The following is a 57,671-nucleotide window of genomic DNA, read 5'->3' as shown; positions in this document are numbered from 1 at the left end:
CGGGCCTCGCCCAGCAGAAGAGCCCCGAGAAGCCCACGTCCGAGGACGCGAAGAAGTTCGTCGAGAAGCTCAACGCGGACCTCAAGCAACTGTGGACGAAGCAGGCCACCGCCGAGTGGATCAAGTCGACGTACATCACCGACGACACCGAGCGCAACGCCGCCTACGTCAACGAGGAGGTGCTGGGCTACGTCAACGGCGCCATCAAGGACTCGCGCCGCTTCGACGGGCTGAAGCTCGACGCCGACACCGCGCGCATGCTGCACCTCCTGCGCGTGTCGCAGGCGCTGCCGGCGCCCTCCGACGCCCAGAAGCGCGCGCAACTGGCGACCATCGCCGCGAAGCTGGAGGGCCTCTACGGCAAGGGCAAGTACTGCGGCGCGGACGGCAAGTGCCGCGACCTGGAGGAGCTGTCGGACGTCATGGCGGAGAGCCACGACTACGACGCGCTGCTGGATGCGTGGCAGGGCTGGCATTCCATCTCCCGCCCCATGCGCCCGCTGTATGAGCAGCTCGTGTCCATCTCCAACGATGGCGCGAAGGACATCGGGTTCAACGACCTGGGCACGCTGTGGCGCTCGGGCTACGACATGCCGCCCGCCGACTTCGAGAAGGAGGCCCAGCGGCTGTGGGGGCAGGTGAAGCCCCTCTACGACGACCTGCACTGCTACGTGCGCGGCCGGCTGGCGAAGGAGTACGGCGCGGCGAAGGTCCCCGCCGGCAAGCCCATCCCCGCGCACCTGCTGGGCAACATGTGGGCCCAGGAGTGGAACAACATCTACCCCCTGGTCGAGCCGTTCCCGGGGCAGGCCAGCCTGGACGTCGACTCCGAGCTGAAGAAGCAGAACTACGACGCGCTGAAGATGGTGCGCCTGGGCGAGAAGTTCTTCACGTCCCTGGGCCTCAAGTCGCTGCCGGACTCGTTCTTCGAGCGCTCCCAGTTCACCAAGCCGAGGGATCGCGAGGTCGTCTGCCACGCCAGCGCCTGGGACGTGACGTACGAGAACGACCTGCGCATCAAGATGTGCATCAAGCCCACCGAGGAGGACCTCATCACCATCCACCACGAGCTGGGCCACAACTACTACTACACCTATTATTACAACCTGCCTGTCCTCTATCAGGCTGGCGCGAATGATGGCTTCCACGAGGCCATCGGCGACGCGCTCACGCTGTCCATCACCCCGAGCTATCTCCAGCAGATCGGCCTGTTGAAGGAGGTGGCGAAGAACGACAAGAACCTCATCAACCTCCAGATGAAGGACGCGCTGGAGAAGGTGGCGTTCCTGCCCTTCGGCCTGCTGGTGGACCAGTGGCGCTGGGAGGTGTTCTCCGGGCGCGTGAAGCCGGCGGACTACAACAAGTCCTGGTGGACGCTGCGCCAGAAGTACCAGGGGGTTGCCGCGCCGGTCGCCCGCACGGAGCAGGATTTCGACCCGGGCGCCAAGTACCACGTCCCCGCGAACGTGCCGTACACCCGCTACTTCCTGGCCCGCGTCCTCCAGTTCCAGTTCCACAAGGCCCTGTGCGAGGCGGCGGGTCACAAGGGCCCCCTCCACGAGTGCTCCATCTACGGGAACAAGGAGGCCGGTCAGAAGCTCCAGGCCATGCTGGAGCTGGGCGCGAGCAAGCCCTGGCCGGACGCGCTCCAGGTGGTGACGGGCACGCGCCGGATGGATGCGACGCCGCTCCTCGACTACTTCAGTCCGCTGCGCTCCTGGCTCAAGGCCCAGAACAAGGGCCAGAAGTGCGGCTGGTAGTTCACAGGAGTGGACATGACGTCACGGGGGCGAGTACGTTTCCCGCTGTCCTAAAGGGTTCGCTCGGTTGGACCGGACGGCGGATTTTCGCGTCCGTGACGAAAGAAGAAGAAAGCAAATGGCTACTGGTACCGTGAAGTGGTTCAACGATGCGAAGGGTTTCGGATTCATCACCCAGGACGGCGGCGGCGAGGACGTGTTCTGCCACCACACCGCCATCAACATGGATGGGTTCCGCACCCTGCAGGAAGGCCAGAAGGTGGAGTTCGAGGTGACCCGCGGTCCCAAGGGCCTGCAGGCGCAGAACGTCCGCGCGGCCTGAGCTGAGCGTCGTTCGAAGCACTTCCTGTATGCATCATGAGGGTCCGGCCTTCCACGAGGGTCGGGCCCTTCGTGCTTTCTGGAGTACCCCGTGTCGTCATTCCCGTCCTTCGCTCGTGCCTGGCCGTTGCTCTTGTCCCTGGGGTGCGCTTCGGCGCCCAGGCCGCCCGACCCGGGGAGCGCCGTGGCGGCGCCCCAGGTCGCGAGCGCGCAGGTGGGCTCCGTACCCGGGGGTGGTGAGGTGCCAGCCATGAAGTCGTCGGTGGACGTCACGGCGTTGGAGGCGGCGCTGGTCGCGAAGCATGGCGAGGCGCAGCGCGCGCGCATCCAGCGGGGCCTCGCCCAGGTGTTGGCGCAGTGGCGGCCGGAGGATGGCGACGTCGCGGCCTTCGCGCGCGAGCAGTTCGTGTCGGACCCGCGGGTCCTCGATGCGACGTTCGCGCGGCTGGAGCGGCTGTTCGAGCAGCTCGACGGGCACATGCTGGAGCTGGGGCGCGAGGCGCAGTGGTACACGGACCTCGACCTGGGGCCGCTGTTGCCCGTGGAGTCCCTGGTCTCCGCGTATGACCCCTCCGCGCACGTCACGGACGACCTGTTCCGCGCGCAGGTCGGCTTCGTGGTGCTGCTCAACTTCCCGCTGACCTCACTGGCCGAGCGCACCGAGCAGGGGCCGCGCTGGACGCGGCGGCAGTGGGCGGAGGCGCGGCTGGCCGGGCGCTTCAACCGGCGGGTGCCGGCGGAGATCGAACAGGAGATCTCGCGCGAGGTGGCGGTCGCGAACCTCTACATCGCCGAGTACAACATCTGGATGCACCACCTGGTGGACGCGCGCGGCGAGCGCCTCTTCCCCCGGGGCATGCGGCTCATCAGCCACTGGAACCTGCGCGACGAGCTGAAGGCGGACTACGCGGACCCGCGCGGCCTGGAGAAGCAGCGGATGATCGTCCAGGTGATGGAGCGCATCATCACCCAGACGATTCCGGCGGCGGTCATCGACGACCCGAGGCTCGACTGGAACCCGTTCACCAACGCGGTGTCGGTGGCTCCGGCGGAGTCGGTGGAGGCGGACGCGCCGGCACGGGAGGCCCGGGCCGACGCCCAGCGGGAGCCGGACACGCGCTATGCGCGGCTGCTCGCCATCTTCCAGGCGTCGCGCAAGGCGGACCCCTATGTGCCGGTGGCGCCCACGCGCATCGCGCGCGCGTTCGACCTGGGGCGTGAGCTGTCCGAGGCGCGGGTGAAGGCCTTGTTGACGCAGGTGTTGGAATCACCGCTGTCGCCCCGGGTCGCGCGGGTCATCGAGGCGCGCCTGGGGCGGAAGCTGGAGCCGCAGGACGTCTGGTACGCGGGCTTCCGGCCGGGGGCGAAGCGGCCCGAGGCGGAGCTGGATGCGTTGACGCGCAAGCGCTACCCGACGGCGGAGGCGTTCGCGAAGGACCTGCCGCGAATCCTCCGGGGGATGGGCTTCACCGGGGAGAAGGCGGACTGGCTCGCGGCGCACATCCGGGTGGATGCGTCCCGGGGGGCGGGGCACGCACAGCAGGCGATGCGGCGAGGGGACTTCCCGCGGCTGCGCACGCGCGTGGAGAAGGGGGGCATGGACTACAAGGGCTACAACATCGCGGTCCACGAGCTGGGGCACAACGTGGAGCAGGTGTTCAGCCTCTACGGCGTGGACCACACGCTGCTCACCGGCGTGCCCAACAACGCGTTCACCGAGGCGCTCGCCTTCGTGTTCCAGGCGAGGGATCTGGAGCTGCTCGGGCTGGGCAAGCCGGACGCGAAGAGCGAGCGGGAGCGCGTGTTGAGCGAGTTCTGGCAGGCGTGGGAGCGCTCCGGCATCGCCATGGTCGACATGGAGGTGTGGCACTGGATGTACGCGCATCCGGAGGCGACGCCCGCCGACCTGCGCGAGGCCGTGGTGTCCATCTCCCGCGACGTGTGGAACCGGTACTTCGCGCCGGTGCTGGGCGGGGAGGGGACCTCGCTGCTCGCGGTCTACAGCCACATGATCAGCTATCCGCTCTACCTGCCGGACTACCCGCTCGGACACCTCATCGCGTTCCAGATCGAGGAGCAGCTCTCTCGCAAGGGGCCGCTGGGCGCGGAGTTCGAGCGCATGGCCACCTACGGCTCGGTGACGCCGGATGTCTGGATGGTGCACGCGACGGGCGCGCCGGTGAGCGCGGAGCCGCTGCTGCGGGCGACCCAGGCCGCGCTGGACGCGAAGCCTTGAGCAGGGGCGCGGCTCGCGGGCGTTCGAGCTTGACGGGCTGATGGAAGGGGCCTCGCACGGGGGCCAATCCTCCGCTGCCATGGCCAGGGTGGTGCCGAGCAAGGTCCCGCGCGGCGCCACCTCCCTGGGAGGCTACGGCTTGGGCGCATGGCCCCAAGCAAGTCCATCCGTTCGACGTCGAGCAGGGGCGCCGGCACAGGTCGAGCGCGGCGCCTCCGCTCTCCGGTGCTACGGCTTGGACGTATCGCCGGGGATGTCCACCAGCTCCACGTCGAAGATGAGGACGGCGTTGGGCGGGATGCGCGAGCCGGGAGGCGGGCGCTCACCGTAGGCGGTGGCGCCAGGGCAGGTCAGCCTGGCCTTGCCGCCGACCTTCATCTTCGCGACGCCCTGGGTCCAGCAGGGGATGACGCCGTTGAGCGGGAACTCCACGGGGATGCCGCGCTTCGCGGACGTGTCGAACACGGTGCCGTCGACGAGCCGGCCCTCGTAGTGGACCTTCACGGTGTCGATGGCGCGCGGCGACTTGCCGGTGCCCGGGGTCAGCTCGCGGTAGACGACGCCGGAGGGGAGCTTCACGGCGCCGGGCTCCTTCGCCGCGCGCGCGAGCGCGGCCTCGCCGGCCTGGGCCTGGCGCGACTTCGCGAACGCCTGGATCTTCGACGCGTAGTCCTTCGGCTCGATGGAGGACGGGGTGCCGTTGATGCCGTCCACGATGCCGCGCTGGAGCACCTCCTGCTCCGCGGGCGTCAAGGCGAACAGGGACAGGTCCTTCCCGACGCTGAGGCCCAGGGCGTAGATCGTCTTGTCGTCCTCGGAGAGCGCGTCGGGCGAGGTCGCCGCGGGCGCGCCCTTCGTCGGGGCCTCGGACTTCTTCGCGGCGCCCTGCGCCTGGGCCGCGGTGCCGCCGAGCGCCAGCACGAGGGCCGCCGTCCACATCGTTCGCATGCTTCCACCTTTCATCATGGTCGCGGACTATAGGGCCGCGACGCGCGACGCCCAGCGCGAACTGGGGCGCGGGTGCGACAGGTGACACGCAGGCTCGCGCGAAGAATTCAACGATGGGGCACGCGCGTGGTGGCTTCGCACGCGGGGCGGGTCGTTTTCTTGCGCGTTCGGCGAGCGCCTCTACCCTGCATCCAGGTTGCTTCAACCCCGGAGCAACCTGTTGCACCCCAGCAGCGGAGGCATCGCGGCGATGAGCGACAAGCGGAAGACGAAGCGGGCGCCCCTCGATATCTATCTGAACAAGTACATGGGCGGCGTGCCGTACATGTCTCGCGCGGCGGACATCAGCCCGGACGGGGTGAGCCTGTCGCGGTTGATCGAGCCCCAGCACGACGCCAAGCGCGTGGGACTCCAGTTCCAGCTCCCCGGTTCGGAGGAGATCATCTACGCGGAGGGCGAGGTGGTCCGCGAGTGGGTGGAGCTGGCCTCCTCGAAGCGCGAGCGCTCGGGCGTGCGCTTCACGCTGCTCACGGAGCGTCACCGGAAGATGATCGACGCGTACGTCGACCGTCACGGCCGCCCGGGCAGCGAGAACTGATGCAAGGCCGCGCCCCCTTCGGGCGGCTGTCTTGACTTCTCTCGAGGCGGCCCCGTTGAATGAGCCGCCGTTCTGTCCTGGGTTGACCGGTGGTGACCCGGGCGCGGACTGGAGGAGTTTCGTGAGGCGTTCCCGTTGGGGCGTGTTGCTGGTGGTGCCGCTGACGGCGCTGGCCCAGGGGCGCGAGGCGAAGGCCTCGAAGCCCGTGGCCGCCTCGGTGGAGGCCCCTCGGCCCGTGGCGACGCCGGGCGTGAATTGGGAGGGGCAGGTGCTCCGGGCCACCGGGGCAGGTGCTCCGGACCTCAAGGCCGCCAATCCTTCACAGGCCCGCCTCGGCGCGGAGCGCTCCGCGAAGGCGGATGCGTCACGCAACCTGCTCGAGCGCGTGCGTGCCCTCCACGTGAGCGCGGACCGCAGCGTCGGCGACGAGATGGCCCGCGACGAGGTGCGGGTGCGGGTCGAAGAGGCCATCCGCGGCTACAAGGTGGTGGCCAAGCGTTTCTTTTCGGACAGTGGCGTCGAACTCGACGTGGAGGTGCCGCTGGCGGTCATCACCGCGGCGCTGGTGGTGCCCACGCCCGACGCCGTCATCACCTTCAACGCCGAGGGAACCCGCAAGTACACGGGCCTCGTGGTGGATGCTCGGGGGCTCGGGGTGAAGCCGGTGCTGGCGCCTCGGTTGTTGGATGCATCGGGCCGGGCGGTCTACGGCGCGGCGGCGCTCCCCTCGGAGGCGCGGCTCTCCACGGGCGTGGCCGCGTGGTTCAGCAGCCTGGACGCCGCGAAGCGGGCCTCGCTGGTGGGGGAGAAGCCCATGGTGGTCAAGGCCACGGGCGCGAAGGGCTCGGACCTGGTGCTCGCGGCGGACGACGTGAAGACGCTCGGCGAGGTCAACACGCGCTTCCTGGCCGAGGGTCGGGTCGTCATCGTCCTGCAATAGGGGTTGGAGCATTCCCGTCATGGGTCCGAGGTTCGTGGTGCTGGCGGTCATGGTGTCCGCGGCGGGATGTGCGGGAAGTCAGGAGCCGGCGGCGCTCATCCGGGCCCGCGAGGGACTGGCGAGCGCCGAGCGCCCGAGCGGTGACCTGGCGCTGCGCTGCGTCCCCGAGGACGCGGACGTCTATCTGGACGGGGTCCTCCAGGGCGTCTGCGGCGACTATGCCGGGACGCCGCGCGGGCTCCGGCTGGGACTCGGCCTGCACCAGATCGAAGTGAAGAAGCAGGGTTACTGGCCGTACACGACGTACTATCAGCCCAGCGGTGCCCGGGCCCGGCTCACCATCGAGCTGCGAACCGTGGGCGCCTCCGAGGGGAATCCTCCCTGAGCACCGGGTCGCACGCCTGGCGAGGGAGACCCCGAGGGCCCCCTTGAGGTCACCGGGAGTGGTGGGCGAAGGTACCCCGGGCAGGGTTCACGTGGACGCGGGCCCCGGGAGTCTCCCGGGGCTTTCGCGAGGCCACCGGGCGGCTTGGAACAGTCGGTTCAGGGCGTTCGCACGCAGGACGAGAGGAGAACGGTCATCGCACGCCGCAAGAAAGTCAGTCCTCGGCCCGACGAGAGCGGAGCCGCCGGGTCCACGCTGCACGCCGTGTCGGGGGCGGGAGGGATTCGCGAGGTGGCCGCGACCGACCGGCAGGTGCCGGAGGTGGGGTTGAGCGAGGAGGCCGCCCGGCGCATCGACCTGTGGTGGGCCACGGTGATGGTGGGGGCGCTCGGGCTGGTGTTCGCGCTGCTCGCGGTGTTCGGGGGCGTGGCGGTGCCGGTGCTGCTGGCGCTCGCGGGCGCCTACATCTTCAACCCGATGGTGACCGCGCTGGAGAAGCGGGGCATGGATCGGACGTGGGGCACCACGCTCGTCTTCACCGGAGGGACGCTGCTGCTCGTGGGCGCGGTGCTCTACCTCGTCCCGGTGTTCCGCGACGAGGCGCTGAAGCTGCCGGACTTCTTCCGCCGCGCGAGCACGCAGGTCGTTCCCAAGGTGGAGGCGCTGCTGGGGACCTCGTTGCCGGAGCTGGTGCGCCAGCGCACCACGGAGCTGGGGGAACAGGCGACGCAACTGGTGCAGAGCGCCGGTCCCGCCGCGGCCCGAATCCTGGCGAGCTTCGCGGGCAACACCGCGCGCTTCGTGGCGACGCTGCTGGGCCTGGCGGTGGTGCCGGTGCTGGCCTTCTTCTTCCTCCAGGACTACCCGCTGCTGCTGGGCAAGATGAAGGACCTGCTGCCCCGGCGCTCGGTGGCGCTGGTGGGCAAGCGCTTCGCCGAGGTGGACGAGGTGCTCTCCGCGTTCGTGCGCGGACAGCTCACGGTGGGCGCGGTGCTGTCGGTCATCTACGCCATCGGCCTGTCGGTGGGGCGCATCGACATGGCCATCGTCATCGGCGTCATCGCGGGCTTCGGCAACATGGTGCCGTACCTGGGCACGGGGGTGGGAATCCTCCTCTCCCTGGTCGGGTTGATGTTGTCGTGGCAGGGCCCGTGGCAGCTCGGCGTGGTGGCGGGCACCTTCATCGTCGGCCAGATGCTGGAGGGCTTCGTCATCACCCCCCGCATCGTCGGGGAGAAGGTGGGGCTTGCGCCCATGGCGGTCATCATCGCCATCCTGGCCTTCGGCGAGCTGTTCGGCTTCGTGGGCATCCTCCTGGCCGTGCCGGTGGCGGCGATCCTCAAGGTGGTGCTGCGCGTGGTCATCCAGCGCTACCAGCGGACGAACCTCTACACGGGGGACGCCCGGGCGCCGTGAGAACCGGCCCACGGGACCTCCGCTCCCGGGCGACCGGGGGAGATGGGGCCCTGGGGCGAGTGGGAGCACGACGTGACGAAGTGGCAGAAGCTGCACCAGGAGATCACCACCTGCCGGCAGTGCCCGCGGCTGGTGGAGTGGCGCGAGGAGGTCGCGCGGGTGAAACGCCGGGCCTACCGGGAGTGGACCTACTGGGGGCGACCGGTGCCGGGGTTCGGCGACCCCCGGGCGCGGATGATCATCGTGGGGCTGGCGCCCGCGGCCCACGGGGCGAACCGGACGGGGCGGATGTTCACCGGAGATCGCTCCGGGGACTTCCTCTTCGCCGGCCTGCACCGGGCGGGGTTCGCGAACCAGGGGACGAGTGAGCACCGGGACGATGGGCTCGCCCTGAAGGACGCCTTCATCGTGGCGGCCGCCCGGTGTGCGCCTCCGGACAACAAGCCGCTGCCCGAGGAGCTGATCCGGTGCGCGCCCTTCCTGGACCGGGAGATGGCGCTCCTGCCCGGGAAGGTGCTCCTGGCGCTGGGGGCCATCGGGTGGAACGCGGCGCTCGTGTCCCTGGAGCGGGCGGGGGTGGTGGTGCCTTCGCCCAGGCCGGCCTTCGGCCATGGGGCGGAGTGGGCGCTGCCGGATGGGCGGACGCTGGTGGGCTGCTACCACGTCAGTCAGCAGAACACGCAGACGGGCCGGCTGACGCCCGCCATGTTCGACGCGGTGATGGCGAGGGTCCGCGTGCTGCTGGCGAAGGCGGAATGAAGGAAGATCGAAGCTGCTCGCTATGTTCCCTTGACAGCCGGGAGAGCCCGCTGTAATTCCCCGCGCACTTCGGCAGCAGCAACCGGGTCGTTAGCTCAGCGGTAGAGCACTACCTTGACACGGTAGGGGTCAGTGGTTCGATCCCACTACGACCCAACACAGTAGAAGTTAAATCAGCGGGCGGCATGGCTTCCAAGAGGCCTGCCGCCCGCAGTTTTTCCGAGGTCTCGCATGTCCGACATGATCACGGTGACGCTCCCGGACGGCAGTCAGAAGCAGACCGCCCGGGGTACGAGCATCGCGGACTTCGTGCGTGAGAGCATCGGCGCTGGCCTGGCGAAGGCCGCGCTGTTCGCCCGGGTGAACGGCCAGGACATGGACCTGGCCCGCAAGCTGGACGAGGACGCGAAGCTCCAGATCTTCACGCCCAAGAGCCCCGAGTCGCTGGAGCTCATCCGCCACGACGCGGCCCACGTGGTCGCCAGCGCGGTGCAGCGGCTGTTCCCCGGCACGCAGGTGACCATCGGTCCGGCGACGGAGGAGGGCTTCTACTACGACTTCTTCCGCGAGAAGCCCTTCACGCCCGAGGACCTCGAGAAGATCGAGGCCGAGGCGAACGCCGAGCTGAAGCGGGACGCGCCCTTCGTCCGCACCGAAATCTCCATGGACGACGCCATCCGCCTCTTCGAGGAGAAGGGCGAGAAGTTCAAGGTGGAGATCGTCAAGGACATCGCCGAGCGCGGCGCCAAGACGCTGACCCTCTACACCCACGGCGACTGGGTGGACTTCTGCCTGGGGCCCCACGCCCCGAGCACCGGGAAGATCGGCGTCATCAAGATCCTCTCCTCCAGCGGAGCCTACTGGCGCGGCGACCACCGCAACCCGATGCTCCAGCGCGTCTACGGCACGGCCTTCTTCGACAAGAAGGCGCTGACGGAGTACCTGACGCGCATCGAGGAGGCGAAGAAGCGCGACCACCGCAAGCTGGGCAAGGAGCTGGACCTCTTCCACTTCCACCAGTACGCGCCGGGCGCCGCCTTCTGGACCGCCAAGGGCACCACGCTCTACCAGACGCTCTCCGACTGGATGCGCCGGCTGACCGCGGGCGACGGCTACGTGGAGATCAAGACGCCCCTGATGTTCAACAAGGGCCTCTGGGAGACGAGCGGCCACTGGGGCAAGTACAAGGAGAACATGTTCCTCGTGCTCGACAACGAGTCGGGGGAGCATGACTTCTCGCTCAAGCCGATGAACTGCCCGTCGCACCACCTGTTCTACGGCTTCAAGAAGCACAGCTACCGCGACCTGCCGCTGCGCCTGCACACGCAGGACGTGCTGCACCGCAACGAGGCGGCCGGTTCGCTCGGTGGCCTGACCCGCGTGCGCCAGTTCGCCCAGGACGACGCGCACATCTACTGCATGGAGAGCCAGATCACCGACGAGGTGCGGCGCTTCGTGACGTTGCTGGACCGGGTCTACAAGGCGGTGGGGCTCACCTACGCGGTGAAGCTGTCCACGCGCCCCGAGCAGCGACTGGGTGACGACTCCCTGTGGGATCGCGCCGAGGGGGGCCTCAAGGCCGCGCTGGAGTCGCTGGGCCTCGCGTACGAACTGGCCCCGGGCGACGGCGCCTTCTACGGCCCGAAGATCGACTTCGCGGTGTCGGACAGCATCGGCCGGCGGTGGCAGCTGGGCACCATGCAGCTGGACTACCTCGCGCCCGAGCGCTTCGACCTGACGTACGTGGGCGAGGACAATGCCGAGCACCGCCCGGTGGTCCTCCACCGCGCCATCTTCGGCTCCTTCGAGCGCTTCACCGCCATCCTCATCGAGCACTTCGCGGGCGCGTTCCCCACGTGGCTGGCGCCGGTGCAGGCGGTGCTCGTCACCGTGGCGGACCGGCAGCTCGACTACGCCCGCAAGGTGCGCGACGACCTGCGCGCCAAGGGCTACCGGGTGGACCTGGATGATCGCGGCATGACGCTCAACGCGAAGATCCGCGAGGCGCAGATCCAGAAGGTGCCCTTCACCCTGGTGGTGGGGGACAACGAGGTGGAGGCCCAGGCCGTGGCCCCGCGCCGCTACGGAGGCGAGGACCTCAAGAGCATGAAGCTGGCGGACTTCGAGGCCCTCCTGGCGAAGGAGGGGACGCTCCCCTGATCGGCGCACCCGCTCCGCCACCGATCCTCCGACAGGTCTTGACTCCCTGTTCTACCCAAGTATCTTGGGCGACCTTCCAGGTCTGGATGTAGGTGTGGCGGCGAGTGTGTTGGGCGTTCCAGTCGAAACGAAATAGTGGTACAGGCTGCCGGCTATAAGCCGTGGCCGCGAAGTGACAACGCCTGAGGCCGCGAAGCTGACGGCACGCTGTAAGGAAGGAATCAGGACGATGCCGAAGTTGAAGACCCGCAGTGGCGCGAAGAAGCGCTTCCAGGTGAAGAAGAGCGGCCAGGTCAAGCACGGCAAGGCCTTCGGCAAGCACCTCTTCACCCACGCCAAGACGCCGAAGCAGAAGCGCGGCAATCGCGGCACCGGCCATCTTCGCGACATGGATGCGAAGAAGGTCATCAAGGAGATGTTCCCCTACGGGGCCTGAGCCACGGCTCGGAAACCTCGTGGGCTCCGTCGGAGCGGCGTGAAGCCGGCGCCACGGGGCTGACAACCTACGCAGTCCGGAGTGAGTGACACATGCGCGTCAAGAAGGGTGTAAAGGCTCGTCGCCGTCGCAATAGGATTTTGAAGCTGGCCAAGGGTTTCCGCGGCCGCCGGAAGAACTGCTACCGCCGGGCGAACCAGGCGGTCGAGCGCGCGCTGGACTACGCCAGCCGTGACCGCATGCAGCGCAAGCGGGACTTCCGTCGCCTGTGGATCGTCCGCATCAACGCGGCGGCCCGCACGGTCGGCCTGTCCTACTCGAAGCTGATCGCCGGCCTGGCGAAGGCGAAGATCAGCCTGGACCGCAAGGTCCTGTCCGACATGGCCATCGCGGATCCCGCGGGCTTTGCGGCCGTCGCCAACATCGCGAAGGCGGCCTGAGACACACGCCGGCCCTGACCGGGCTGGCGACAGAACGGGTGGGGTGGCTTTCGGGCCGCCCCCTCCGTGTGACTGAACGGGTCGCCTCGTCGGGGCGGCCCATTTTTTTTGCCCCGGTGCCGACACCGGCATCCGGAGGACTTGGAACGGAGGCGGAAGGCCATGCGGGATCGGTTGCTGGCGCTGGCGGAGGCCGCGCGTCGGGAGATTTCGGGCGCGTCGGAGCTGCCCGCGGTGGAGGCGCTGCGGGTCCGCTACCTGGGCAAGAAGGGGGAGCTGTCCGGGGTGCTGGGCGGCATGGGCAAGCTGCCTCCGGACGAGCGGCGGGCGCTGGGCGAGGTGGCCAACTCCGTGAAGGCGGAGCTGGAGAAGCTGCTCGCCGAGGCCACCCAGCGCGCGGAGGACGCGGCGCTGGAGGCTCAACTGCAGGGCCCCGGGCTGGACGTGACGCTGCCGGGCCGGGGCGTGCTCCCGGGCAGCCGTCACCCGGTGTCGCGGACGATGGAGGACATCGTCCGGACCTTCTCCCGGCTGGGCTTCGACGTGGCGAGCGGGCCGGAGATCGAGCTCGACTACTTCAACTTCGAGGCGCTGAACCTGCCCAAGGACCACCCCGCGCGGGACATGCAGGACACGTTCTACGTGGAGGAGTCCTCGCTGGGGCACGCGAAGAAGTCGGACAGCTCCGTGCTGCTGCGCACGCACACGTCGCCGGTCCAGGTGCGGTACATGCTCCAGCGCAAGCCGCCCATCCGCGCGGTGATGCCGGGGCGGGTGTACCGGCGCGACTCGGACATCACCCACACGCCCATGTTCCACCAGGTGGAGGGGCTGCTGGTGGACAAGGACGTGACGTTCGCGGAGCTGAAGGGCTCGCTGGACGCGTTCGTGAAGGCGTTCTTCGGGTCGGACACGCGCACGCGCTTCCGCCCGTCCTTCTTCCCCTTCACGGAGCCCTCCGCGGAGGTGGACATCTCCTGCACGTCGTGCGGCGGCAAGGGCTGCCGCGTGTGCAAGCAGACGGGGTGGCTGGAGGTGCTGGGCAGCGGCATGGTCCACCCGAACGTGTTCACGTCCGCGGGGTATGACCCGGGCGAGGTGACGGGCTACGCGTTCGGCATGGGCGTGGAGCGCATCGCGATGCTGCGCTACCGCATCGACGACCTGCGGATGATGTTCGAGAACGACGCGCGGTTCCTCGAGCAGTTCTGAGTCCCCGGGCGCGGCCCCGGCGTGCCCCGCGTGGCGGGGTGGGGTGGCCGCGCTCCTGTCTTCGGCCAGTGAGCAAGAGGGTGGACCTGTGAAGATTTCGGTGAAGTGGCTCGGCGATTACGTGGCGCTGCCGCCGTCCGTGGACGAGCTGGCGCGGAAGCTGACCGCCGCGGGCCTGGAGATTGAAGGGATGGAGCGTCCCGCGGAAGGGCTGCGGGGCGTGGTGGTGGCGCACATCAAGGAGTCCGTGCAGCACCCCAACGCGGACAAGCTGTCCGTCACGCAGGTGGACATCGGCGGCACGGCGCTGCTCCAGGTGGTGTGCGGCGCGAAGAACTACAAGGTCGGCGACAAGGTGCCGCTGGCCACGGTGGGCACGAAGCTGCCCAACGGCGTGGAGATCAAGCAGGCGGCGCTGCGCGGCGTGGACAGCTTCGGCATGCTCTGTTCGTCGAAGGAGCTGGGGCTGAGCGAGGAGTCCAGCGGCCTGCTCATCCTGCCGGCGGACCTGAAGCCGGGCACCCCCATCGCCGAGGCGCTGGGCCTGGACGACGTGGTGCTGGAGGTCAACGTCACGCCGAACCGGCCGGACGCGCTCAGCCACCTGGGCGTGGCGCGCGAGGTGGGCGTGGTGACGGGTGCGGCGCTGAAGCCGCCCGAGCCGAAGCCCGCGGAGTCCGGGACGCCGGCGGCCGAGCGCGTGAAGGTGCGCGTGGAGGACCCGGTGCGCTGCCCCCGGTACGTGGCGCGCGTGGTGGAGAACGTCACCATCAAGCCGTCGCCGCAGTGGATGCAGGACCGGCTGAAGGCGTGTGGGGTGCGGGCCATCAACAACGTGGTGGACGTCACCAACTACGTGAACCTGGAGTACGGGCAGCCGCTGCACGCGTTCGACCTGGACAAGCTGGCGGGCGGGGAGCTCGTCGTCCGCACGGCGGCGCGCGGCGAGAAGATGACGACGCTGGACGGCAAGGCGCGCACGCTCGACGTGGATGACCTGCTCATCTGCGACCAGAAGAGCCCGCAGGCGATCGCCGGCGTCATGGGCGGCGGCGACAGCGAGGTGTCGGAGAAGACGACGCGGCTGGTGCTGGAGTCGGCGAACTTCCTGGGCTCGAGCGTGCGTCGCTCGGCGAAGCGTCACGCGCTGCACACGGAGGCGTCGCACCGGTTCGAGCGGGGCGCGGACCTGGACGCGGTGGTGCCGGCGATCGACCGGGCCGCGCAGCTCATCGCGGAGCTGTCCGGTGGCACGGTGGCTCCGGGGCGCGTGGACGTGTACCCGGCGCCGAAGCCGCCGCGGAAGGTGACGCTGCGCTTCGCGCGGGTGGAGAAGGTGCTGGGCGTGGCGGTGGCCGAGGCGGAGGTGCGGCGCATCCTGGCGGCGCTGGGCTTCGTGAAGGTGGAGGAGGGCGCGGGGCAGGCGACGTACGAGGTGCCTCGGGCGCGTGTGGACGTGGAGCGCGAGGAGGACCTGCTGGAGGAGGTCGCCCGCGTGTTCGGCTACGACAACATCCCGGCGAAGCTGCCGCGCGGCCTGGCGTCGCTGGCGCCCGAGCCGGCGCACGCGGAGGCGGAGCGGCGGCTGCGGCACGCGCTCGCGGGGGCGGGGATGGACGAGGTGGTGAACTACTCGTTCGTCGCGCCGAAGAGCCTGGAGGTGCTGGGCGGGAAGGAGCAGCCGGTGGCGCTGCTGAACCCGCTGAGCGTCGAGCAGTCGGTGATGCGCACCAGCCTGCTGCCCGGGTTGCTGGAGAACCTGTCGCGCAGCGTGCGGCACCAGGTGGAGTCGGTGTCCCTCTACGAGACGGGCCGTGCCTACTTCCGTGACGCGGAGGGCGGGCAGGGGACGCGGCCGGCGGCGCGCGAGGTGTCGCGGGTGGCGGGCCTGATGTGGGGCCGGCGGGGTGGGGGGCGTAGCTGGACGCAGAAGGACGCGCGGGCGGACTTCTTCGACCTGAAGGGGGCGGTGGAGGCGGTGCTCGGCGCGCTGCGCGTGGAGGGCCTCACCTGGGCTCCGGGCGGGCCGGCGGCGTACCACCCGAAGGCGAGCGCGGAGTTGACGGGCGCGGACGGGACGGTGCTGGGCCACGTGGGTGAGGTTCACCCACGGGTGGTGAAGGCGCTGGGGCTGCCGGAGGGCGTGTTCGTGTTCGAGGTGGACACGGAGCCGCTGTACGCGGCGGCGCGGCTGGTGCCGGCGTATCACCCGCTGCCGAAGTTTCCGGCGGTGCTGCGCGACCTGGCGGTGGTGGTGCCGCTGGAGCTGGCGAACGACGCGGTGCGGAAGGTCATCCTCGAGGTGGGCGGGGCGCTGGTGGAGGACGCGTTGGTGTTCGACGTGTACACGGGCAAGCCGATTCCCGAGGGGAAGAAGAACCTGGCGTACGCGCTGCGCTACCGCTCGCCCGAGCGGACGTTGACCGACGTGGAGGTCAGCGAGGCGCACCAGCGCATCGTGGACGAGGTGAATCGCCGGCTGGGTGCCGCGCTGCGTGCCTGAATTCCTGAATGAAGTCAGAGGGTTGACTTGCCTTCGGGAAGGCTGCAACAGTGGCCGGGCGTTCACCGCGCTGCTGAGGGCGGGGGCATCCCGAGGATTCGCATGACGAAGGCGGACATCATCGAGGGCGTCTACGAGAAGGTCGGCTTCTCGAAGAAGGAGTCGGCCGAGATCGTGGAGCTCGTGTTCGACACGTTGAAGGAGACGCTGGAGCGCGGGGACAAGATCAAGATCTCGGGCTTCGGGAACTTCCAGGTGCGCCAGAAGAAGGCGCGCGTGGGACGCAACCCGCAGACCGGCAAGGAGATCGAGATCTCGGCGCGTCGGGTGCTGACCTTTCGGCCGAGCCAGGTGTTGAAGAGTGCCCTGAACGGGGAGGCTCCGCCGGAAGATCACGCGGAGATCGATGCCCGCGAGGAGGCGGCGGCGGACGCGGCGGAGGCCCGGGGCGAGGACTTCGACGAAGAGGGAATGGATGACGCCGAGGGGTGAGTTTTCCCACGGCCCCCTGCTGCTCCTGCTTGACCTGGGCGTCGTGTAGGGGCATAAGGGCGCACCGCTTCACGGCGGCAGCAGCACACAGACGTAACGGGGCGTAGCGCAGCCTGGTAGCGCACTTGCTTGGGGTGCAAGTGGTCGCAGGTTCAAATCCTGTCGCCCCGACCATCGAAGGCCCTGGAGTCACTGGCGAAAGCCACGACTCCAGGGCCTTTGTTTTTGGGTTCGCGCTTGGGCTGCCGGTCGCCCGTAGACGCCCTCCTCGTGAATGGGGTGCACGTCACGCTCGGCCCCTCTTCGAGGGGCGCGGTGGCTGTGCGAGGCCGTTTGAAGGCGTCGTCCCAGGCCGCGTGTGCGGTGGCGTTGCTGGCGCGAGGTGCGAGCCGCTGTCGGGCGGTCGCGTCCTGTGAAGCAGGTCCGGGGATGGATGCGGGCGCCAGGCATGTGGCTGCCGCGGCGACGACTCGTGTCACCACACCTTTGCTTCCGCGGCGTCGACTCGCGGCGCGCAGAATCGCGACCACCTGCTCCTCGCTGAATCGACGCTTCTCCACCGCTGCGGGCGTGGAGTACTCCGGCAGACGCGCTGTGTCAGCTTTGGCCGGTCGCGTGGGAGGGGCGCCTCGCTTGAGAAGGCATGTGTACCCGTCATTGACACGTCAGCGACACCTCATGACGCGTCATTACATGCCCCATGATGCGTCTTGATTCCAACGGCAATCCCTATCCATAGGCTTCGAGCCATATCCTGAGCTGCCCTGATGCGCGGTGGATGCCGCAGGGCCGCGCTTCTCATTTTGGGGTACCCCGCACGACGCGTCCTCCGGAGCACGGAGGCCGCCCGCAGGTGCGAGGAGTGGGCATGCCTCCGTCTGGGAATGGGTGGCATTGGTGTTGCAGTGGGCCGAAATGACCATGACTTCCTCACGAGAGGGCGCCGACTTCGCCTGGATGGGTGTGTTGGGCGACCAGTTGCGCATCGGCGCTACCATTCGACAGTGCAGCACGCTGGACCTCTCCCCGTACTCCTGCTTCATCCCTTCGGCGATCCCCTAGCGCATCGACATCTGAGCGCGCGGCGCTCCCACCCGGACCTGAAAACAATGCGACCCAATCCTTCACAGGCAGATGGAATGTTGAATCAAACCCCGGAGTACCAATCCTGTATCCAAAGCTCGGAGAAAGTGTCCTGGCGGCTTGATGACCTGCTGCCCAGGGACACGGTCCTGGACTTCAGTCGCCGGTTCCTTTCGGATGCGCTGGTTGGCGCGGAAGCCATTCCGTTCCTGGATGCCGAGGAGCGGTTGATGCTGAATCACATCCGCTCCAACAGCTATGCGCACCTGTTCCTGTTCCTGGAGGAGTACGCTGTTGCCCTGGCCGCTCAGCGCGCCAGTCTGGAGCTGCACGGGAACGCGACGCACATGCGCGCGCTCCTGCGCTTCACGGAGGAGGAGCTGAAGCACCAGCAGCTCTTCGCGCGCTTCACCGGCGCGTTTGCCCGGGGGTTCTCGGTTGTCCCCGCCCTGCTCGACAACCATGTCGAAGTGGCACGGGCCATCATGGCGAAGTCGAATCTGGGAGTGCTCATCTTCAACCTGCACCTGGAGTTGATGACGCAGCAGCACTATCTGGAGACGGTTCGCGGGAACAAGAGCGAGGCGCTGGATCCGTTGTTCTGCGACCTGCTCAAGCACCACTGGCTCGAAGAGGCGCAGCACACCCGGCTGGACTTCCTGGAGGCGCAGAAGATCCTCGCCCAGGCACCTGAAGCGCTGGACGAGGCCCTTGCTGAATACGCGGAGTTGCTCCAGGCGCTGCGGGGGACGTTGAACGCCCAGCTCGCGCTCGATCTCCAGACGCTGGAGAAGGCAGTGGGACGGACGTTCACCCCGGATGAACACAAGCATCTGTCCGAGTCCCAGGAGCGTTCGTATGTCTGGGGTTTCATCGGGATGGGGATGAAGGCGCCTCTCTTTCTCTCACGCCTGCGCGCGCTCTCTCCCGTTGCCGAGCAACGCGTCCTGGAGCTGGCTCCGACGTACTACTGTGATTGAGGCGGGTTTCGGGACTGCCGCCGCTCCGTGGCGGTCCTGGCGTGCCGCCTGACTGCGGAGCCGGGTCGGGCCCGCTCGCCGCGCAGCGCCATTCGGTGGACATGGTGCGATGTAGAGGGGAGTCCACCCCGCAACCGTGTCGCCGTCGCCTGGAGTCCACACCCGTGTGACGAACCACTCCGGCGCGCGGTGTGGAGGGGACTCCACCCCTCATTCTCGCGGAATGACAGACGAAGTCCCGGATTCGCGGATGAGACAAAGAGTGCTACTGTTTCAACATGCACTGGCACCTGCACTGGAAGAGCGCGGCCCTCGCGGCCGCGCTGTTCGCGACGTCCGGGCTGTTCTCGCCCGACGCGCACGCGCAGCAATGTGAACCCGAGCCGTCCGGACCGGTCGTACCTCCGAACGACCAGATGAGCGATTCGCGGCTGTTGCGCCGCATCGTGCTCGGCCTCACCGGCACCACGCCCACCATGGAGCAGTACGAGGCGATGGCCGCCGCCGCCTCGCCCGAGGCGCGTGCGTCCCTCCTGCGCTCGACCCTCGACGAGGTCCTCGCCTCGCCGAAGTTCTACGAACGCATGGTGAACTTCGGGCACGACTGGATCACCGTGGGGGCGTATACCACTGGCGCCGTCGGTGACTCGTACCAGGGCGACATGTCCGGCCACCTGTTCCGGTGTGCCGACAACTCCCTCCACCCCGGCGCGTACTACGCCGTGAACGAGTTCATCTCGGGGAAGGACCCGGGGCAGCAGTGCAGTGACAAGGACGCGGATGGTCAGCCCGCGGTCCCCGAGGTGCGCACCGTCGAGCCCTGGTGGGCTCCGGGAACCACCGTCCAGGTGCTCGGCGCGGCCGGCTCCGACATCAAGACGGTCACTGATTCCAACAACGGAACGGTCTACGACTGCGGCGTCGCGAACGGCGGCTACTACGACCCCGGCCTCTATCGCGGCTGTGGCTGCGGACCCAACCTGGTGTGGTGTTCGCCCATCGTCGGCCTCAGCGGCACCGGCACCGGTGGCCTGGGCGGTCAGCGCCGCCACCCCTACGAGGAGCCCGCGCGCTTGTTCGCGCACCTCGCGTGGCACGACCGGCCCCTCTCGGACCTCGTCATCGGCAACTACTCGGTCGGGACCAACTGGCTGCGCGCCCTTTACGTCCGCCTCGGCCGGCAGAGCGGCAGCAAGGCGCTCGACGCGAACACGACCTGGTGGCGCCCGGACGTCGACACCTCGCCTCGCGACCCCGTGCATCCCACCGCCAATGACCCCCAGGCATGGCGCGAGTTCGTCGTGGAGGACCTCGAGCCCTACCACCTCTCCCTCACCCAGAACCGCGCCCGCTCCGGCAGCCTCGACCGCACCTACCGGTTCGACCCGCGTACCACGACCGAGCAGATCCAGGGCCTCCCCACCGCCGGCGTGCTCACCATGATGGGCTCGCTCTCCTCGTTCCCCCGTGAGCGCGTCCGCGCCGCACGGTTCCTGGAGATCTTCGCCTGCCAGAACTTCTCGCCGCCCCCGGCCGACGTGCACTTCCCCCCGCTGGAGATCGACCCGGCGACAGGCGGAACGTGCCTGCACTGCCACAAGACGCTCGACCCCGCGGCCATCTACTTCAAGCGTTGGGACTTCACCCCGCACACGAGCTACTACGTCCCGTGGCCCTTCATGCCGGGCGTGGGCAAGCACCGCATCACCGCGGAGTGGATCTCCGGTCGCTACCCCCACGACGGCAACACGCCGGGCTCCCGCTGGAGGAACGCCTTCGTCCCCAACACCGTGCTGACGCCGGTCACCCCCGAGCAGCTCAAGACCAATCCCGAGGCCATCATGCTCGACGCCATGCCCGAGTCGTACACGCTGCTGGGCGAGCACGGGGATGGAACGGCGGGCCCGCTCGGCTTCGGCAAGCTCCTCATCCGCTCCGGTGAGTTCGACCGCTGCGCCGTGCGCAAGCTCTACACGCTGGTCATCGGTCGGGACCTGAACCCCGCCACGGAGAAGGGCTTCATCGACAAACTCTCCCGGGAGTTCGTCGCGGGCGATCGCAAGGTCCGCCCCTTCATCCGCTATCTCTTCGAGCAGCCCGAGCTGCGGAGGGGCCTGTGATGCGCACGTTGCGTCCATTCCTGTTGTCTGCCGCGCTGGTGGCGCTCGCCCTCAACCAGGGCGCCTGCTTCGGCGAAGGGTCCTATCGACAGGGGGCCGGCGAGGAGCCGGACTCCGGTACCTGCGTCGCGTCCAGCGACAACGACGCCGTCCGCCTGGCGCTCGCGCCCGCGTGCGAGGGCTGCCACGTCAACGGCAACAAGCCCATCTTCGCCTCGCTCGCCGCGTTCGAGAGCGGGCTCGTCTACAACGAGCGGTACGTGAAGCGGGGCGACCCGGAGAACAGCCTCCTCATCCAGATGCTCAAGGGGACCGCCCCCGGGAGCTATCCCCAGATGCCGCCGGGCCAGCCCTATGACCAGTTGGTCGCCAACGGCCGCGTCACGATGACCATCGCGCAGGTGGAGCAGTGGATCCGCGACCTGAAGGCCGCTCCCGCGCAGCTCGAGACGCCTTCGCCCGCGGAGTTCCGCGTCCGCCGACTGAACGCCGAGGAGATGGTGGTGAGCCTGATGGACCAGCTCGGGCTGACCCTCGAGGACTTCGTCAGCACCAGCAACCCCGACTGGCGCAACCGCGCGTACGTGGTGAACTGGAACAAGTTCTTCGTCTGGCCCGGTGACTGGCACCCGGGCATCTCCGGCGAGTACGTCTCCGACCCCCGCTCCATCGAGCGCTTCGAGGCGCTCGGTGGTGGCAACTCGCTGCTCTACCGCAAGAAGGACGCGGCCTTCGGTCCCTCCGCCGCGCAGGCGCTGGTCCAGATGTCCCAGGCCTGGTGCGGGCGCGCCGTGGACAAGCAGAACAACAAGGCCGTGCTGCGCTTCGTGACGCTCGCGGACACCTCCACCAAGAACCCGGACGCGGTGCAGAAGAACCTGCGCAACCTCTACCTGCGCATGCTCGGCCAGCCCCCCGACGATGCCGAGCTGAAGGCGCTGTACGAGCAGGTCTACCTCCCGCTCGAGGCCCAGAACACGCGCCTCGCCTGGGTGGGCACCTGCGCGGCCCTCATCCGCCACCCGCTGTGGATCACCTACTGAGCCGAGGACCCCCATGCCAAACACCTCTCGACGCACGCTGCTCAAGTGGGCCCTCGGCGCCGGACAGCTCGCGCTCCTCGACCGCGCGGGGCTCCTGCGCTCCGGCGTCGCGCGCGCCGCGGACGCCGACCTCCCCTCTCGCCTCGTGGTGCTCTACATCCCGGGCGGCTTCCGGCCGGCGTACTACTTCACGCCCATGGAGGACGCGGAGATTCCGCTCTGCGTCCCACCGTCCGGCGGCTACAGCAGCGAGCCCGCCTTCTTCGACGCCAGCAAGGTGGTCGACCTCGCGCCCGCGAACGGACCGTACAAGCCGCTGCGCACCTGGCAGTCCTGGAACCCCCAGAACCCGGCGGCGCGCGGCAGCTACAGCCCGCTCATGTATGGGTACAAGCACTTCGCCCTCCATGAGCAGCTGAGTGTCATGCACGGCATCGACCAGGGCACCAACGACCACGCGAGCGCCTTCATCTCCGCGATGTGTGGTGTCGCGGGTTCGGACTACCGCGCACCGGCCCTGCACTCGGTCATCGCGAACCACCTGTACGAGCGGTACCGCGAGACGCGGCCACTGCCGTTCGTCGTCGTCTCCGGAGAGCGAGGCACGCCGCTCGGCATGGGCTTGCCCTCGCACGCCGCGCCGGTCCAGGTCCCGTCCCTCGAGGCGCTCAAGCCGATGCTCTCGGGCAAGCCCGCGGACAACGCCTGGTGGACCGGCCTGGACGCACGCACCGAGGGGCCCGAGATGAATGCCCGTGGCCAGCCCACGGGGAGCACGCTGAAGACGACGACCGTGGAGCGCTACTCCCTCACGCGCGCCCAGCCGTTCGTCGGTCGCTCGACGGCGAAGGTGGACAACTACCTCGAGGGCCTCCACGGCTCGCTGGCGTCCGTCTCCCGCGTGCTGGCCACGGACGTCGTGTCGCTGCTGGAGACCACCAAGGGCATCGACACGCTGAAGACGAACCGTCCGGCGTACCTGTCGAGCTACCTGAACGAGACCTTCACGTACACGTTCGGCAACGCGAACTTCCACCTCGTGGGGCTCGACCCCCGGATGGACATGGCGCTGCGCCTGCTCAAGTCGGACCTGGCCACCTCCGTCCACGTCTCGTTGCAGCTCGACTTCGACACCCACAATGGCTCCGGCCACGCGTTCAGTTGCGCGCACGGCCGCGGGCTCATGGATTGCGTCGCGCGCTTCCTGGGCGAGATGAAGGCCACGCCCGCGCCGGGCAAGCCGGGCAAGACGCTGCTCGACGACACCCTGGTGATGGTGATGAGCGAGTTCGGCCGCAGCTGGGCCTACCGCGCGAATGATGGCAGCTACGGCCTGCCGGACGACCACCACCCCTATACGTCGGTCGTCTTCGCGGGCGGCAACGTGGCGCCGAACCGGCAGGTGGGCACGTACACGACGCGCGGGCTCGGCACGCCGGTGGACATCATCGAGGAGACCGGCCAGACGTCGAAGCGCGTCCCCAGGTCCGCGGACGTCGTCACCACCGCGCTGCGCATCATGGGCATGGAGACCCACGAGTTCTTCATCCCCGGCGGTTACGGCGAGGTGGTGGGCATCCGGAAGGGGTAGTCACCTCCCGGGCGTCTCCGCTCCGACGTTCGAGTCTCGACGGGCCCCGGGGGTTGGGGCCCGTCCCCTGGTGTGACATGCCTCAGTTCCGGTAGTCGTCGATCGACCTGACGCGGGGGGCGTCCGCTCGGGCCTTGGCGGGGCGCGCGGCTCGCCTCCAGCCGTGGCGCCTCGGCCATGCCCACACCAGCGCGATCACCCCGAAGAAGATCGCCGAGCCAATCGCCCCTTTGACGGGGAAGGCGCGAACGGCTTGTGGCTGGTCCTCGGGCGCGAGGCGCTCCTTCAGCTGGCTCACGACGACGGCCGGGATGCCCATGAAGGTCCCCCGGAACCCGTAGCCTCCCTTCAACACGGCGATGACCTGGCCATCCTCGGTCATGATGGGGGAGCCGCTCGCTCCCTTGTCGCTGTTGATGGAGAACTGGATGAGGGGCTTCTTCCAGCTCTCATGGGGCACCTCCTCGTCAGGCACTCCGTCGGGCCGCAGCGCGGAGACGATTCCCTCCGCGAGGGTGAAGGTGAGCCCCAGTGGGTTGCCAATCGACAAGACCTTGGTGCCCTCCTGGAGCTGCGTGTCGCCCGCGAGGGGCAGGGCGGGATAGCCATCCCCCTCGAGCTTCACCATCGCGATGTCGCGCTCCGGGTTCCTCGCCATGATTCCGAGCACCTTCCGCGTCGTGCCATCGGAGAGTTGGGCGCGCAGGTCGATGGCCTCCGCGGGATTGACGACGTGGTTGTTCGTGGCGACGAGTCCATCCTCGGAGATGAAGAACCCGGTGCCCGAGCCGATGGGCTCATTCCCAGGCCCGATGACCTCCAGGGAGACGATGGAGGGCTTCACCCGCGCGGCGAACGCGGCGAGCTCCTCCGCGTGACTGGCGCCGCTGGCGAACAGGACCAGGCTCGAGGCGATGGATGGGAGGACGCGGGCCATGAGGGCTCCGGTGGAAAGGTGTTCGCGGTTCTTGCAGCGCCGACGGGGGAATTCAATCCCCTGGCGGTCGAGGTGGCATGCCTGCCTTCATCCCCGTGCTTGCCATGACATGACGCCGCGCTGCGTCTTGGCGGGGGCGAACTGGACGGCCCGCGCGGAGGCCCCGCTGTGCCTTGTCACGCATGGGGCGGGCTCCTACGGTCGCCCGCGAATCCGCCACCCGGAGGTGCCGCGATGTCCGTTGCGCCCGAAGCGTCGACCCGTCCCGTCTTGATCGGCCGTTCGAGTTCGCACTTCACCCGCATCCCCCGCATCTTCGCCGCCGAGCTGGGCGCACCGTATGACTTCCAGGTGGTGCGCGACCTGATGTCCTCGAACCCGGGGGACTACGGCGGCAACCCCGCACTCCGGATTCCCGTGCTGAAGACCTCCGAGGGCTCCTGGTTCGGTGCGCTCAACATCAGCCGTGAATTCTGGCGGCGCTCGGGGCGGTCGCTTCGCGTGGTGTGGCCGGAGGACCATGACGTGCCCCTGCTGGCCAACCTGCAAGAGATTGCGCTGCAAGCCATGGCGACCGAGGTGTCGCTGGTGATGGGCCGGCTGGGCGGGGGAGGGGAGGACAGCGCTCACCACGCCAAGCTGCGCAAGAGCCTCACCGCGATGCTGGCGTGGTTGGAGGAGCACGCGCCAGCGGGCCTCGAGGCCCTCCCGGCGCGTGACCTGAGCTTCCTCGAGGCGACCCTGTTCTGCCTCGTCGTGCACCTCGAGTTCCGCGAGGTGCTGCCCATGGCGGGCTACACGAACCTCCAGGCCTTCTGCCGCCGCTTCGGAGCGCGAGCCTCCGCCGTGGAGACGACGTTCAAGTTCGACGTGTGAGGCCTCGCGCTCGCCAGGGCTTCCCCATGGGTCGCAGGAGAACTGGAGCGTGTAGAAGGGCGCGGGCCTCCATCGTGGAAACCCGCGTCGCGGCCCAGGTGTCTACCAGGCGTAATCCTCGGGCGCGGGCTTGTGTCCCGGGAAGAGTTCGTCGAGCCGCGTCAGCGTCTTCTCCTCCAGCTTCACGTCGAGCGCGCGCACGGCCGCGTCGAGCTGTGCGCCGGTGCGGGGCCCGACGATGGGGGCCGTGACGGCGGGTTGGTGGAGCAGCCAGGACAGGGCGAGGTCCCCGGGTTCGACCCCCAGCTCCGTGGCCAGGTTCTCGTACTGCTCGATGCGCTCGCGGTTCTTCTGGAGCGCGGCCTGGGCGCGTCCCTCGAGCCGACGCTTGCCTTCACGCTCCTTGCGAAGCACGCCTCCGAGCAGGCCCCCCTGGAGCGGCGACCAGGGCAGGATGCCCAGGCCGTAGTGCCGGGCCGCGGGCAGGACCTCCAGCTCCACCGTCCGCGCCATCAGGTTGTAGAGGGACTGCTCGCTGACCAGCCCCATGAAGTGTCGCTGCGCCGCCGCGGCCTGCGCCTGGGCGATGTGCCAGCCCGCGAAGTTGCTGCTGCCCACGTAGAGGACCTTGCCCTGGCCCACCGCCACCTCCATCGCCTGCCAGATCTCCTCCCACGGCGTGTCCCGGTCCACGTGGTGGAACTGGTAGAGGTCGATGTAGTCCGTCTTCAATCGCTTGAGGCTGGCGTCCAACGCGCGGCGGATGTTGAGCGCGGACAGCTTGCCCTCGTTGGGCCACTCGCCCATGGGGCCGTAGACCTTGGTCGCGAGCACGGTGCGCTCACGGCGGCGACCGCCCTGCGCGAACCAGTTGCCGATGATCTGCTCCGTGCGGCCCTTGTTCTCGTTCCAGCCGTACACGTTCGCCGTGTCGAAGAAGTTGATGCCCTTGTCGAGCGCGGCGTCCATGATGCCGTGGGCGTCGGGCTCCTCGGTGGTCCAGCCGAAGTTCATCGTGCCCAGGCAGATGCGGCTGACCGACAGTCCGGAACGTCCCAGATGCGTGTACTTCATGGTGGCTCCCTCGCGGCCGGCTTCGGGGTGACGCTTCGGGAGGAGCGGCCCGGCCTCCGCGCGTGCGAGGCCAGGAGCCTGTCCGCCCGCACCCGCCGAGTCGAGCCCGTTCTCCGCGTGTTCGCCGGACTGTGACGTACCGGGCGGATGGCATATGAGGATGCGCCAGGATGAAGCTCGAACGCCACGTGGGAGGGCTCTCCCTGGCTCGCAAGGCCAACTACCTCCGCGCCCGCGGCTGGCGCGAGGAGGAGGGCGGCTGGTCGAACGACATCTTCGGGCGTCAGACGTTGTCCCGCGCCATCCATCACCAGCTGACGGATGACCTGTCCCAGGCCCTCCGTCAGCGCGGCTGGGAGGTCCTCGGCTACTCCGAGCGGGGCTACGTGCAGCTCCGCGACGGCGAGAAGGGCAAGCCCTGCTCCCTCCCCAAGGCCCTGCGCACCCAGGCCCGCCGCGAGAAGCGCCCGGTCGCGGAGCTGACCTATGCCTTGTTCCTCGCGGCCATGGTCGGAACAGAAGAGGCCTGACGCCCCGGGCCGCTCGGAGGCGTCAGTGCGCGTGGGGTGAGGCGAGGGCTCCCCACGCGGGCACGCAGTTGTCGCAAGGCTTCGCCTCGACCTGCAGCGTGACGTGTTCGATGCCGCACTCGTCATGGAGCTGGCGCTTCAGCCGCGCGAGCGCCTCCGCGTCGACCCTCGCGTCCTTCGCGATGAGGTGCGCGGTGAGCGCGGCCTCGGTGGTGCTCATGGCCCAGACATGGAGGTCATGCACCTCGCGCACACCGGGCAGTCCCCGCAGCCGCTCCCGCACGCGCGCCAGGTCGATGTCCGTCGGAACCGCCTGGAGCACCAGGTTCACCGAGTCCCGCAGCAGGCCCCACGTCCCGGCGAGGATGAGGACCGCGATGAACAGCGTCACCACCGGGTCCACGAAGTCCCAACCCGTCACCTGGATGAGCGCGCCCGCGAGCACGACACCCAGCGACACGCCCGCGTCGGCGGCCAGGTGCAGGAACGCGCCGCGCACGTTCAGGTCCCGCGTGCGTCCCTTCCAGAAGAGCAGGGCCGTCCCCGCGTTGATGATGATTCCCACGCCCGCCACGAGCATCACCGTCCCCGTGGCGACGGGGCCGGGCTGCCCCAGCCGCTGCACCGCCTCCCAGGCGAAGCCGCCCACGGCCACCATCAGCAGGAGCGCGTTGAGCAGCGCGGCCAGGATGGACGAGGCGCGCAGGCCGTAGGTGTGGCGCTCGGTGGGCCGCCTGCGCGCCAGCACCGTCGCTCCCCATGCGAGCGCCAGTCCCAGCACGTCACTCAGGTTGTGGCCCGCATCCGCGAGCAGCGCCAGCGAACCGGAGAGGACGCCGAACGTCGCCTCCGCGCCGACGAAGAGCAGGTTCAGCCCGATACCCAGGGCGAAGGCCCGGCCAGGTGAACCCGAAGAGGGGTGGTGTGTGCCAGACATGTCCGACGAGACCTCCGAATCGACCCGGGCGCCGCCTTCGGTCGCCCATCCACTCCGGCTGACGCCCCGCACCCGCCGCTCTTACGGTGCGTCGTCCGATTCCGAGCCCCCGCGCCATCGCCCGGTCGAACGTTCCCGGAGAGGTCAGGGATTCCTGTTGCAATATCGATTTTGCGAGTCAATATCGTCTTCGTGTCGTGTTGCCTCCCGGGAGTGGAGGCGAGGCCTGATTCGAGAGGTGAGCTTGTGACGACGAGCGTGAGCGAGAAGGTGTTCCGCCGGGGGCCGTTCCCCGTGAAGTTCCGATGCCTGGAGGTGCTGCGGGTGACGTCCGTGACGCCGCACGTGGTGCGAATCACGCTGGGCGGCGAGGACATCGCCGGCTTCCAGAGCGAGGGCGCGGATGACCACGTGAAGGTGCTCTTCCCGGAGCCCGGCAAGCGCCGGCCCGTCATCCCGACGATGGGGCCCACGGGCCCCGTGCTGCAGCCGGGCGAGAAGAAGCCGGACTCGCGGGACTACACCCCGCGCCGGTTCGACGCGGTGGCGGGGGAGCTGGACCTGGACTTCGTGCTCCACGGCTCCGGCCCCGCGTCGTCGTGGGCGGCGCAGGCGAAGCCCGGCGACATGCTGGGCGTGGGTGGGCCTCGCGGCTCGCTGTTCGTCTCCAATGACTTCGACTGGTACCTGCTGGCCGGTGACGAGACGGCGATCCCCGCCATCGCGCGCCGGTTGGAGGAGCTGCCCGAGGGGGCGCGCGCCTTCGTCTTCATCGAGGTCGCGGACGCGTCGGAGGAGCAGCGCCTGGAGACGCGCGCCCACGTGACGCTCACCTGGCTGCACCGCGACGGCGCCGAGGCGGGCTCCACGAACCTGCTCGACAAGGCCATCCGCGAGCTGACGTTCCCTCCCGGTGACTACTTCGCGTGGGTGTCCGGGGAGTCGCTCGCCATGCGCCCCATCCGCGACCACCTGCTCAACGAGCGGGGGACGAAGAAGAGCTGGGTCCGCGTCACCGGGTACTGGAAGCGCGGCTTCTCGGACCACATCCACGACTCGCACAGCTGAGCGGAGCCGTTCGGAGGCGGGGAGCGGACTCCCCGACCTCCGTCCCGTCGCCACCGACTACTTCGCGGTGGCGCGCAGCACCTCGCCGGCCATGGCGATGGTGTAGTCGATCTGCTCCTCGGTGTGCGCGGAGCCGGGGAAGTTCACGTCGCGGCGGAGGAGGATGCCCCGGCGCGCCATCCCGGCCTGGAACGGCTGCATCTGCTTCGCGTGCTCGGCCAGGTCCGGCGAGAAGCGGAACATGGGGATCGCGTCGTAGCCCACCACGCGCAGCGCGGAGCCCGTGGCCTCGGCGTGGGCGTTGACGCCCTCGCGCAGCTTGCGGCCCAGCTTCGCGACGTGCGCGACGTGGTTGCCCTGCTTGTAGAACTTCATCACCGCCTCGCACACGGCCAGGGTGAGCAGCTCACCGCCGAACGTGGTGGAGACCTGGAGGTCGCTCAGCTTGCTCAGGTACTTCGACGGGCCGGCGATGGCCGACAGCGGCATGCCGGCGGCGATGCTCTTGGAGAGGCAGACGATGTCCGCGCGCACGTCGTAGAACTCCTGCGCGCCGCCCATGGCCACGCGGAAGCCGGTGACGACCTCGTCCAGCACGAACATGACGTTGTTCTGGGAGCAGGCCTCGCGCACCTGCTGGAGGAAGCCGGAGGTCAGCACGCGGTTGTACGGCACGGAGAGGATGACGGCGGCCAACTGGCTGGCCTGCTTCTCGATGGTGGAGAGCAGCACGGCCTCGTCCGGCGGCGTGAACAGCGGCAGGCGCGTGGTGAGCGCGGCCAGCGGGGCCGGCACGCCCGGGGTGTCGTACATGAAGTGGTCGTGCCAGCCGTTGTAGCCGACGGTGATGATGCGCTCCTTGCCCGTGAGGTAGCGCGACAGCCGCACCGCCGCGGACGTCGCGTCCGCGCCCGTCTTGAAGAAGCGCGCCATCTCCGCGCCGGGGATGAGCTCCAGCAGCGCCTGGATGGAGGTGACCTCCACCGGCGTGGGCAGCGAGTGGAGGATGCCTTCCTCCAGGTGCTTGCGGATCGCCTCCACCACCACCGGGTGGTTGTGGCCCAGCATGTTCGCGCCGAGGCCGCCGATGTAGTCGATGTACTCCTGGCCGTCGACGTCCTCGACCAGCGCGCCCTGGCCGCGCGCGAGGAAGACGGGGAAGGCGCCCGGCGCGAAGTGCTCGGGCTTCTTCATCATCGACTGGGTGACGCCGGGGACCGTCTTCCGGGCCTCGGCGAGCAGCGCGTTGGAGCGCTCGAGGCGCAGCTCACCCTGGATGGGGCGGGGCAGCGAGGGATGCTTCCTGACAGGCATGTCCATGGTTGTTCCTTTGTCTTCGTGAATCGCGTTTCACTTCGAAGGGCGTCAGGTCGTCGCCGCGGATTGGAGCGCCACCGCGCCGCGACCGAGTGCCCAGAGGATGCAAAGCGAGAGCGCCGACACCGCGACGGCGATCCACCCCACGTGGCCGAAGCCCAGGAGCGCGCCCTCGGGCGACGTGGCGATGAGCAGGCCACTCGTCCAGGCCGCGACGCCCGACGCGCCATCGCTCGCCGCCATGTTCACCGCGAGGTAGCGGCCCCGCAGCGCGGGCGGCACCTTGGACGTCACGAGCGCGATGGTGGGGATGGCCCGCGTGGAGGTGAGGGACATGAACAGCACGAAGGCCACCACCACCCCGGGCAGCGGCGAGACGGGCAGGTGGGTGAAGAGCAGGTGCGGGCCCATGGTCGCCAGGAGCAGCCCGGCCAGCATTCGCGCGGGGCCGAAGCGGTCCGTCAGCCGTCCCACCCACCGCGCCATCAGCAGGGTCCCCGCGCCGCCCCCCAGGTACACCCACGTCAGGTCCGCCTGCGCCACGCCCAGGTTTCCGACCATGTATGTCCCCAGGTAGGGGATGAGCAGGAAGCTGGCGAACACCACGCTGAACGTCAGCACCCAGCCCAGCACGAAGCCCGGCGCCAGCAGTGTCGTCAGTGAGGGGCCTCGCGCGCCGCCGCTCTTCTCCGTGAGGTGCCCGTCCACCCCGGGCAGGACGAAGAAGAGGCAGAGCCACAGGAGGGCGGCGAACGCGCCGATGGCCCAGAAGGGCGCGCGCCACCCCAGCGCCTGCGCCAGTCCCAGTCCCGCGGGGACGCCCGCGACGGCGGACAGCCCCAGCGCGGACATCACCGTGCCGATGGCCCGGCCCCGTCGCTCCGGGGGGACCACGTCCGCGAGGATGGCCATGATGACCGCGCCCATCAATCCCGCACAGGCCCCCGCCAGGGAGCGCGCCAGGAGCAGCCATGAATGGCTTTGCGCGACGCCGCAGCCGAGCGTGGCCAGGATGAAGCCCGCGTAGATGGCGAGCAACGTGCGCTTGCGGTCGAAGCGATCCAACCAGACCAGGCCGAGCAGGCCCATCGCCGAGGAGGCGAGCGTGTAGGACGAGACCATCGCCCCGAACTGGGCGTTGGTGAGGCCGAAGCGCTTCATGAACTCCGGCCCCAGCGGCATGATGATCATGAAGTCCATCAGGTGGCTGAGCTGGACGCCCGCCAGCAGGACGGACATCAGGCGTTCCCGCTGGAGCGGGTTGGAATGACTCACGGATGACTCCTGGCGCCCGGGGACGGGAGCCATTGGCGCTACGGTCTGACGAAACGCACCCGGATGGGCGGCGAGGTGGCCGCGAGGGGACGTCCCTCCCGGTCCAGCGCCGTGTCGAAACGCGCCCGGCGGGCACAGGCCAACGCGGCCTGGCCGAAGCCGTGTCCCGGGTCTGAAAGCAGTTCGGCGGCGGTGACCTCGCCGTCGGCATCGACGGAGACGCGCAGCACGACGGTCTGGTCGTCGATGCGCAGCGTGTCGGCCTCCTTGGGCCAGGGGCAGCTCCAACTGCGCGCGGACAACTGCACCGGACGGGCGCGGCTGCCGCCCGTGCCTTGCCCGATGCGCTCTCCCGCGGCCGCGGTGTTCACCGCCGTCGCGGAGCGGCCGTTGGAGGCCGTCACCCCACCGGCGTAGCGGGGCGCATCCCCCGTCGTCATGTCGAAGTCGGTGAAGTCGAGCGGCTCCGCGGGCTCCTTCGCGGCCACCACCGCGCCGGCCTGGGCGGGCTCCGGGGCCGCGCGCGCCGGCGCCTCGCGGGGCGCGGGGCCGGGGTTTCGCGCGGCGCGGGCCGGCGGTGGCTCGGCGCGAGGGGCGGGGGGCGGTGGGGCGGGAAGCGGCGGTGGCTTCAGGTCGACGACGTGGTTGATCTGCAGCGTCTGCTTCGGGGCGGGCGGCGTGAGCGGCCGCTCCGGCTTGCGCCAGGCCTGATAGGCGAGCAGCCCCGCGGCGCCGTGGAGGGCCACCGTGGTCGCGACGGCCCACCATGTCCCGCGAGAGCGCCGCGAGGGCGGCGGCCCGAGGACGATGCTCGAGATGCTCGGCGGCTGCTCAGGGCGTGGCACGCTCGTCCTCCGCGGCCTTCCCGGGTTCGGCGTTCGTCGTCGGCGCGGCCTCCGGCCTCACGGTGCCGAAGGCGACGCGGGTGAGCCCGGCTTCCTTCAGGTGGTCGAGCACCGCGATGACCTGTCGGTGGGGCACCGCGCCGTCCGCCTGGATGACGGCGCGCAGCTCCGCGTCCTTCGCCAGGGCCTGTCGCGCGAGGTCCTTCAGCGCCGCCTCGCTCGTGCCCTCGCCGTTGACGAGCACGTCTCCCGTGGAGGTGATGGAGACGGCGAACACCGTCTGCACGTCCTCGCTCTGCGAGGCCTTGGGCAGGTCGAGCGGCACGGCCGGGCTGTCCACCAGTCGCGCGGTCACCATGAAGATGACGAGCAGCACGAGCATGATGTCCACGAGCGGCGTGACGTTGATGCCCTCGATGAGGCCGCCGCGTGGCTGCGTCCCGCCGGCCATGTCAGGCGCCCTCCGGACGGGCCTGGGGGGCGGTGGTGCTCGCGCCGCGCTCGCGGGCGGACACGTAGGCGAGCACCAGGTTCGTCAGCGCCTCGGCGTCCGCGAGGATGCTCGCGATGCGGCGCTGGAAGTAGTTGTAGGCGGCCACCGCGGGCAGCGCCACCGCGATGCCGACGGCCGTGGCCACCAGGGCCTCGGCGATGCTGCCCATGACCGCGTTGGAGGCCACCTGGCTGGTGCGCCCCACGGGCGCCCCTTGCGTCTGGCTGAGCGCCTCGAACGCGAGCAGCACGCCGATGACCGTCCCGAACAGGCCGATGAACGGCGCGTTGTTGCCCAGCGTGCCCAGGAAGGCCAGCCGGTTCTCCAGGGTGGAGCGCTCGATGGCCAGCGCGCTCTGCATGCCCTTCTCCGCGGCCGTCATGCCCTGGGGCGCCAGCCGCAACCCCGCGCGCGCCACCGTCGCGCCCACCGACGTGCGCTTCTCCAGCTTGGAGATGGCGGCGGGGAAGTCCCCGCTGGCGAGCGTCTCCTCCAGCGTGCTGGACAGCTCACGCACCAGGTCCTGCTTGCTCCGGAAGACCACCGAGCGCTCGACGATGATGCCGATGCTCACCAGCGACAGCGCGAACAGCAGCCACAGCACCCAGTTGGCCCCCCACTGCACGAAGACATCCTTGATGATTTCGACGATGGGCATGGCGGGGGTCCTGAAGGCGTATGGCGGGTGAGTCACGACGCCGGGGCCCACCACGGACCCCGGCGCCAGGAAGGGTGAGGCGTTCTTCAGCGCAGTTGCAGGAACGAGAAAGCGAGCCCCTGTGTGTTGAAGGCCACCGTGCCGCTCTTGTCGGACAGGTAGCGGAAGTTCGTCTGCGTGGAGCCGTTGGTGAACTCGGAGAAGAGGACCTTGTCGTCCTCCACCGAGTACAGGAACGAGCTGCCGGTGCTGGCGGGCAGCGAGCTGACCTCGGTGGCCTTGATGGTGCTCAGGTCGAGCTGCCAGAACTTCCACGCCTGGGCGCTGGCGATGGTGCGCGGGTGGGTGCCGTCGACCACCGTGTAGGTCGTCTCGTCCAGCACGCGCAGGTAGGCGGTGCCCGAGGGGCCGGCCAGCAGGGAGCCGGTGGCCTTGCCGTTGGTCAGGTCCGCGAGGTCGTGGTGGAAGTCCGCATCGAAGGCGCTGGTGGAGGGGTTGAACCGCAGCAGGCAGGGCACAGGCGTGGTGGAGGGGGCCGTGCGGAAGACCGCGGCGCCGTACGCCTCGGTCGCCAGGTAGACCTGGCCATCCGGACCGACGACGCCGTCGCGCACGTAGCCGCAGCGCTCGCCCGCGTCCTTCACGACGACCGCCGAATCGTTGGTCGTGTCGATGACGACGACGCCCGCCTGCTTGGTGATGCCGGTGCCCGCGCTGGGGCGCCAGCCGATGGGGACGATGATCTTCGTGCCCACGCGCACCGGCATGGACGCGAAGGTGTTGACGGCGCCTTCGATGGTCAGCCCCGTCAACGCGATGGCGTTGGTGACCGTCATCGCGGTCGGGTTCCAGACGATGACCTGCGCGGTGCGGCCGTCCAAGTAGTACGCCTTGGTGTCGGACACGTACTGGAGCTGGTGCTGGTACTCGCCGATGGAGTTGACGCCGCGGCCCTGGAAGCTGACCTCGCCGTCCTTCTCCAGCTTGTCACTCGCGTTCACCTTGTAACGCGTGACGATGCCGCCTTCGTTGCTGCTCACGTACAGCGTGCCCTTCTTGGAGAAACCGGAGCCGAGCGCGCGGCCGGGAACCTCGATGGCGTTCTCCAGGGACAGCGACGCGGTTTGGTCCACCTTGTCCGTGAGGACGACGTAGCTGGTGGTCTCCTCACCGACGTTGACCTGGGTGATGACCGCGTAGAGGGCCTTGTCCTCGGGGGTCGGCTCCGGAGGGGTGGGGTCGTCGTCATCGCCGCAGGCGGTGGAGAGCAGCATCGCGAGCGCCGCGGCGGTGAGCCGGGGCAGCAGGGAGAAGGAAGCCTTCATGGGTACGTGCGCCTTTCTTGACTGAGGGGGTGATATGGGATTGCGAGGAGGAACTGCGGGAAGGGTGTTCAGAGCTCCGCGACCACCTTGGCGAAGACACTGCGCCCGGGGCGCTGCACGCCGTAGAAGTCGAAGGCATCCGCGTCCGTCAGGTTCTGCACGTCCACCGTCCAGCTCAGCGTGGCGCTCGCCGGACGGGTGACGTACGTGAGCGCCAGCGAGTGGATGAGCTGGGAGGGGAGTTCCTGCTTGGAGCCGGACGCGCCCAGCTTCTCCCAGCCGCGGAAGAAGGCGTGCGTGTAGCGCGCGTGCCACGTCAAGGACAGCTCGTCGCGGGAGGTGGCGAGGCCGGTGAGCTGGACGCGCGCGCTCCCGTTGGCGAGCAGGCTGGGCTGGTTGGGGATCCGCTGTCCGTCGAAGGTGCCAAAGGTGCCTTCGCTCGACGTGTTGCGGAAGTCCTGCCACGTCACGTTGCCGTCCAGGGAGAGGAACTGCCCCGGAGAGGTCCAGCCCGCGGCTCCCATGACGCCCAGGCTGCGGGCCGCGTAGACGTTCTTGTAGGTGAAGTACCCTTCACGGCCCACGAGGAGGATGAGCTGGTCCGCCAGGCGGGTGAAGCCCATCACGCTCCCGCGGAATCCGCCCAGGCGCGTCTGGCCGGCGTCGAGCGCCACCTCCAGGTTGAGGTTGTGGCTGGCCTCCGGCTTCAGGTCGAGGTTGGTGTCGATGAGGATGCCGTCGCCGAAGAGCTCGTCCGGGCGGGGCAGTCGCGTCGCCCACTCGTACGCGGCCTTGGCCATGAGCCAGCCGTTGACCCGGTAGCGCAGCGAGTCGCCCACGCCGAAGCGCACCGAGTCCCGGTTGGCCGGGGTGAAGGTGTTGTCGGGCAGCAGGCGCTCCGCGCGGGCCAGTTGCAGGTAGTTCTTGGCGAACGCGATGTTCTCCAGCCGTTCGTCGAGCGCGTCGAACTCGTATTCGACGCCCGTCACCAGGTTGAAGATGGAGCGCTTGCCGGTGAGCGGGTCGACCACCGAGGCGCCGATGAGCGCGCGGTCCTCGCCCTCACGGCCCACCCAGGTCGGCGCGAGCGCCAGGCGCAGGCCCTGGTCCCTCGCGAGGCTCCAGCCCAGGTTGATGCGCGCGAAGCCGGTGTGCTGGCCCACGCGCCGGTCGATGGCGCGGTCCTCCAACTCGCCCGGCTGCGGCAGCTCGACGACGCAGCGCCCGAACCAGTCGTATGCGCACCGCCCGAGGTCCGTCAGCCGCGAGCGACGGTAGACATAGCCCCCGACCGCGTCCACGACGAGGCGCTCGCCATAGGTCTGCTCGAAGCGCAGCGTCGCGCCCCCGGACACGTTGGCCGAGTCGACCTCGCCGTAGGCCGACGTCATCGTCGCGTCGTGTTGGATCTCCTGGGTCGACGCGGAGGCGAACGCGCGGAGGATGAAGCGTCGCGCCCAGGGGCGATCCGCGTAGCCCACCTCGAGCCCACCGCCGCCCGCGCGGAAGGCGTCGTGGAAGCGGGGGAGTCGCGCGGGCAGCACGCGTCCCAGGTCGTCTTCCACGGTGACGTCGACCGCGTAGTCGTTCGGGCTGGAGTCGAAGAAGGCGCTGCCTCGTAGCAGCAGCCCGGTGGCCTCCGTGTAGCGCTGGGCGCTGGCGGTGACGCGGTGGGTCTCGAAGGAGCCGAGCTCGTACGACGCCGAAAGGGCCGAGGCGCGGAGGTTCTCCGTGGTGACGATCTGCACCGCGCCCCCCAGCGCGTCCGCGCCGAAGCGCACCGGCACCACGCCCTGGAACACCTCCATGCGCTGCGCCAGGTTGACCGGGACGTTCGCGAAGTCCGGTCCGTAGCCCGCGAGCTCCAGGGGCACGCCGTCGATGAAGAACCGGATCTGGTCGTTCGACAGCCCGGCGAGGGAGAACCGCGAGCGGCTGCCGAGCCCGCCCGCGCGACGGACGCCGACCCCCTCGGTGCGCGACAGGACCAGGCCCATGTCCGCGGCCTCCCGGCGCACCGTCTCCGTCTCGATGACCCGCACCGCCTCGGCGGAGCCGCGGCGGCGATTGACGACCGATTCGCCCTCCACCGTGACGTCGATGGCGTCGAGGTGGGCGTCGACCGGCCCCTGCGAGGTCGTCGCGACCGCCGAGGGGGCCACCTCTCCGTCCGCGGATGCCGACGACAGCGTCGGACGTGGTCCCTCCGTGGCGGAGCCGGTCGACGCGCCTTCCTCGGGACCCGTGCCTGGGGACGTCGGCGTGGGTCGAAGCTCTTGCGGGGACGACGCGAGGGCGACTTCCGTCCGAGGCGCCGCAGCGGGCTCGGGCGCGGCGGGGAGCCGGAACTCGTAGAGGTAGGCGATGCGCGAGGGGACCGGCACGCCGTCTCGCACGGCGGGGTCGAAGCGGAAGCGGAGGGCGGCGTCACGGGCCGCCTCGTCGAAGCCGTGGCCCGCGCCCTCCAGGATGTCCACGGTGGTGACCGCACCCTGTGCGTCCAGCGTCAGCCGGAGTCGGATGGACGCCTCCAGCCGCGCGCGCTCCGCCTCCTCGGGGTAGGGGGCCTCGACGAACTGGACGAGCCGCGGCGCCACGAGCGATGGCTGCCGCGCGGCCTCAGGCGCCGACGTCCCAGGTCGTTCCCCGCGCGACGCCCCGGAGCGCTCGGAGGTGGCCTCGGCCGACGGGGAGGTCCCGGCGCCGGGCCTGTTCGCCTCCGTCTGCCCGGAGGCGAAGCCGCCCACGCCCAATGAGGCCCACAGCGCGCACGCCCGCAGGGCTCGCCCCCATCGGACGCGTCCGATGTTTCGTTGTATTATGAAAATGGTTCTCATTTTCAATTGCGGGGCCGTGTATTCCTGTTGAGCCGGTGCTGTCAAGGGTTGGGGGGAGGTTCACGCCGCGCGGGCTCTCGGGCTTTTCGAAGTGCGAAGTTTTTCTGCGACCCTGAAGGAAAGCTGGAGTGCCTGGTCTGCGTTCAGGCGCGGATCGCAATGTGTGTGATAGCGGCTGGAGAGGTCGTCCTCGGTCACCGGGAAGTGGCCTCCCAGGCACTCGGTGACGTTCTGGCCGGTCATCTCGAGGTGGATGCCGCCGGCATGGACAGACTCCGCGGCGGCGACCTCGAGGAAGGACTTCACCTCGGCGAGGATGCGGTCGAAGGAGCGGGTCTTGTAGCCATTGCTGGCCTTGTGCGTGTTGCCGTGCATGGGGTCGATGGACCAGATGACGGGGCGGCCGTCGCGGCGTGTGGCGGCCATGAGCTTGGGGAGGCAGTCGGCGACCTTGTCGGAGCCGAAGCGTCCGATGAGCGTGAGGCGTCCGGGGATGCCCTCGGGGTTGAGGATGTCCACGAGCCGCACCAGCTCGTCCGGCTCCAGGGTGGGGCCGCACTTGACGCCGATGGGGTTGCGGATGCCGCGCATGAACTCCAGGTGCCCGCCCTCGGGCTGACGGGTGCGCTCGCCAATCCAGAGCATGTGCGCGGAGGCGTCGAACCAGTGGCCCGAGGAGGGCTCCTGGCGGGTCATGGCCTCCTCGTAGTTGAGGAGCAGGGCCTCGTGGCTGGTGAAGAGGTCCACGGGCATGGGCGTGGACGTGTGGTCGGGCGTCGGATGCAGCGCGCGCAGGAAGCACAGGGACTCGAAGATGGAGTCCGCCAGCTTCCGGTACTGGTCTCCCTGCGGGGTGCCCTCGATGAAGTCGAGCGTCCAGCGATGGAGGTTGGTGAGGTCCGCGTAGCCGCTCTGTGAGTAGGCGCGCAGCAGGTTCAGCGTGGCGGAGGACTGGTGGTACGCCTTGAGCAGCCGCTGGGGGTCGGGCGTGCGCTCGGCGGCGTCGAAGTCCATGCCGTTGATGATGTCGCCGCGGTAGGCGGGGAGCGTGACGCCGCCGAGGGTCTCCACGGGGCTGGTCCGCGGCTTGGCGAACTGGCCCGCGATGCGGCCGACCTTCACCACGGGCCGTCCGCCCGCGAAGGTGAGCACCACCGCCATCTGCAGGATGAGGCGGAAGGTGTCGCGGATGTTGTCCGTGGTGAACTCCTTGAAGCTCTCCGCGCAGTCACCGCCCTGGAGGAGGAAGGCATTGCCTTCGGCGACGCGGGCCAGCGCCGCCGTCAGGCGCCGGGTCTCCGAGGGGTTGACCAGCGGGGGCAGCCGGGCCAGCTCCTGCTCGACGCGCGTGAGGGCGCGCGGCTCGGGGTAGTCGTCCGGCATGTACTTCACGGGCTTCTCCCGCCAGGTGCGGGGATTCCAGGTGCGAGTCGTCACGAGAGGGCCGTTTCCGTGTGAGGGCCAGGCGCCGCCGGCAGGAGTCCCCGCGCGACGCAGTGGCCGAGATAGCGATAGAAGAGGGTGCGATCCGCCGGAGGGCAGGAGATGCCGGTGCCCTCCAGCGCTTCGTGCAGCCGGTGACAGCGGATGGGCCCCAGGCCGAAGGCAGGCTCCGAGGTGCCCGAGCGCAGGTCGAAGAACGCGAGGGTGGTGGTGTTGTCCGCGGAGCCCGCGCGCTCGGCGACACGCGCGCGCCAGGCGGGGACGGGGAGCAGCTCGACGGGGTAGCCGTACTCACGGACCCAGCGGAAGAGGTCGGGCAGGCGGACGTCCGGGACGGGTGTCACGTTGAAGACGTCCCCCGGCCGCGCGTTGCCCATGAGCCGGACCAGCGCCCGGGCCACGTAGTCCACCGGCGTCCACGTTTCGCCGACGTCGAGCTGGGGCAGGGCGCCCGCGGGGACGCCGGCCAGGAGGATGCGCCACACCAGGTCCTGCGGATTGACGATGGCGGTGTCCGTGGCGCCCACGACGCGCCCCAGCCGGTACACCGCGACGGGGAGGCCGCGCTCGGAGGCCTGTTGCACGAGCCGCTCCGCGACCCACTTGCTCTGCTGGTAACCGTCACGCAGGCCGGCGTGGGCTGGAACGAAGGCCTCGGGCACCTCGGGGCTGACGTTCGCCTGGGGCGCCACGGCGAGCGTGGAGACGTAGTGGAACGGCTTGGGGCGGACGGCCGCGGCCAGGCGCAGCAGCTCTCGCGTGCCGCGGACATTGACGGCCTGGAGGCTGCCGTACTCCCGCACCACGCTGACCACCGCGGCGTTGTGGAAGACGACGTCGCACTCGGACGCGAGGCCATGGAAGCGCGCGGCGTCGAGCCCGAGCCAGGGCTGGGTGAGGTCGGAGGGGACGGCGCGCACGCGTCCCGCGAGTGCGTGGGTCGGCAGCTGCTGGGCCTTCAGCGCCTCACGCAGCCGCTCCATGGCTTGCGCCTCATCCGCGGCGCGGACGAGGCAGACCACGCGGGCCTGCGTCTGGCGCAGGAGCTGGTCGAGCAGGTGGGCACCGACGAAGCCCGTGGCGCCCGTCAGCAGGACCTGGCGAGGCGCCGGCAGGAGCGAGCCGAACGTCCTCGCGCCGGTCGCCGCCGGGCCCAGGTGGGGGACGATGTCCTCCGGGAGCACGGCATCCGTCAGCACCGTGGCGGAGGGGCCCGCGTGCGTGCCCGTCCCGGCGTCCTGTCCGTGCTCCAGGGCCTGGGCCAGCGCCGCCGCGGTGGGGTAGCGGAACACCGTGGCGACGGAGACCTCCCGCCCCAGCGCGATGCCGAGCCGGTTGGCGACCTGGATGCTCTGGAGGGACTGGCCCCCCCGCTCGAAGAAGTCGTCCTGGGCCGTGAGTCCCGTGGCGCCGAGGACCTCCTCCCAGACGCGGAGCACGACACGCTCCAGCGCCGTGCCGCCGCTGCCGGTGGACGTGGCGTCCTCGACCGGCGCGGCCTTGCGCAGCTCCGCCCGGTCGATCTTCCCGTTGCGCGTGCGCGGCAGGTGCTCCACGAACTGGATGGAGCCCGGCACCATGGGCGCCGGCAGGTTCGCGGACAGGTGCTTGCGCAGGTCGGACACGGAGGGCGCGGGCGCGTCCGCGACGAGATAGGCGCAGAGCCGCCGAGCGCCGCTCGGGAGCGTCTGGCCGACCACCGCCGCCTCGCGTACGCCCGCGTGGCCGAGGAGCACCGTCTCGACCTCGGAGGGGTCGATGCGATGGCCGCTGATCTTCAGCTCGTCGTCCACGCGACCGACGAACACCAGTTGCCCATCCTCCCGCAGTCGGACCTTGTCGCCGGTGCGGTAGGCGCGGGGCTTCTCCGGCAGCGCCGCGAGCGTGATGAAGCGGGCGGCGTCCAGCTCCGGCCGGCCCAGGTAGCCTCGCGCGAGCGCTCCGCCGAGCAGGCAGAGTTCTCCCTCCTCGCCACGAGGGACGAGCCGCTGCTCCGAGTCGACGAGGACGGCGCGGACGCCGGGGAGCGGCACACCGATGGGGACCTCTCCGCGACCCGCGTCACCCTCGCTCAGGTTGGCGACGGTGGCCACCACCGTGGCCTCGGTGGGGCCGTAGGTGTTGAGGAGCTGTACGCCAGGCCCCACGGCCGCGCGCCAGCGGGCCACGCGCTCCGGCAGCGCCGCCTCGCCGCCGATGATGACGATGCGGATGGAGGGTGGGAGGCGCGCCGCGCCCGTGGACACGGCGTATGCCAGCTCGTGCCAGAAGGCCGTGGGCAGGTCGAGCACCGTGATGCCGTGCTCGGCGCTGGCCTCCAACAGGCGGGGCACCGACTGGAGCATCTCGTCGGTGCGCAGGACCAGCCGGCCCCCGTTGCACAGGCTGAGGAAGAGCTCCTCCACGCTGGCGTCGAAGTGCAGGGGCGCGAACTGGAGGATGCGGTCGCCGGCGTGGATGCCATACCGGTGCGTCGCCCCCGCGACGAAGTGCGCCAGCGCGCCACGGGTGATCTGCACGCCGTTGGGCTGGCCCGTGGAGCCGGACGTGTAGATGACGTAGGCGAGCCGCTCGCCCTCGTTGCGCTCGGGGGCGCGTCGCGCGGCCGGGTTCCGCCGCTGGATGTCGAGCTGCCCCGCCGCGCGCGGCGTCGCATCCGTGCGCGCCTGGGGGGAGGCCGGCGTCACCAGCAGGGCCGGGGCCGCGTCGTCGAGGATGGCCGCGGTGCGTGAGGCGGGGCCGTTCGGGTCCAGGGGCAGGTATCCCGCCCCCGCGAGCATCACCCCCAACGAGGCGATGACGGCATCGAGGCCGCGCGGGACCTGGACCGCCACCGGCGTGTCGGCCTGGAGGCCCTCGGCCACGAGTCGTCCCGCGAGCTCCCGGGCGGCCTGGAGCAACTCGCGGTAGGTCAGGTGGAAGGCGCCATGCTCCACCGCGATGACGTCCGGACGCTCCCGCTCATGCCGGGCGAGCAGCGCGAGGACGGGCTGGGCGTGGGCCGGCAACGGGCCGCCGTCGAGGAGGGACGCCGGGGCCTTCGTCCGCGCTTCCGACGTCGCGCCGGAGCCGGCGCGCGGCCGCAACGGCGCGGTGGGGGCGCCCAGCCAGGTGTCGAGCCATTGAAGGAAGTCACGCTGGTGGGACTCCAACGTGCTGGTGGCGTAGCAGGTGGGGTTCGCGTCGAAGTCGACTCGGAGCCCTCCTCCGTCCGAGCGCGCGTACATGCCGATGGACAGGTCCTCCACCGGGCCCGCGGAGATGTTGTGCGCGAGGGTCGGGAGGCCCGCGAACTTCAGGCCGTAGTCGAACGGCATGAGGTTGACGACGGGGCCGAAGATCTTGCGCTGGCCTCCCACGCGACGCAGGTCCCGGCGCAGTTGCTCGTAGCGGTAGCGCAGGTGGGGCCGCGACGCCCGCAGCTCCGCGGCGATGTTCCGCGCCAGCTCGGTGAGGCTCGCGCCTGGCGGGACGGGCACCCGGAGGGGCACGATGTTCATCGCCATGCAGGGCACGCGGATCGCCGCCGAGCCGAGCCGCGTCATCACCGGCAGGCCCAGCACGACCTCCGGCGCGTCCGTGCGCAGGTGGACCCACGCCGCGGCGGCGGCGAGCACGAGGTCCGGCCAGGTCAGCCCCGCCTGCTTCGCCGTGGCCTGCATCCGCTCCAGGTCGGCCTTCGACAACTGGCGCGTCGTCCGCGCGAACGACGCGGACATGGGGGCGGGCTCGGCGAGCGTCACCGGGAGCGGCGCATCGGAGAGGCGCCCGAGCCAGAAGGCGCGGTCCTGCTCGAACTGGGGGCTCGCGCGGTAGGCGGCGTCCTCGTCCAAAACGGGGGACAGGGGGCCGAAGCCGGCGGGCGCGGGCCGCCCCGTCACGCGCGCGGTGTAGAGGTCCGCCACGCGCCGCGCGAGCAACGAGAAGGCGAAGCCGTCCGCGGCGATGTGGTGGACGCGCTGGAACCAGAAGTAGCGCTCGGGGCCGGCCTTGAACAGCGCCTGGGCGAACAGCGGGCCCCGCTCCAGGTCGACCGTGCGGCCCAGGTCCTCCTTCATCCACGCCAACGCCGCGGTCCACGGGTCGGGGGCGCCGCTGACGTCGGCCTGGTGCAGCGTCCAGGCGTCACGGTCTCCCAGCCACTGGACCGGGCCCTGCTCCGTCGCCATGAAGCGGGCGTGGAGCGCGTCGGCCTCGCCGACGGCCTGGCGGACCGCTGCCTCGAAGTGCGCGGGGACGACGGCGCCACGAATCTCGATGCACTCTCCCGCGTTGTAGACCGGGCTCGTGAGGTCGAACTGCTGCCCCACCCAGATGCCGTGCTGGGCGGCCGACAACGGCAGGTGTTTGGCGTGTGACTCGTGCATCACCGGGGACTCCGTGGCGGGGCGCGGACGGGGGCCCGCGCGCCGGGGCCTACGAGGGGGGATTGAGGGAGGGCCGGACGTCGACGGCGGGGGATGGCATCGCGAGTGCGGGGCAGAGCAGCGCGCACCACTCGTCCAGCGTGGGCCGCTCGGCCAGCTCGACGAAGGTGACCTCCGAGCCCGCGCTCCGCCAGCGCTCCACCAGGCTCATCAGCCGGATGGAGTCCAGGCCACGCTCGAGCAGGTTGTCCACGTCGCTCAGCTCCGCGGGGGCCACCTGGAGCAGCTCCGCGACGTCCTCGCGGATGCGCCGCGGCGTGAGCGCGTCGGTGGTGGCCGAGGGGGCCGGTCCCAACTGCTCGATGACCTGGTCCGCCACGGTGGTGACGGCGCAGAGCTGCGAGGCGTAGCTGAGGGCGAGCTGGTGGTGGGCGAGCGAGAAGTCCCCCAGCGCGTCCGCGACGAGGAACGGCTGCACGTTGCTCATGAACGCATCGCTCGCCGTCTGCAGGCAGCCGATGTGCGCGTAGATGCCGCAGATGATGATCTGATCGCGTCCGCGCGCCTTGAGCTGTTCCATCAGGTCGGTGCGGCGGAACGCGCTGTAGGTCCACTTGGTGATGAGGATGTCGCCCTCGCCGGGCGTCAGCGCGTCGATGATCTGCTTCTGCGTGGGGCCTTCCTTGATGCCTCCCCCCCAGAAGTCGAGCAGCAGGCCGCGCTGCTCGGGCGTCTGGCCGCCGGGCTGCGCGGAGTACACGACCGGGATGCCATGGGCGAGGCAGTGCTGGCGCACGCGCTGGATGTTCGCGACCAGCTCCTTCACCGGGGACTGGCCCGAGGTGAACGCGTCGACGAAGTAGCGCTGCATGTCGTGGATGAGCAGCACGGCCCGCTTGGGGTCGGGCATCCACGCGACCTTGTTCTTGGGCAGGTCCGCCGCGAGCGGCATGGGGTACGGCGCGATGGCAGGGAGGGCCATGAGGGGGTCCTTGGGCTTCGGAGTCGGAAGGAGGGGAGGGGCGTCAACGGGGGGCGGGACGGGCGCTGAGCGTCTCGCGCAGCGCCTTCTTGCTGACCTTGCCGACGCCGGTCTTCGGGAACGCGTCGACGAACTCCACGCGGTCCGGAATCTTGAAGGCGGCGAGCCCGCGCTCGCGCAAGAAGCCCGTGAGGGCGGTGGCTGGCGGCGGGGCGCCCCGGGCGATGACGAACGCGCACGTGCGCTCGCCCAGGAATGCGTCGGGCATGGACACCACCGCGGCGTCATGCACGGAGGGATGCGCCAGCAGGTGGTTCTCCACCTCCTCGGCCGCGACCTTGTCGCCCCCCCGGTTGATCTGGTCCTTCGCGCGCCCCTCCACCACGAGGTAGCCCTCGGGCGTCATCCGGACCAGGTCGCCGGTGCAGTAGAAGCCGTCGGAGGTGAAGGCCCGCGCGTTGTGGGCCTCCGCCTTGTAGTAGCCGCGGATGGTGTACGGGCCCCGGGTGAGCAGCTGCCCCGTCTCGCCGGGGGCCACGTCGTTGCCGTCCTCGTCGACGATGCGCAGCTCGTCCTCGGGGCTGATGGGGCGTCCCTGGGTGTTGACGACGAGCGCCTCCGCGTCGTCCAGGCGCGTGTAGTTCACCAGGCCCTCGGCCATGCCGAAGACCTGCTGCACGCCGCAGCCCAGCGTCGAGCGCACGCGCGCGGCGGCCTCGGCGCTGAACTTCGCGCCGCCCACCTGGATGTACTGGAGGCTCGACAGGTCGTGCCGGCCCGCCTTCGCCGCGTCCATCCACACCATCGCCAGCGGAGGGACCAGCGCGGTGAGGGTGACGCGCTCCTTCGCGATGAGCGGGAAGGCCACGTCCGGGCTGGGGTGCAGGGCGAGGACGACGGTGCCGCCGGCGTAGAACGTGCCGAAGGCGCCGGGAGAGCTCATGGGGAAGTTGTGCGCGGCCGGCAGCGCGCACAGGTACACGCTCGACGTGTCCAGCCGGCAGATCTCCGCGCTCGCGCGCAGGCTGTAGATGTAGTCGTCGTGCGTGCGCGGGATGAGCTTCGGCACGCCGGTGCTGCCGCCGGAGAGCTGGAAGAAGGCGACGTCCTCGGGCGAAGGCTCGGTGAGCCGCGCCGGCGCGGAGGCGTACAGGCTGGAGAGCGCGGTGAAGGGGCCCGCGTCGCCCACGACGAGCACGTGACGCAGCGAGGGCGTCTTCTCCCGCACGCGGCTGGCGAGCGCGCGGTAGTCGAACCCGCCGTGGCGGTCCGCGATGACGTACGCGGCGGCCTCGGTGAACTCGCAGAAGTAGCCGATCTCCACGTCCCGGTGCGCGGGCAGCGCGAAGACGGGCAGGGCGCCCAGGCGGAAGAGCGCGAAGACGACCTCGTAGAAGGCGGGGATGTTGGGCAACTGCACCACCACGCGATCCCTCGGCTGGAGCCCCAACGCCTGGAGGCCCGCCGCGAGCTGGTCCACGCGCGCGTCGAGCTGGGCGTAGGTGGAGCGCTCCGTCCCGCCGACGAGCGCGGTCCGGTCTCCATGGCGCGCGGCGCGCTCGCGCAGCACCCGGCCGAAGGTCTCCCCCCGCCAGTAGCCCGCCTCGCGGTAGCGCGCGGCGAAGTCCTCGGGCCAGCCCGGGCAGCCCGGGAGTCGGGTGGTGGTCGCGCTCACGGCTGGGCCCCGGTGGTCTGTCCCAGGCCCATGGCCTGGAGCATGGTGCGGAACTTGGCCTCGGTCTCCGCCAGCTCCGCCTCCGGCTTCGAGCCGGCGACGATGCCCGCGCCCGCGAACAGCCGCAGGGAGTGCTCGTCCGCCTCCGCGCAGCGGATCGTCACCGCCCACTGGCCGTCGCCGTTGGCGTCGCACCAGCCGACCGTGCCCGTGTAGTAGCCGCGCTCGAACGGCTCGATGTGGCCGATGGCCGCGTGCGCCAGCTCCGTGGGATAGCCGCAGACGGCGGGCGTGGGGTGCAGCGCGACGGCCAGCGTCAGCGAGGTGATGGACGGGTCCGAAAGCTCACCCGTGATGCGGCTGGACAGGTGCCACATCGTCTGGGTGCTGACGAGCGACGGCTTCGCGGGCACGTCGAGCGTCTTGCAGAACGGACGCATGGCCTCCGCCACCGCGTCGATGACCACCGCGTGCTCGTGCAGGTCCTTGGGGGACTCCAGCAGGGCGGCCGCGCGGGCCTGGTCCTCGATGGGGTCCGGGCTGCGGGCGGCCGAGCCCGCCAGGGGGTTGGCCAGCACCTGCATGCCGTTGCGGGACACCAGCAGCTCGGGGCTCGCGCCGATGAGCGTGCGGCGGCCCTCGCCGGGCGCGGCGCTCGGGCGCTGGGGCAGGTCCACGGCGAACGTGAAGCCGGACGGGTTGCGCCGCGCCAGGTTGTACAGCAGGCGCTGCAGGTCGATGGGCGTGGTCGCGCTCAGGTGCAGCGAGCGCGACAGCACCACCTTGCGCAGCGGCCCGGACTCCATGAGCTTCAGCGCGCGGGCCACCCCGTCGAGGTACGCGGAGGGCTCCGGCACGGGCTGCACGGTGTAGCGGGGCGGCAGCCCCGGAGAGGGCGCCACGGTGTCGTCGAACACGAGCGGGCCGGCGCGCTGGAGCGTCATCGGCACCACCAGTTGCGCGGGCACGCGGCCGTCGAACGGCACCGCGCCCACGGCGATGGGGATGTCGTGGTCCGCCTGCCGCGCGTCCGCCAGCACCTTCGCCACGCGCTCCGGCAGCTTCTCCAGCGAGTTCGTCCCACCCGCGTGCGGCACCGTCGCGAAGGTGCCCTGCGCCAGCAGCGTGCGGCGCGGCGAGGCGAAGAAGAACGAAGAGCCCGCTTCGTAGCTGCGCAGCAACTGCGCGGCGAGCTTCTGGGGTGCCACGTCGTGTCCGGGTGTCTTCACTGCGAGCCTCCTGCGCCGAGGGTGCGGTCGGCGTCAGCCGCGCCGCCTGGGCGGAACACTGCTATGTCGATTGTGAAACTAGGACTCATTCTCAAGATTGAACCGGAGGACAGCGCTCCGGGACGCCAGGGAGGGGGACGGCTCCCTCAAACGCCGAGGGTGGCGCCGCCGTCGACGCAGAGGTCGTGCATGGTGATGTGGCGGGCCTTGTCGGAGACGAGGAACTGCACGGCGTTGGCGATGTCGCGGGGCGAGGCGATGCGGCGCAGGGGGATGCCCAGGCGGAAGGCGTCGAGCGCGCCGGCGATGACGGCCTCGCCACCGGACTCGTCCTTCCACAGCGCGCGTTGCATGGCCGTGTCAGTGGAGCCGGGGGACACCACGTTGCAGCGGATGCCGTACTGGGCCAGCTCCAGCCCCAGGCACTTGGTGAACATGGTGGAGGCGGCCTTGGACGCGGCGTAGGCGGCCATCTGCATGCGCGGCGTCCCGGCGGCGTTGGAGCCGACGGTGACGATGACCCCCGAGCGTCGCGGCACCATGCGCCGCGCGACGGCGCGCGAGACGTGGAACACGCCGTCCGTGTTCACGCCGAAGGTCGTGGCCCAGTCCTCGTCGCTGAGCGACATGGCCGGGCCCACCCGCAGCACGCCCGCGACGTTGGCGAGGATGTCGATGGGGCCCAGCTCCCGCTCCACGCGCTCGACGACCGCCTCCACCGCGGCGCTGTCGCTCACGTCCACGGGCCACGCCGTCGCCTGCCGGCCCTGGCCGCGCAGCTCCGCCACCAGGGAGAGCAGGCCCTCGGCGTTCCTGTCGAGCGCGGCGATGATGGCGTCCTCCGCCAGCACCCTCGCGACCTCCGCGCCAATCCCCTGCGCGGCGCCCGTGACGAGCGCCACCCTGGTCGTCGTACCCATGGAATTCCCCGTCCTCCCGCACGCACCGGACCCCAAGGAGTCCTTGCGAAACCAAAGATAATGAGAATGGTTCTCATTATCGATTTTTGGCGATTAAGTGCCATGCATGACGGAGGGTGTCAAGACCGGGAAATCTTTCGAAGTCTGGGGAACGACATCTTCCCGAGGGGGACGTGCAAGGTTGCCCCCGAGTGCGTTTTGATGACAGCGGGTCCCCGCTTGTTGCCTGGCGGAAGGCGGGGGCCGGGGGGAGATGTCATGTCGCACGTTCGGCTCCTGTCGGAGGTCTCCATCTTCGAGAGGCTCGATGCGAGCGCGCTCGAAAGCCTGTCGTCGCTGCTGCGGGTGCGGCGGTTCGCGAAGGGAGACGTGGTCTTCCACCAGGGAGACGTGGGGCGCTCGCTCTACATCATCCAGCAGGGCGAGGTGGCCATCCGGTTGTCCTCGCACGAGGGCAAGGAGGTCATCCTCGCGCTCCTGTCGCGGGGGGACTTCTTCGGGGAGCTGGCGCTGTTGGATGGAGAGCCGCGGTCGACGGACGCGGTGGCGCGCGAGGACACGGAGTTGTTGAGTCTCCAGCGCGAGGACTTCCAGCGCTTCCTCGACACCCGCCCGCAGCTCGCGCTGGGGCTGCTGGCCACGTTGAGCCGGATGGTCCGCCACGTGACGCGGCTGGTGCACGACACGCACTTCCTGGACGCGCGCGAGCGGCTGGTGCGCGTGCTGCTGGAGCTCGCCCGGCACCAGGGGCAGCGGGCTTCGGATGGCGTCGTCATCGCACAGCGGTTCACCCAGACGGAGATCGCCAGTCTTTGTGGTCTCACGCGGGAGAGTGCCAACAAGTGGATGCGGTTCTTCGTCCGCGAGGGGTTGCTGGCGTACGAGGGCGGCCGCATCACCCTGGTGCGTCCGGAGCAGCTGGAATGAGCGTGTGGAGCGTCGTGATTCGCGAGGTGTGAAGCGCTTCACTGCGCGCGGCCGGCGTGAGTTCTAAGTTGTCTTGGAAATCCTGCTCCGCTGGGGAGGCATCCGATGTCGCGTCTGGCTCTCAATCCATGGACCCCGTCCGTTCCGGGCGTGCGGGCGACCCAAGGGGGGACGGCCTCCGCCACGGTGCTGTCCGGGGCGGAGGTGGGCGGGGCGCCGCTGCCGGTGTGGACGCGCTTCCTGCCGCCGGGGCACATGGTGGTGCGGGAGGGGGACGCGGGCGCGTCGATGTTCGTCATCGTGGAGGGCAGCGTGGCGGTGGTGCGGGAGCGCGGCGTGGGCGCGCCGCGGACCGTGGCCCAGCTGTCCGCCGGGGAGTTCTTCGGTGAGATGACGTTGATGACGGATTGTCCCCGCACGGCGACGGTGGTCACCCTGGGGCGCACCGTGCTGCGGGAGCTGTCGCACAGCGGCCTGGCCATGGCGGGCGCGCGCCACGGGCTCGAGGGCCCTGTCGTCGCGATGCGCTGCCGCGAGCGCTTCCTCGCCGACGCGGTGCGCAGCAGCCCGCTGCTGGCGACCCTCTCCCCGGACCTGTGGCTCCAACTGGGGAGCGCCCTGGTGCCGTGCTCCGTCTCCGCGGGGGAGACGCTGCTGGCCCGCGGCAGCCCGGGCACCGCCCTGTACATCCTCCTGCGCGGGCGCTGCTCCGTATTCCATACACACCTGGACGGGCACACCACGCCTTATCCAGACATGGAGGAGGGGGCCATCTTCGGTGAGGTGTCGCTGCTGCGGGGCCGCGTTGCCACCGCCACGGTGCGGGCCGCAACACCTTGCACGTTGCTGCGATTGGAGCGCGACGTCTTCCGGAAGTTCTTCTGGGCCCAGGCGGACTTCCGGCGCGCGCTCGTGCGCCTGGGGTTGAGCCGGATGAACCGGACCATGGCCCTCATCGCGGGCTGAAACAGGACAGTATACGACAATCCCAACCGACTTTTTCGCACGGCGTTGGCGCGGAGCGGTATGGGCCCGGGTCACATCCACCCTCCAAATGTGAACCGCTCATCCTTGATGGGTCATGTCGTTCAATTGGACGGGTTTTTTCGGTAAGACCTGTTTACCTGGATTGCCCCCTCCCAGGTTCCCCGCCCATGACCCAGCCACGCTCCACCGACCGCCTCGAAGAGCGCAGCGCCACACATGCCATGGAGCCCCGCACGGAGACCGAGCGCGCCGTCGCTCGCATCTGGCGCGAGGTGCTCGAGCTGCCGAGGGTCGGCGTGTTCGACAGTTTCTTCGACCTGGGGGGCCACTCGCTGCTGGCCACGCAGGTGGTGTCGCGCATCCACTCCGTGCTGCGGGCGGAGCTGTCGCTGCAGGAGCTGTTCGACCTGCCGACGGTGGAGGGGCTGGCGCGGCGCATCGACTCCCTCACGTCGCATCGTCCGGTGGAGGACGAGGTCCTCCCGGTGGCCCCACCCACGAGGTTGGACGGGGAGGAGGCGGAGCTGGAGCCGTTCCCGGCGTGCGCGCGGCTGGCGGAGCTGTCGTTCGCGCAGCGGCGCCTGTGGTTCATGGACCAGTACCTGCCGGGCAGTCCGCTCTACAACATGCCGGTGGCGCAGCGGCTGGAGGGCGTGCTGGACGTGGCGGCGCTGGAGCGTGCGTTCGCGGAGGTGGTGCGCCGGCACGAGTCGCTGCGCACCACCTTCCATGCGCGCGCGGGCACCCCTCGCCAGGTCATCGCGTCTCCCGGGGAGCTGGCGCCCGTCCTCGAACTGGAGGACCTGCGGTCGCTGCCGGAGTTCGAGCGGGAGGCCCGCGCGCTGCGCATCGCCCGGGAGTCGGCGCGCGTCCCCTTCGACCTGACGCGAGGCCCGCTGCTGCGCACGCGCCTGCTGCGGCTGGGGGAGCGGGAGCACCTGCTCGTGGTGGTGATGCACCACATCGTCTCCGACGCCTGGTCGCTCGGGGTGCTCGTGCGCGAGGTCGTGGCGCTGTACGAGGCGTTCAGCGCGGAGCGACCGCCCGGGCTGCCGGAGCTCACGTACCAGTACGCGGACCACGCCGAGTGGCAGCGTGGCCGCCTGCGGGGCGAGGTGCTCGAGCGTGAGCTGGCGTGGTGGCGGCGCTGCCTGGACGGGATGCCTCCCGCGCTGGAGCTGCCGACGGATGGGCCCCGGTTGACGGACTCGTCGTGCCCCGGCGCGGTCCTCCCGGTGGAGCTGCCGGCGCCGCTCGTGCGCGCGTTGCGGACGCTGTGCCGGGCGCAGGGCGCCACGCTCTTCATGGGGTTGCTCGCGGGGTTCCAGGCGCTCCTGTCGCGCTACTGCGGCCAGGACGACGTGGCCGTGGGCGTGCCCGTGGCGGGGCGGCAGCAGGTCCAGACGGAGGAGCTCATCGGCTTCTTCGTGAACACCCTGGTGCTGCGGACGAAGCTGGACGGCGACCCGTCGTTCCTCGACCTGTTGGGGCGCGCGCGGGAGACGGCGTTGGGTGCGTTCTCCCACCAGGAGGTGCCCTTCGAGCGGTTGGTGGAGGCGCTGCGCCCGGAGCGCAGGCCGGGGCAGACCCCGTTCTTCCAGGTGGCGCTGGTGCTCCTCAACACGCCCATGGGGAGGCTCGCCACGCAGGGCCTCGCGTTCTCGCCGGTGGACGTGCACAGCGGCTCCTCCAAGTTCGACTTCACCCTGTCCCTGTTCGAGCACGCCCACGGGCTGTCGGGGCAGCTCGAGTACCGCACGGACCTGTTCTCCTCGGAGACCGCTCGGCGGTGGATGGACCACCTGTACGGGCTGCTGGAGGGGGCCGTCCAACAGCCCCACCTGCGGCTGTCGGAGCTGTCGCTGATGTCGGAGGTGGAGCGGCGGCAGGTGCTCCGCGAGTGGAACGCGACGGAGGTGCCCTATCCGCGAGACGCGAGCCTCCACGGTCTCTTCGACGCGCGGGCCCGGCGCGCTCCGGACGCGGTGGCGCTCGTGGCGGGGGAGGCGGTGCTCACCTACGGCGCCCTGGAGCGGCGCGCCAACCGGCTCGCGTGGTACCTGCTGTCGCGCGGCGTCCGGGCGGGGGACCGCGTCGCGCTCTGCCTGCGGCGGTCGGTGGACATGGTCGTCGCGGTGCTGGCCGTGCTCAAGACCGGCGCGGCCTATGTGCCGTTGGACCCGGCGGCGCCCTGCGAGCGGCTCGCCTTCATGCTGGAGGATACGGCCGCGACGCTCGTGCTCGCGCACGAGGACACGGACGCGCAGCTCCCCGCCTCGGGGCCCCCGGTCATCATGGTGGACCAGGAGCAGGCGGCCATCGACCGGTCGCCGGAGGTGGCCCCGCATGTCTCCGTCCACGGCCTGCACCTGGCCTATGTGATGTACACGTCGGGGAGCACCGGACGTCCCAAGGGGGTCTGTGTCCCGCACCGCGCCGTGAGTCGACTGGTGATGGGGTCGCGCTTCGCGCGGCTGGGCCCCGACGAGGTCTTCCTCCAACTGGCGCCGCTGTCCTTCGACGCGTCCACCTTCGAGCTGTGGGGCTGCCTGCTGCATGGCGGGCGGCTGGTGGTGGCGCCCCCGCAGGCCTTGTCGCTCGAGGAGCTGGGGCGCTTGTTGGACGCGCACGGCGTCACGACGTTGTGGCTGACGTCCGCGTTGTTCGAGCAGATGGTGGCCTCGCAGCCCGAGCCGATGTCGCGGGTGAGGCAGGTGCTCGCGGGGGGTGACGTGCTGCCTCCGGGCCGGGTGCGGGAGCACGTCCGCCGCGCGGGCCGGCTGGTGAACGGCTACGGCCCCACCGAGGGCACGACGTTCACCTGCTGCGAGGTCGTCACCCGGGAGGAGGCGGTGGGGGCCTCGGTCTCCATCGGAGGGCCCATCGCGAACACGCGCGTGTACGTCCTGGACGCGGGCCTGCGCCCGGTGCCCATCGGCGTGCCGGGGGAGGTGTACATCGCCGGGGAGGGCCTGGCCTGGGGCTACCTGCGGCGGCCGGACCTCACCGCGGAGAGCTTCCTGCCGGATCCGTTCAGCGGCGCGCGCGGCGCGCGGATGTACCGCTCCGGCGACCTGGCGCGGTGGCGGGCGGACGGGCGACTCCAGTTCCTGGGGCGGCGCGACGCCCAGGTGAAGGTGCGCGGCTACCGCATCGAGCCGGGCGAGGTGGAGGTCCAGCTCTCCCGGAGCCCGGCGGTGCGCGAGGTGGCGGTGGTGGCGCGCGAGGACATGCCTGGCGGCAAGGCGCTGGTGGCCTACGTCGTCCCGGCGGTGGGCCCGTCTCCGACCCCGGTCGCGCTGCGTGCCTTCCTGCGTGAGCGGCTGCCGGAGTACATGGTCCCCACCGCCTACGTGGTGCTGCCGGCGCTGCCGCTCACCGCGAATGGCAAGCTGGACCGCGGCGCGTTGCCTCGGCCGGACCTGACACGAGAGGGCCTCGACCTGGCGGGGGAGGCCCGTCCCCGGACCCCCCTGGAGGACCGCCTCGCGCTGCTGGTGGCCGAGGTGCTCCAGGTGCCCCGGGTCGGCATCCATGACGACTTCTTCGTGCTGGGCGGCCACTCGTTGCTCGCCACGAAGTTGATGTCCCGCGTGCGCGGCGTGCTGGGGGTGGAGCTGCCCCTGCGGGTCCTCTTCGAGGGGGCCACCGTGGCGGAGCTGGCCCAGCGCATCGAGGCGGCGCCGCGTGATCCGCCCACCTCGATGCCGCCCCTGGTCCGCCTCTCCGCGGGTGTCACGGCGCCGCTGTCGTATTCGCAGGAGCGGCTGTGGCGGATGTTCAAGGCCAACCCCACGTCCACCGCGTACAGCCAGCCCATCGCCCACCGGCTGGAGGGGCCCTTGGACGCGGAGGCGTTCGTGGCCGCCATCGAGGCGCTGATGGAGCGGCACGAGGCGCTGCGGACCACCTTCGGGGAGGAGGACGGCCGGCCGGTGCAGAAGGTCTCCGTCCCGCCCCGGGGGCTGCTGCCCATTCACGACCTGCGGGGACAGGCCGACGTGGAGGACGTCATCGCGCGGCGCATCGCCCACCACTCCCGTCAACCGTTCGACCTGACCCAGGGCCCCCTGGTGCGAGGCGAGCTGCTCAGACTGGCGGACGACGAGTTCCTGCTCATCCTCGCCAAGCACCACATCCTCTCCGACGGCTGGTCCGAGGGGGTCATCTCCCGGGAGGTCTCCGCGCTCTACGCGGCGCTCTCCCGGGGCGAGCGTCCGGCCCTGCCACCCCTGGAGATCCAGTACCCCGACTACGCGGCCTGGCAGCGCGCCTGGTTGACCGGGCCGGAGCTGGAGTCGCGGATGCGCTACTGGCGCGACGCGCTCGCGGACGCGCCGATGACCGTGTCGCTGCCCACCGACAAGCCGCGGCCTCCGACGCGGACGTTCAACGGCACCTGGATTCCGGTGGCGCTGGGCCGCGAGCGCAGCGCCGCGCTCAACGACCTCTGCCACCGCGAGCGCGTCACGCCCTTCATGGCGCTCCTGGCCCTCTTCGGCGCGATGGTCTGCCGACGGGCGGACCAGGAGGAGCTGCTCATCGGGTCGCCCATCGCCAACCGCGCCTTCCCGGAGCTGGAGGCGTTGATCGGCCTGTTCGTCAACACGGTGGCGCTGCGCGTGGACCTGCGAGGCAACCCCAGCCTGCGCCAGCTCCTCGGCCGCGTGCGGGACGTCACGTTGGGCGCGTACGCCCACCAGGAGGTCCCCATCGACAAGGTGGTGGACGCGGTGTGCCCGAACCGGCCCGTGGACCGGGCCCCCGTGTTCCAGGTGATGTTCGTCCTGCAGAACGCCCCGTTGGGCCCGCTGGAGATGCCGGGGCTGACGCAGACGCGGCTGCCCGCGGATCGCGGCGCGTCCATCTACGACCTGACCCTGTCGCTCCAGGAGACGCAGGACGGGTTCGAGGGGCTGCTGGAGTTCAGCACCGACCTGTTCGAGCCGGCCACGCCCGCGCGCATGTTGTCCGCCTTCCTGGAGTTGATCGACCAGGGGCTGGTGGACCCGGAGCTGGCGATGGGCCCGGGCGCGAGTCTTCTGGATGCGGGAAAGCGGGGGTGATGCGGCATGGAGCTCAAGAATCGCTATCGGAACACGGAGTCGATGGTCGGGCTGGGCAATCCCTCCTTCGCCGCGGCGAAGGAGGCGGGGTTGCTGGACCTGTCGGTCCACAACACGCGACAGGGGACGCTCGCGCTGTCGGATGGTCGTGAGTTCATCAACACCTGCTCCTGCTCGTACCTGGGCCTGGACTCCCATCCCGACGTCATCCAGGGGGCCATCGACGTGCTCCGCCGGGAGGGCACGATGTGCATGTCCATCTCCCGGCTGCGGGTGAGGCTGGCGGACCTGGACCACCTGGAGGAGGAGCTGTCCAGCCGCTGGCGCGCGCGGACCATCGTCACCAACTCCGCCAGCTCCGCCAGCGCGGGCCTCCTGCCGCTCATCGCGTCGGGGCACCTGCTGCCGGACGGCCAGAAGCCCATCCTCGTCTTCGACAAGTCCGCGCACTTCTCGATGAACCTCATCAAGCCCATCTGCGCGGACGAGACCCACGTCATCACCGCGCCGCACAACGACATCGACTTCCTGGAGGACCTGTGCCGGAAGCACGCGCGCGTGGCGTATGTCGCGGACGGCTTCTACTCCATGGGCGGGGTGGCCATCGTCCAGGAGCTGTTCCGGCTCCAGGAGAAGTACGGCCTGTTCCTCTACTTCGACGACTCCCACTCCCTCTCCCTCTACGGCGAGGCAGGGGAGGGGTACGTGCGAGCGTCGATGGGCGCGGCCCTCAACGAGCGGACCATCATCATCGGGTCGCTGGGCAAGGGCTTCGGGACGGCGGGGGGCGCGGTGCTGCTCGGCCCTGGCCAGCACGCGGACCTGGTGGGGCGCTTCGCGGGGCCGCTGGGCTGGTCCCAGAGCCTGTCCATCCCCGCCATCGGCGCGAGCCTGGCGTCCGCGCGCCTGCACGGGACGAAGGAGCTGCACGACCGGCAACGGTTGTTGCGGGAGAACGTCCGCTACTTCGACGAGCGGGTCTCCACGCGGACCGTGGGCGAGGACTTCCCCATCAAGGTCATCGACGTGGGGCCGGAGTCCATGGCGGTCGAGCGCTCGCGCCAACTGATGGAGCGCGGGTTCTATGCCTCGGCCGTGTTCTTCCCCATCGTCCCCAAGGGACGCGCGGGGCTGCGCATCATCCTCCGCTCCAACCTCGGCCGGGAGGACCTGCGGCGCCTGTGTGACGCGCTCGTCGAGCTGGCGGTTCCCGGGACCTGAGCCATGCCCATGCCCTTGCAGTGCAGGACGTTCCTGGTGACCCCCGCGCTCGACCCCACGCGCTTCGACAAGGCGGAGGAGGTGGGGGCCGACCTGGGACTGCTGGACCTGGAGGACGGTGTCCCCCAGGCGCTCAAGAGCGAGGCGCGGCGGTTGGCCATCGCCCACCTGTCGGGCTCCCGGATGCGGGGGCCCATGTGCCTGCGCATCAACAGCCTGCGCACCGAAGCGGGGCTGCGCGACGTGCTGGCCCTGTTGGAGTCGGACGCGAGGCCGGACGCGGTGATGCTGCCGAAGGTGGAGTCCCCGGCGGAGCTCCAGCAGCTCGACGCGCTGCTCGGCGCGCGCTTCCCGGAGCTGTCGCTGCTGGGCATCATCGAGACGGCGCGCGGGGTGGAGGCGGTGGACTCCATCGCCATGGCGACGCCGCGGCTGCGGGGCCTCATCTTCGGCGCCGCGGACCTGTCCGCGCAGTTGGGGGTGCCGCTGTCCTGGGAGTCGATGCTGTATGCGCGCTCGCGCATCGCCATCGCCGCGGCCATCGCCGGGGTGAACGCCATCGACTCGCCGTTCTTCGACCTGGTGGACCTGGCGGAGCTGGAGGACGAGACGCGCCGCGTCTGCGCGCTGGGCTACACCGGGAAGATCGTCATCCACCCGGACCAGGTGCGGGTGGTCCACACGGCGCTGCGGCCCACGTCGCAGATGGTGGCCCACGCGCGGCGGGTGCTGGCGCAGGCGAGTGAGGGAAAAGGAGGCATCCAGGTGGTGGGTGGGAGCATGATTGGCCCGCCCCTGGTGACGGTTGCCCGGCGAGTCCTCGCCACCGCGCAGTTCGAGGAGGTGCTGGCGCCCGTGGTGCTTCGCGCGGGCGTCAGGAATGGAGACCCATGAAGAAGATGGTGGCTGCCCACAGGAAGGTGGGCAAGCAGCGGTATCGCGAGACGCACGGCCTCTTCTATGACGACTTCGAGGTGGGCGACGTCTTCGAGCATCGTCCGGGCCGCACGCTGACGGACGTGGACAACATGTGGCAGTCCCTCCTGAGCCTCAACACCCACCCGCTCCACATCGACGCCGTCTACGCGAGCAAGACGGAGTGGAAGCGCCCGCTGATCTCCAGCCTGGTGACGCTGGCCATCGTGGGGGGGATGAGTCTCAACAGCACCAGCGCGAAGGGCGTGGCGAACCTGGGGTGGGATCGCATCCGGTTGACGGCGCCCGTGTTCGTGGGCGACACGCTCTACGCGGAGAGCCGG

The 57,671-nt window shown here is 70.2% G+C and carries 44 protein-coding genes and 2 tRNA genes (2 of these 46 running past the window's edge); 29 read left to right on the top strand and 17 right to left on the bottom strand.

What is annotated here, in order from left to right:
• From LZ198_RS11545 to LZ198_RS11535, 3 genes are all read left to right on the top strand, one after another.
• A protein-coding gene (locus tag LZ198_RS11545; RefSeq protein ID WP_253971972.1) for a M2 family metallopeptidase crosses the window boundary here: on the top strand, positions 1-1,760 show its 3' portion. The gene continues 70 nt to the left of window position 1, outside the view; the window shows 1,760 of its 1,830 coding nt (coding positions 71-1,830); its start codon lies beyond the left edge, outside the window; it ends in the stop codon at positions 1,758-1,760.
• A 118-nt stretch (positions 1,761-1,878) separates the two neighbouring features.
• Entirely contained in the window at positions 1,879-2,082 is a 204-nt protein-coding gene (locus LZ198_RS11540) for a cold-shock protein (protein ID WP_223756057.1), read from the top strand.
• A 249-nt stretch (positions 2,083-2,331) separates the two neighbouring features.
• Entirely contained in the window at positions 2,332-4,317 is a 1,986-nt protein-coding gene (locus tag LZ198_RS11535; protein WP_253971971.1) for a hypothetical protein, read from the top strand.
• 228 nt (positions 4,318-4,545) lie between these two features.
• Here LZ198_RS11535 and LZ198_RS11530 read toward each other — a convergent pair whose 3' ends face one another.
• Positions 4,546-5,265, bottom strand: a complete 720-nt coding sequence (locus LZ198_RS11530; protein ID WP_253971970.1) for an FKBP-type peptidyl-prolyl cis-trans isomerase — start codon at positions 5,263-5,265, stop codon at positions 4,546-4,548.
• Between the two features lie 250 nt (positions 5,266-5,515).
• On the opposite strand from LZ198_RS11530, the gene LZ198_RS11525 reads away from it, so the two are divergent.
• From LZ198_RS11525 to LZ198_RS11445, 17 genes are all read left to right on the top strand, one after another.
• Entirely contained in the window at positions 5,516-5,863 is a 348-nt protein-coding gene (locus LZ198_RS11525) for a PilZ domain-containing protein (RefSeq protein WP_253971969.1), read from the top strand.
• Positions 5,864-5,984: 121 nt separating this feature from the next.
• Positions 5,985-6,803, top strand: a complete 819-nt coding sequence (locus LZ198_RS11520; RefSeq protein WP_253971968.1) for an LPP20 family lipoprotein — start codon at positions 5,985-5,987, stop codon at positions 6,801-6,803.
• A gap of 19 nt (positions 6,804-6,822) precedes the next feature.
• A complete protein-coding gene (locus LZ198_RS11515; RefSeq protein ID WP_253971967.1) occupies positions 6,823-7,188 on the top strand; it encodes a PEGA domain-containing protein in 366 nt (121 codons plus the stop codon).
• 291 nt (positions 7,189-7,479) lie between these two features.
• Entirely contained in the window at positions 7,480-8,604 is a 1,125-nt protein-coding gene (locus LZ198_RS11510) for an AI-2E family transporter (protein WP_253971966.1), read from the top strand.
• Positions 8,605-8,676: 72 nt separating this feature from the next.
• Positions 8,677-9,363, top strand: a complete 687-nt coding sequence (locus LZ198_RS11505; RefSeq protein WP_323382403.1) for a uracil-DNA glycosylase — start codon at positions 8,677-8,679, stop codon at positions 9,361-9,363.
• 84 nt (positions 9,364-9,447) lie between these two features.
• Positions 9,448-9,519, top strand: a tRNA-Val gene (locus LZ198_RS11500).
• A gap of 75 nt (positions 9,520-9,594) precedes the next feature.
• Positions 9,595-11,523, top strand: coding sequence for a threonine--tRNA ligase (thrS, locus tag LZ198_RS11495; protein WP_253971964.1), 1,929 nt, complete (start codon positions 9,595-9,597; stop codon positions 11,521-11,523).
• Between the two features lie 229 nt (positions 11,524-11,752).
• Positions 11,753-11,959, top strand: a complete 207-nt coding sequence (gene rpmI / locus LZ198_RS11490; RefSeq protein ID WP_253971963.1) for a 50S ribosomal protein L35 — start codon at positions 11,753-11,755, stop codon at positions 11,957-11,959.
• A gap of 92 nt (positions 11,960-12,051) precedes the next feature.
• Positions 12,052-12,399: a 50S ribosomal protein L20 gene (gene rplT / locus LZ198_RS11485; protein ID WP_234068364.1), complete on the top strand. Its 348-nt coding sequence runs from the start codon at positions 12,052-12,054 to the stop codon at positions 12,397-12,399.
• Positions 12,400-12,561: 162 nt separating this feature from the next.
• Positions 12,562-13,611 (top strand): phenylalanine--tRNA ligase subunit alpha, encoded by a 1,050-nt coding sequence (gene pheS / locus LZ198_RS11480; RefSeq protein ID WP_253971962.1) that lies wholly within the window; start codon positions 12,562-12,564, stop codon positions 13,609-13,611.
• An 88-nt stretch (positions 13,612-13,699) separates the two neighbouring features.
• Complete coding sequence (pheT, locus tag LZ198_RS11475) at positions 13,700-16,114, top strand: phenylalanine--tRNA ligase subunit beta (RefSeq protein ID WP_253971961.1); 2,415 nt, start codon at positions 13,700-13,702, stop codon at positions 16,112-16,114.
• A 102-nt stretch (positions 16,115-16,216) separates the two neighbouring features.
• Positions 16,217-16,606, top strand: a complete 390-nt coding sequence (locus tag LZ198_RS11470; RefSeq protein ID WP_234068361.1) for an integration host factor subunit alpha — start codon at positions 16,217-16,219, stop codon at positions 16,604-16,606.
• Between the two features lie 97 nt (positions 16,607-16,703).
• Positions 16,704-16,780 (top strand) — tRNA-Pro (locus LZ198_RS11465).
• A gap of 965 nt (positions 16,781-17,745) precedes the next feature.
• On the top strand, positions 17,746-18,669 hold the full coding sequence (locus LZ198_RS11460) for a hypothetical protein (protein ID WP_256559452.1): 924 nt from the start codon (positions 17,746-17,748) through the stop codon (positions 18,667-18,669).
• A gap of 278 nt (positions 18,670-18,947) precedes the next feature.
• The gene (locus LZ198_RS11455; RefSeq protein ID WP_253971959.1) at positions 18,948-20,789 is read left to right on the top strand and encodes a DUF1549 domain-containing protein; all 1,842 of its coding nucleotides are present in this window, start codon (positions 18,948-18,950) and stop codon (positions 20,787-20,789) included.
• A complete protein-coding gene (locus LZ198_RS11450) occupies positions 20,789-21,832 on the top strand; it encodes a hypothetical protein (protein WP_253971958.1) in 1,044 nt (347 codons plus the stop codon). Before LZ198_RS11455 ends, LZ198_RS11450 begins: the two co-directional genes overlap by 1 nt.
• 13 nt (positions 21,833-21,845) lie before the next feature.
• Complete coding sequence (locus LZ198_RS11445) at positions 21,846-23,423, top strand: DUF1501 domain-containing protein (RefSeq protein WP_253971957.1); 1,578 nt, start codon at positions 21,846-21,848, stop codon at positions 23,421-23,423.
• Between the two features lie 82 nt (positions 23,424-23,505).
• On the opposite strand, the gene LZ198_RS11440 is transcribed toward LZ198_RS11445, so the two are convergent.
• Positions 23,506-24,360 carry a S1C family serine protease gene (locus tag LZ198_RS11440; RefSeq protein ID WP_253971956.1) on the bottom strand — a complete coding sequence of 285 codons (855 nt, stop codon included), beginning with the start codon at positions 24,358-24,360 and terminating at the stop codon, positions 23,506-23,508.
• Positions 24,361-24,594: 234 nt separating this feature from the next.
• Here LZ198_RS11440 and LZ198_RS11435 point away from each other — a divergent pair, with 234 nt between their 5' ends.
• A complete protein-coding gene (locus LZ198_RS11435; protein ID WP_253971955.1) occupies positions 24,595-25,236 on the top strand; it encodes a glutathione S-transferase family protein in 642 nt (213 codons plus the stop codon).
• Between the two features lie 102 nt (positions 25,237-25,338).
• Here LZ198_RS11435 and LZ198_RS11430 read toward each other — a convergent pair whose 3' ends face one another.
• Positions 25,339-26,310 (bottom strand): aldo/keto reductase, encoded by a 972-nt coding sequence (locus LZ198_RS11430; protein ID WP_253971954.1) that lies wholly within the window; start codon positions 26,308-26,310, stop codon positions 25,339-25,341.
• Between the two features lie 170 nt (positions 26,311-26,480).
• Here LZ198_RS11430 and LZ198_RS11425 point away from each other — a divergent pair, with 170 nt between their 5' ends.
• Positions 26,481-26,840 (top strand): hypothetical protein, encoded by a 360-nt coding sequence (locus tag LZ198_RS11425; RefSeq protein ID WP_253971953.1) that lies wholly within the window; start codon positions 26,481-26,483, stop codon positions 26,838-26,840.
• Positions 26,841-26,862: 22 nt separating this feature from the next.
• Here the strand turns inward: LZ198_RS11425 and LZ198_RS11420 are convergent, their stop codons facing one another.
• The gene (locus tag LZ198_RS11420; RefSeq protein WP_253971952.1) at positions 26,863-27,777 is read right to left on the bottom strand and encodes a cation diffusion facilitator family transporter; all 915 of its coding nucleotides are present in this window, start codon (positions 27,775-27,777) and stop codon (positions 26,863-26,865) included.
• Between the two features lie 246 nt (positions 27,778-28,023).
• On the opposite strand from LZ198_RS11420, the gene LZ198_RS11415 reads away from it, so the two are divergent.
• Complete coding sequence (locus LZ198_RS11415; protein WP_253971951.1) at positions 28,024-28,845, top strand: siderophore-interacting protein; 822 nt, start codon at positions 28,024-28,026, stop codon at positions 28,843-28,845.
• Positions 28,846-28,902: 57 nt separating this feature from the next.
• Here LZ198_RS11415 and mxcL read toward each other — a convergent pair whose 3' ends face one another.
• From mxcL to LZ198_RS11350, 13 genes are all read right to left on the bottom strand, one after another.
• Entirely contained in the window at positions 28,903-30,165 is a 1,263-nt protein-coding gene (gene mxcL / locus LZ198_RS11410) for a myxochelin B biosynthesis transaminase MxcL (RefSeq protein WP_253971950.1), read from the bottom strand.
• Positions 30,166-30,210: 45 nt separating this feature from the next.
• Positions 30,211-31,437: a myxochelin export MFS transporter MxcK gene (gene mxcK, locus LZ198_RS11405; protein WP_253971949.1), complete on the bottom strand. Its 1,227-nt coding sequence runs from the start codon at positions 31,435-31,437 to the stop codon at positions 30,211-30,213.
• 38 nt (positions 31,438-31,475) lie between these two features.
• The gene (locus LZ198_RS43405) at positions 31,476-32,282 is read right to left on the bottom strand and encodes a TonB family protein (RefSeq protein ID WP_253971948.1); all 807 of its coding nucleotides are present in this window, start codon (positions 32,280-32,282) and stop codon (positions 31,476-31,478) included.
• Positions 32,269-32,733 (bottom strand): ExbD/TolR family protein, encoded by a 465-nt coding sequence (locus LZ198_RS11395; protein WP_253971947.1) that lies wholly within the window; start codon positions 32,731-32,733, stop codon positions 32,269-32,271. Before LZ198_RS11395 ends, LZ198_RS43405 begins: the two co-directional genes overlap by 14 nt.
• Position 32,734: 1 nt before the next feature.
• Positions 32,735-33,433, bottom strand: coding sequence for a MotA/TolQ/ExbB proton channel family protein (locus tag LZ198_RS11390; protein WP_253971946.1), 699 nt, complete (start codon positions 33,431-33,433; stop codon positions 32,735-32,737).
• Positions 33,434-33,519: 86 nt separating this feature from the next.
• On the bottom strand, positions 33,520-34,758 hold the full coding sequence (locus LZ198_RS11385) for a hypothetical protein (protein ID WP_253971945.1): 1,239 nt from the start codon (positions 34,756-34,758) through the stop codon (positions 33,520-33,522).
• Between the two features lie 68 nt (positions 34,759-34,826).
• Positions 34,827-37,355 carry a TonB-dependent siderophore myxochelin receptor MxcH gene (gene mxcH / locus LZ198_RS11380; RefSeq protein WP_253971944.1) on the bottom strand — a complete coding sequence of 843 codons (2,529 nt, stop codon included), beginning with the start codon at positions 37,353-37,355 and terminating at the stop codon, positions 34,827-34,829.
• Positions 37,356-37,655: 300 nt separating this feature from the next.
• Positions 37,656-39,032 carry a class II 3-deoxy-7-phosphoheptulonate synthase gene (locus LZ198_RS11375; RefSeq protein WP_253971943.1) on the bottom strand — a complete coding sequence of 459 codons (1,377 nt, stop codon included), beginning with the start codon at positions 39,030-39,032 and terminating at the stop codon, positions 37,656-37,658.
• Positions 39,029-43,405, bottom strand: coding sequence for a myxochelin non-ribosomal peptide synthetase MxcG (gene mxcG, locus LZ198_RS11370; RefSeq protein ID WP_253971942.1), 4,377 nt, complete (start codon positions 43,403-43,405; stop codon positions 39,029-39,031). The genes LZ198_RS11375 and mxcG overlap by 4 nt, the downstream gene beginning before the upstream one ends.
• A 49-nt stretch (positions 43,406-43,454) precedes the next feature.
• The gene (locus LZ198_RS11365; RefSeq protein WP_253971941.1) at positions 43,455-44,387 is read right to left on the bottom strand and encodes an isochorismatase family protein; all 933 of its coding nucleotides are present in this window, start codon (positions 44,385-44,387) and stop codon (positions 43,455-43,457) included.
• 43 nt (positions 44,388-44,430) lie between these two features.
• Positions 44,431-46,062, bottom strand: a complete 1,632-nt coding sequence (locus LZ198_RS11360) for a (2,3-dihydroxybenzoyl)adenylate synthase (protein WP_253971940.1) — start codon at positions 46,060-46,062, stop codon at positions 44,431-44,433.
• On the bottom strand, positions 46,059-47,291 hold the full coding sequence (gene dhbC, locus LZ198_RS11355; RefSeq protein WP_253971939.1) for an isochorismate synthase DhbC: 1,233 nt from the start codon (positions 47,289-47,291) through the stop codon (positions 46,059-46,061). Before dhbC ends, LZ198_RS11360 begins: the two co-directional genes overlap by 4 nt.
• A 146-nt stretch (positions 47,292-47,437) precedes the next feature.
• Positions 47,438-48,211, bottom strand: coding sequence for a 2,3-dihydro-2,3-dihydroxybenzoate dehydrogenase (locus LZ198_RS11350; RefSeq protein ID WP_253971938.1), 774 nt, complete (start codon positions 48,209-48,211; stop codon positions 47,438-47,440).
• A 258-nt stretch (positions 48,212-48,469) separates the two neighbouring features.
• On the opposite strand from LZ198_RS11350, the gene LZ198_RS11345 reads away from it, so the two are divergent.
• The 6 genes from LZ198_RS11345 to LZ198_RS11320 form a co-directional block, all read left to right on the top strand.
• The gene (locus LZ198_RS11345; RefSeq protein WP_253971937.1) at positions 48,470-49,138 is read left to right on the top strand and encodes a Crp/Fnr family transcriptional regulator; all 669 of its coding nucleotides are present in this window, start codon (positions 48,470-48,472) and stop codon (positions 49,136-49,138) included.
• Between the two features lie 105 nt (positions 49,139-49,243).
• The gene (locus tag LZ198_RS11340; RefSeq protein WP_253971936.1) at positions 49,244-50,104 is read left to right on the top strand and encodes a cyclic nucleotide-binding domain-containing protein; all 861 of its coding nucleotides are present in this window, start codon (positions 49,244-49,246) and stop codon (positions 50,102-50,104) included.
• Between the two features lie 188 nt (positions 50,105-50,292).
• Complete coding sequence (locus LZ198_RS11335) at positions 50,293-55,191, top strand: non-ribosomal peptide synthetase (RefSeq protein ID WP_253971935.1); 4,899 nt, start codon at positions 50,293-50,295, stop codon at positions 55,189-55,191.
• A 6-nt stretch (positions 55,192-55,197) separates the two neighbouring features.
• Positions 55,198-56,412: an aminotransferase class I/II-fold pyridoxal phosphate-dependent enzyme gene (locus LZ198_RS11330; protein WP_253971934.1), complete on the top strand. Its 1,215-nt coding sequence runs from the start codon at positions 55,198-55,200 to the stop codon at positions 56,410-56,412.
• A 3-nt stretch (positions 56,413-56,415) separates the two neighbouring features.
• A complete protein-coding gene (locus tag LZ198_RS11325; protein ID WP_253971933.1) occupies positions 56,416-57,306 on the top strand; it encodes an aldolase/citrate lyase family protein in 891 nt (296 codons plus the stop codon).
• A protein-coding gene (locus LZ198_RS11320; protein ID WP_253971932.1) for a MaoC/PaaZ C-terminal domain-containing protein crosses the window boundary here: on the top strand, positions 57,303-57,671 show its 5' portion. Its footprint extends 159 nt past the window's final position; the window shows 369 of its 528 coding nt (coding positions 1-369); the start codon lies at positions 57,303-57,305; its stop codon lies off the right edge, out of view. Before LZ198_RS11325 ends, LZ198_RS11320 begins: the two co-directional genes overlap by 4 nt.

This window comes from Myxococcus dinghuensis, assembly GCF_024198235.1.
Lineage (GTDB): Bacteria > Myxococcota > Myxococcia > Myxococcales > Myxococcaceae > Myxococcus > Myxococcus dinghuensis.
The sequence above is the reverse complement of the archived record's forward strand: the minus strand, read 5'-3'. Positions and strand labels throughout refer to the sequence as shown.

What these genes read in the sequence shown, in the direction of transcription:
- rpmI (WP_253971963.1), top strand. Translation starts at nt 11,753, where the DNA reads ATGCCGAAGTTGAAGACCCGCAGTGGCGCGAAGAAGCGCTTCCAGGTG.
- LZ198_RS11450 (WP_253971958.1), top strand. Translation starts at nt 20,789, where the DNA reads ATGCGCACGTTGCGTCCATTCCTGTTGTCTGCCGCGCTGGTGGCGCTC.
- LZ198_RS11460 (WP_256559452.1), top strand. Translation starts at nt 17,746, where the DNA reads ATGTTGAATCAAACCCCGGAGTACCAATCCTGTATCCAAAGCTCGGAG.
- LZ198_RS11325 (WP_253971933.1), top strand. Translation starts at nt 56,416, where the DNA reads ATGCCCATGCCCTTGCAGTGCAGGACGTTCCTGGTGACCCCCGCGCTC.
- LZ198_RS11515 (WP_253971967.1), top strand. Translation starts at nt 6,823, where the DNA reads ATGGGTCCGAGGTTCGTGGTGCTGGCGGTCATGGTGTCCGCGGCGGGA.
- LZ198_RS11530 (WP_253971970.1), bottom strand. Translation starts at nt 5,265, where the DNA reads ATGCGAACGATGTGGACGGCGGCCCTCGTGCTGGCGCTCGGCGGCACC.
- LZ198_RS11330 (WP_253971934.1), top strand. Translation starts at nt 55,198, where the DNA reads ATGGAGCTCAAGAATCGCTATCGGAACACGGAGTCGATGGTCGGGCTG.
- mxcL (WP_253971950.1), bottom strand. Translation starts at nt 30,165, where the DNA reads ATGGACATGCCTGTCAGGAAGCATCCCTCGCTGCCCCGCCCCATCCAG.
- pheS (WP_253971962.1), top strand. Translation starts at nt 12,562, where the DNA reads ATGCGGGATCGGTTGCTGGCGCTGGCGGAGGCCGCGCGTCGGGAGATT.
- LZ198_RS11340 (WP_253971936.1), top strand. Translation starts at nt 49,244, where the DNA reads ATGTCGCGTCTGGCTCTCAATCCATGGACCCCGTCCGTTCCGGGCGTG.
- rplT (WP_234068364.1), top strand. Translation starts at nt 12,052, where the DNA reads ATGCGCGTCAAGAAGGGTGTAAAGGCTCGTCGCCGTCGCAATAGGATT.
- LZ198_RS11425 (WP_253971953.1), top strand. Translation starts at nt 26,481, where the DNA reads ATGAAGCTCGAACGCCACGTGGGAGGGCTCTCCCTGGCTCGCAAGGCC.
- LZ198_RS11535 (WP_253971971.1), top strand. Translation starts at nt 2,332, where the DNA reads ATGAAGTCGTCGGTGGACGTCACGGCGTTGGAGGCGGCGCTGGTCGCG.
- LZ198_RS11445 (WP_253971957.1), top strand. Translation starts at nt 21,846, where the DNA reads ATGCCAAACACCTCTCGACGCACGCTGCTCAAGTGGGCCCTCGGCGCC.
- LZ198_RS11390 (WP_253971946.1), bottom strand. Translation starts at nt 33,433, where the DNA reads ATGCCCATCGTCGAAATCATCAAGGATGTCTTCGTGCAGTGGGGGGCC.
- LZ198_RS11335 (WP_253971935.1), top strand. Translation starts at nt 50,293, where the DNA reads ATGACCCAGCCACGCTCCACCGACCGCCTCGAAGAGCGCAGCGCCACA.
- LZ198_RS11540 (WP_223756057.1), top strand. Translation starts at nt 1,879, where the DNA reads ATGGCTACTGGTACCGTGAAGTGGTTCAACGATGCGAAGGGTTTCGGA.
- mxcG (WP_253971942.1), bottom strand. Translation starts at nt 43,405, where the DNA reads ATGCACGAGTCACACGCCAAACACCTGCCGTTGTCGGCCGCCCAGCAC.
- LZ198_RS11365 (WP_253971941.1), bottom strand. Translation starts at nt 44,387, where the DNA reads ATGGCCCTCCCTGCCATCGCGCCGTACCCCATGCCGCTCGCGGCGGAC.
- LZ198_RS11420 (WP_253971952.1), bottom strand. Translation starts at nt 27,777, where the DNA reads ATGTCTGGCACACACCACCCCTCTTCGGGTTCACCTGGCCGGGCCTTC.
- LZ198_RS11430 (WP_253971954.1), bottom strand. Translation starts at nt 26,310, where the DNA reads ATGAAGTACACGCATCTGGGACGTTCCGGACTGTCGGTCAGCCGCATC.
- LZ198_RS11435 (WP_253971955.1), top strand. Translation starts at nt 24,595, where the DNA reads ATGTCCGTTGCGCCCGAAGCGTCGACCCGTCCCGTCTTGATCGGCCGT.
- LZ198_RS11385 (WP_253971945.1), bottom strand. Translation starts at nt 34,758, where the DNA reads ATGAAGGCTTCCTTCTCCCTGCTGCCCCGGCTCACCGCCGCGGCGCTC.
- LZ198_RS11395 (WP_253971947.1), bottom strand. Translation starts at nt 32,733, where the DNA reads ATGGCCGGCGGGACGCAGCCACGCGGCGGCCTCATCGAGGGCATCAAC.
- LZ198_RS11525 (WP_253971969.1), top strand. Translation starts at nt 5,516, where the DNA reads ATGAGCGACAAGCGGAAGACGAAGCGGGCGCCCCTCGATATCTATCTG.
- LZ198_RS11345 (WP_253971937.1), top strand. Translation starts at nt 48,470, where the DNA reads ATGTCGCACGTTCGGCTCCTGTCGGAGGTCTCCATCTTCGAGAGGCTC.
- LZ198_RS11455 (WP_253971959.1), top strand. Translation starts at nt 18,948, where the DNA reads ATGCACTGGCACCTGCACTGGAAGAGCGCGGCCCTCGCGGCCGCGCTG.
- LZ198_RS11470 (WP_234068361.1), top strand. Translation starts at nt 16,217, where the DNA reads ATGACGAAGGCGGACATCATCGAGGGCGTCTACGAGAAGGTCGGCTTC.
- thrS (WP_253971964.1), top strand. Translation starts at nt 9,595, where the DNA reads ATGTCCGACATGATCACGGTGACGCTCCCGGACGGCAGTCAGAAGCAG.
- LZ198_RS11350 (WP_253971938.1), bottom strand. Translation starts at nt 48,211, where the DNA reads ATGGGTACGACGACCAGGGTGGCGCTCGTCACGGGCGCCGCGCAGGGG.
- LZ198_RS11440 (WP_253971956.1), bottom strand. Translation starts at nt 24,360, where the DNA reads ATGGCCCGCGTCCTCCCATCCATCGCCTCGAGCCTGGTCCTGTTCGCC.